Annotated in this window: 52 protein-coding genes and 1 tRNA gene (1 of these 53 only partly in view); 17 read left to right on the plus strand and 36 right to left on the minus strand. The window is 68.2% G+C overall.

Features of this window, described 5'->3' with window-relative positions:
* From CVA01_RS01510 to CVA01_RS01525, 4 genes are all read left to right on the plus strand, one after another.
* A protein-coding gene (locus tag CVA01_RS01510) for a DeoR/GlpR family DNA-binding transcription regulator (protein WP_073883280.1) crosses the window boundary here: on the plus strand, nt 1-392 show its 3' portion. It extends 403 nt beyond the left edge of the window; only the last 392 of its 795 coding nucleotides appear in the window; its start codon lies beyond the left edge, outside the window; the stop codon is at nt 390-392.
* The gene (locus tag CVA01_RS01515; protein ID WP_141328075.1) at nt 389-1,366 is read left to right on the plus strand and encodes a 1-phosphofructokinase family hexose kinase; all 978 of its coding nucleotides are present in this window, start codon (nt 389-391) and stop codon (nt 1,364-1,366) included. Before CVA01_RS01510 ends, CVA01_RS01515 begins: the two co-directional genes overlap by 4 nt.
* Nucleotides 1,363-3,513, plus strand: coding sequence for a PTS fructose transporter subunit IIABC (locus CVA01_RS01520; RefSeq protein ID WP_014010620.1), 2,151 nt, complete (start codon nt 1,363-1,365; stop codon nt 3,511-3,513). Before CVA01_RS01515 ends, CVA01_RS01520 begins: the two co-directional genes overlap by 4 nt.
* 82 nt (nt 3,514-3,595) lie before the next feature.
* On the plus strand, nt 3,596-4,219 hold the full coding sequence (locus tag CVA01_RS01525) for an LppP/LprE family lipoprotein (RefSeq protein ID WP_141328077.1): 624 nt from the start codon (nt 3,596-3,598) through the stop codon (nt 4,217-4,219).
* A 24-nt stretch (nt 4,220-4,243) separates the two neighbouring features.
* Here CVA01_RS01525 and CVA01_RS01530 read toward each other — a convergent pair whose 3' ends face one another.
* From CVA01_RS01530 to CVA01_RS01565, 9 genes are all read right to left on the minus strand, one after another.
* Complete coding sequence (locus tag CVA01_RS01530; RefSeq protein WP_014010622.1) at nt 4,244-4,741, minus strand: hypothetical protein; 498 nt, start codon at nt 4,739-4,741, stop codon at nt 4,244-4,246.
* 112 nt (nt 4,742-4,853) lie between these two features.
* Nucleotides 4,854-5,108 carry a hypothetical protein gene (locus tag CVA01_RS01535; protein ID WP_052302520.1) on the minus strand — a complete coding sequence of 85 codons (255 nt, stop codon included), beginning with the start codon at nt 5,106-5,108 and terminating at the stop codon, nt 4,854-4,856.
* Between the two features lie 222 nt (nt 5,109-5,330).
* The gene (locus CVA01_RS01540) at nt 5,331-5,756 is read right to left on the minus strand and encodes a hypothetical protein (protein ID WP_141328080.1); all 426 of its coding nucleotides are present in this window, start codon (nt 5,754-5,756) and stop codon (nt 5,331-5,333) included.
* 239 nt (nt 5,757-5,995) lie between these two features.
* Complete coding sequence (locus CVA01_RS01545) at nt 5,996-6,541, minus strand: type 1 glutamine amidotransferase domain-containing protein (RefSeq protein ID WP_141328081.1); 546 nt, start codon at nt 6,539-6,541, stop codon at nt 5,996-5,998.
* Nucleotides 6,542-6,550: 9 nt separating this feature from the next.
* Nucleotides 6,551-6,715 (minus strand): hypothetical protein, encoded by a 165-nt coding sequence (locus tag CVA01_RS15165; protein ID WP_234946263.1) that lies wholly within the window; start codon nt 6,713-6,715, stop codon nt 6,551-6,553.
* The gene (locus CVA01_RS01550) at nt 6,691-7,293 is read right to left on the minus strand and encodes an SDR family NAD(P)-dependent oxidoreductase (protein ID WP_244938085.1); all 603 of its coding nucleotides are present in this window, start codon (nt 7,291-7,293) and stop codon (nt 6,691-6,693) included. The genes CVA01_RS15165 and CVA01_RS01550 overlap by 25 nt, the downstream gene beginning before the upstream one ends.
* 142 nt (nt 7,294-7,435) lie before the next feature.
* Nucleotides 7,436-8,368, minus strand: a complete 933-nt coding sequence (locus tag CVA01_RS01555) for a VOC family protein (RefSeq protein WP_141328083.1) — start codon at nt 8,366-8,368, stop codon at nt 7,436-7,438.
* 191 nt (nt 8,369-8,559) lie between these two features.
* Nucleotides 8,560-8,633: transfer RNA gene (locus tag CVA01_RS01560), tRNA-Met, on the minus strand.
* Nucleotides 8,634-8,790: 157 nt separating this feature from the next.
* Nucleotides 8,791-11,859 (minus strand): UPF0182 family protein, encoded by a 3,069-nt coding sequence (locus CVA01_RS01565; protein WP_170209652.1) that lies wholly within the window; start codon nt 11,857-11,859, stop codon nt 8,791-8,793.
* Between the two features lie 123 nt (nt 11,860-11,982).
* Here CVA01_RS01565 and CVA01_RS01570 point away from each other — a divergent pair, with 123 nt between their 5' ends.
* A complete protein-coding gene (locus CVA01_RS01570) occupies nt 11,983-12,549 on the plus strand; it encodes a PPA1309 family protein (protein ID WP_014010642.1) in 567 nt (188 codons plus the stop codon).
* Between the two features lie 22 nt (nt 12,550-12,571).
* On the opposite strand, the gene CVA01_RS01575 is transcribed toward CVA01_RS01570, so the two are convergent.
* Nucleotides 12,572-13,726: a YlbL family protein gene (locus CVA01_RS01575; protein WP_174775588.1), complete on the minus strand. Its 1,155-nt coding sequence runs from the start codon at nt 13,724-13,726 to the stop codon at nt 12,572-12,574.
* A 95-nt stretch (nt 13,727-13,821) separates the two neighbouring features.
* Here CVA01_RS01575 and CVA01_RS01580 point away from each other — a divergent pair, with 95 nt between their 5' ends.
* Both CVA01_RS01580 and CVA01_RS01585 read left to right on the plus strand, forming a co-directional pair.
* Nucleotides 13,822-15,285 (plus strand): zinc-dependent metalloprotease, encoded by a 1,464-nt coding sequence (locus CVA01_RS01580; RefSeq protein ID WP_014010644.1) that lies wholly within the window; start codon nt 13,822-13,824, stop codon nt 15,283-15,285.
* A 50-nt stretch (nt 15,286-15,335) separates the two neighbouring features.
* The gene (locus CVA01_RS01585) at nt 15,336-15,938 is read left to right on the plus strand and encodes a hypothetical protein (RefSeq protein WP_141328085.1); all 603 of its coding nucleotides are present in this window, start codon (nt 15,336-15,338) and stop codon (nt 15,936-15,938) included.
* A 3-nt stretch (nt 15,939-15,941) separates the two neighbouring features.
* Here CVA01_RS01585 and CVA01_RS01590 read toward each other — a convergent pair whose 3' ends face one another.
* From CVA01_RS01590 to CVA01_RS01605, 4 genes are read right to left on the minus strand one after another with little or no spacing between them, the layout of a single operon-like run.
* Nucleotides 15,942-17,183, minus strand: coding sequence for a glutathionylspermidine synthase family protein (locus CVA01_RS01590; RefSeq protein WP_141328087.1), 1,242 nt, complete (start codon nt 17,181-17,183; stop codon nt 15,942-15,944).
* Between the two features lie 9 nt (nt 17,184-17,192).
* On the minus strand, nt 17,193-17,648 hold the full coding sequence (locus CVA01_RS01595; protein ID WP_014010647.1) for a hypothetical protein: 456 nt from the start codon (nt 17,646-17,648) through the stop codon (nt 17,193-17,195).
* 23 nt (nt 17,649-17,671) lie between these two features.
* Nucleotides 17,672-18,430, minus strand: coding sequence for a hypothetical protein (locus CVA01_RS01600; RefSeq protein ID WP_141328089.1), 759 nt, complete (start codon nt 18,428-18,430; stop codon nt 17,672-17,674).
* 26 nt (nt 18,431-18,456) lie between these two features.
* The gene (locus tag CVA01_RS01605) at nt 18,457-19,017 is read right to left on the minus strand and encodes a M48 metallopeptidase family protein (RefSeq protein WP_073883285.1); all 561 of its coding nucleotides are present in this window, start codon (nt 19,015-19,017) and stop codon (nt 18,457-18,459) included.
* A 62-nt stretch (nt 19,018-19,079) separates the two neighbouring features.
* On the opposite strand from CVA01_RS01605, the gene CVA01_RS01610 reads away from it, so the two are divergent.
* Nucleotides 19,080-20,003, plus strand: a complete 924-nt coding sequence (locus CVA01_RS01610) for a hypothetical protein (protein WP_014010650.1) — start codon at nt 19,080-19,082, stop codon at nt 20,001-20,003.
* On the opposite strand, the gene CVA01_RS01615 is transcribed toward CVA01_RS01610, so the two are convergent.
* The 7 genes from CVA01_RS01615 to CVA01_RS01645 all read right to left on the minus strand — a co-directional run bounded on the left by CVA01_RS01615 (nt 19,994) and on the right by CVA01_RS01645 (nt 32,518).
* A complete protein-coding gene (locus CVA01_RS01615; RefSeq protein WP_141328148.1) occupies nt 19,994-22,126 on the minus strand; it encodes an ATP-dependent DNA helicase UvrD2 in 2,133 nt (710 codons plus the stop codon). The genes CVA01_RS01610 and CVA01_RS01615 overlap by 10 nt on opposite strands.
* A gap of 5 nt (nt 22,127-22,131) precedes the next feature.
* Entirely contained in the window at nt 22,132-23,211 is a 1,080-nt protein-coding gene (locus tag CVA01_RS01620) for a potassium channel family protein (protein ID WP_141328091.1), read from the minus strand.
* Nucleotides 23,204-26,743, minus strand: coding sequence for an ATP-dependent helicase (locus tag CVA01_RS01625; RefSeq protein ID WP_141328093.1), 3,540 nt, complete (start codon nt 26,741-26,743; stop codon nt 23,204-23,206). Before CVA01_RS01625 ends, CVA01_RS01620 begins: the two co-directional genes overlap by 8 nt.
* A complete protein-coding gene (locus CVA01_RS01630) occupies nt 26,744-30,196 on the minus strand; it encodes an ATP-dependent DNA helicase (protein WP_244938086.1) in 3,453 nt (1,150 codons plus the stop codon).
* Nucleotides 30,165-31,172 carry a TIGR02569 family protein gene (locus CVA01_RS01635; RefSeq protein ID WP_141328095.1) on the minus strand — a complete coding sequence of 336 codons (1,008 nt, stop codon included), beginning with the start codon at nt 31,170-31,172 and terminating at the stop codon, nt 30,165-30,167. Before CVA01_RS01635 ends, CVA01_RS01630 begins: the two co-directional genes overlap by 32 nt.
* Nucleotides 31,173-31,190: 18 nt before the next feature.
* A complete protein-coding gene (locus CVA01_RS01640) occupies nt 31,191-32,228 on the minus strand; it encodes a DUF3152 domain-containing protein (protein ID WP_141328097.1) in 1,038 nt (345 codons plus the stop codon).
* 68 nt (nt 32,229-32,296) lie between these two features.
* Nucleotides 32,297-32,518, minus strand: a complete 222-nt coding sequence (locus CVA01_RS01645) for a DUF3107 domain-containing protein (protein WP_141328099.1) — start codon at nt 32,516-32,518, stop codon at nt 32,297-32,299.
* Between the two features lie 120 nt (nt 32,519-32,638).
* Between CVA01_RS01645 and CVA01_RS01650 the strand changes: the two genes are divergently transcribed.
* Together CVA01_RS01650 and CVA01_RS01655 are read left to right on the plus strand one after the other, a co-directional pair.
* Nucleotides 32,639-34,030, plus strand: a complete 1,392-nt coding sequence (locus tag CVA01_RS01650) for a DEAD/DEAH box helicase (RefSeq protein ID WP_174775590.1) — start codon at nt 32,639-32,641, stop codon at nt 34,028-34,030.
* The gene (locus CVA01_RS01655) at nt 34,027-35,295 is read left to right on the plus strand and encodes an Rv3212 family protein (protein WP_218024549.1); all 1,269 of its coding nucleotides are present in this window, start codon (nt 34,027-34,029) and stop codon (nt 35,293-35,295) included. Before CVA01_RS01650 ends, CVA01_RS01655 begins: the two co-directional genes overlap by 4 nt.
* Nucleotides 35,296-35,331: 36 nt before the next feature.
* On the opposite strand, the gene CVA01_RS01660 is transcribed toward CVA01_RS01655, so the two are convergent.
* Complete coding sequence (locus tag CVA01_RS01660; RefSeq protein ID WP_141328103.1) at nt 35,332-35,754, minus strand: hypothetical protein; 423 nt, start codon at nt 35,752-35,754, stop codon at nt 35,332-35,334.
* A gap of 438 nt (nt 35,755-36,192) precedes the next feature.
* Between CVA01_RS01660 and CVA01_RS01665 the strand changes: the two genes are divergently transcribed.
* Together CVA01_RS01665 and CVA01_RS15560 are read left to right on the plus strand one after the other, a co-directional pair.
* Nucleotides 36,193-36,453 (plus strand): WhiB family transcriptional regulator, encoded by a 261-nt coding sequence (locus tag CVA01_RS01665; protein WP_014010661.1) that lies wholly within the window; start codon nt 36,193-36,195, stop codon nt 36,451-36,453.
* A 109-nt stretch (nt 36,454-36,562) separates the two neighbouring features.
* Nucleotides 36,563-36,637: a 50S ribosomal protein bL37 gene (locus CVA01_RS15560; RefSeq protein WP_370513275.1), complete on the plus strand. Its 75-nt coding sequence runs from the start codon at nt 36,563-36,565 to the stop codon at nt 36,635-36,637.
* A 167-nt stretch (nt 36,638-36,804) separates the two neighbouring features.
* Here CVA01_RS15560 and rsrA read toward each other — a convergent pair whose 3' ends face one another.
* From rsrA to CVA01_RS01680, 3 genes are all read right to left on the minus strand, one after another.
* Nucleotides 36,805-37,122 carry a mycothiol system anti-sigma-R factor gene (gene rsrA / locus CVA01_RS01670; protein WP_141328105.1) on the minus strand — a complete coding sequence of 106 codons (318 nt, stop codon included), beginning with the start codon at nt 37,120-37,122 and terminating at the stop codon, nt 36,805-36,807.
* 5 nt (nt 37,123-37,127) lie between these two features.
* Nucleotides 37,128-37,790 carry a sigma-70 family RNA polymerase sigma factor gene (locus CVA01_RS01675; protein ID WP_141328107.1) on the minus strand — a complete coding sequence of 221 codons (663 nt, stop codon included), beginning with the start codon at nt 37,788-37,790 and terminating at the stop codon, nt 37,128-37,130.
* A gap of 63 nt (nt 37,791-37,853) precedes the next feature.
* Complete coding sequence (locus CVA01_RS01680) at nt 37,854-38,537, minus strand: SOS response-associated peptidase (RefSeq protein WP_041630126.1); 684 nt, start codon at nt 38,535-38,537, stop codon at nt 37,854-37,856.
* Nucleotides 38,538-38,571: 34 nt separating this feature from the next.
* Here CVA01_RS01680 and aroA point away from each other — a divergent pair, with 34 nt between their 5' ends.
* The 4 genes from aroA to katG all read left to right on the plus strand — a co-directional run bounded on the left by aroA (nt 38,572) and on the right by katG (nt 43,767).
* Nucleotides 38,572-39,855, plus strand: a complete 1,284-nt coding sequence (gene aroA, locus CVA01_RS01685) for a 3-phosphoshikimate 1-carboxyvinyltransferase (protein ID WP_141328109.1) — start codon at nt 38,572-38,574, stop codon at nt 39,853-39,855.
* A gap of 5 nt (nt 39,856-39,860) precedes the next feature.
* Entirely contained in the window at nt 39,861-40,871 is a 1,011-nt protein-coding gene (rsgA, locus tag CVA01_RS01690) for a ribosome small subunit-dependent GTPase A (protein ID WP_141328111.1), read from the plus strand.
* Between the two features lie 115 nt (nt 40,872-40,986).
* Nucleotides 40,987-41,484, plus strand: coding sequence for a Fur family transcriptional regulator (locus CVA01_RS01695; protein ID WP_141328113.1), 498 nt, complete (start codon nt 40,987-40,989; stop codon nt 41,482-41,484).
* A gap of 36 nt (nt 41,485-41,520) precedes the next feature.
* The gene (katG, locus tag CVA01_RS01700) at nt 41,521-43,767 is read left to right on the plus strand and encodes a catalase/peroxidase HPI (RefSeq protein ID WP_141328115.1); all 2,247 of its coding nucleotides are present in this window, start codon (nt 41,521-41,523) and stop codon (nt 43,765-43,767) included.
* A gap of 113 nt (nt 43,768-43,880) precedes the next feature.
* On the opposite strand, the gene CVA01_RS01705 is transcribed toward katG, so the two are convergent.
* Entirely contained in the window at nt 43,881-44,387 is a 507-nt protein-coding gene (locus CVA01_RS01705) for a DUF6912 family protein (RefSeq protein ID WP_041630688.1), read from the minus strand.
* An 8-nt stretch (nt 44,388-44,395) separates the two neighbouring features.
* Entirely contained in the window at nt 44,396-44,806 is a 411-nt protein-coding gene (locus CVA01_RS01710; protein ID WP_141328117.1) for an HAD family hydrolase, read from the minus strand.
* 58 nt (nt 44,807-44,864) lie between these two features.
* Between CVA01_RS01710 and CVA01_RS01715 the strand changes: the two genes are divergently transcribed.
* On the plus strand, nt 44,865-45,458 hold the full coding sequence (locus CVA01_RS01715; protein ID WP_141328119.1) for an Rv3235 family protein: 594 nt from the start codon (nt 44,865-44,867) through the stop codon (nt 45,456-45,458).
* A gap of 42 nt (nt 45,459-45,500) precedes the next feature.
* Here the strand turns inward: CVA01_RS01715 and secA are convergent, their stop codons facing one another.
* The 9 genes from secA to CVA01_RS01760 form a co-directional block, all read right to left on the minus strand.
* A complete protein-coding gene (gene secA / locus CVA01_RS01720; RefSeq protein WP_014010672.1) occupies nt 45,501-48,059 on the minus strand; it encodes a preprotein translocase subunit SecA in 2,559 nt (852 codons plus the stop codon).
* 187 nt (nt 48,060-48,246) lie between these two features.
* Nucleotides 48,247-48,927, minus strand: a complete 681-nt coding sequence (gene hpf, locus CVA01_RS01725; protein ID WP_014010673.1) for a ribosome hibernation-promoting factor, HPF/YfiA family — start codon at nt 48,925-48,927, stop codon at nt 48,247-48,249.
* 181 nt (nt 48,928-49,108) lie between these two features.
* Nucleotides 49,109-49,819, minus strand: a complete 711-nt coding sequence (locus CVA01_RS01730; protein WP_141328121.1) for a ComF family protein — start codon at nt 49,817-49,819, stop codon at nt 49,109-49,111.
* Nucleotides 49,820-49,854: 35 nt separating this feature from the next.
* On the minus strand, nt 49,855-51,633 hold the full coding sequence (locus tag CVA01_RS01735; protein WP_170209653.1) for an LpqB family beta-propeller domain-containing protein: 1,779 nt from the start codon (nt 51,631-51,633) through the stop codon (nt 49,855-49,857).
* Entirely contained in the window at nt 51,626-53,554 is a 1,929-nt protein-coding gene (gene mtrB / locus CVA01_RS01740; protein WP_280528048.1) for an MtrAB system histidine kinase MtrB, read from the minus strand. The genes CVA01_RS01735 and mtrB overlap by 8 nt, the downstream gene beginning before the upstream one ends.
* A gap of 332 nt (nt 53,555-53,886) precedes the next feature.
* Nucleotides 53,887-54,561, minus strand: coding sequence for an MtrAB system response regulator MtrA (mtrA, locus tag CVA01_RS01745; RefSeq protein ID WP_073883292.1), 675 nt, complete (start codon nt 54,559-54,561; stop codon nt 53,887-53,889).
* A 46-nt stretch (nt 54,562-54,607) separates the two neighbouring features.
* Nucleotides 54,608-55,318, minus strand: a complete 711-nt coding sequence (locus CVA01_RS01750) for a dTMP kinase (RefSeq protein ID WP_141328123.1) — start codon at nt 55,316-55,318, stop codon at nt 54,608-54,610.
* Between the two features lie 12 nt (nt 55,319-55,330).
* On the minus strand, nt 55,331-56,845 hold the full coding sequence (gene ahcY / locus CVA01_RS01755; RefSeq protein WP_170209654.1) for an adenosylhomocysteinase: 1,515 nt from the start codon (nt 56,843-56,845) through the stop codon (nt 55,331-55,333).
* A gap of 97 nt (nt 56,846-56,942) precedes the next feature.
* A partial coding sequence (locus CVA01_RS01760; RefSeq protein WP_244938087.1) for a DUF4259 domain-containing protein occupies nt 56,943-57,345 on the minus strand: 403 nt, incomplete at its 5' end.

A 57,345-nucleotide genomic window follows, 5' to 3' on the forward strand; every position in this document is an offset into this window, starting at 1 on the left:
TGATGCTCGCCCACCGGCTCTCCGCAGCGGACCACCGTCTGCTGCGGATGGTCGGTGGCCGGGTCAGGGGCGTCACCCAGGCGGTCGTCGGGGCGGACGCCGTCGCGGACTTCGAACGGTTGCGTGCCGATGTCGCCTTCCTCGGCGCCAACGGCGTGACCGCCGGATTCGGCCTGTCCACCCCCGATCCGTCGGAGGGACAGACGAAGACGGCGATGGCCCGCTCGGCGCGTCGTCGCGTCGCCCTGGTGGACGCCACCAAGCTCGGCGAGGAACTGCTCTACTCCTTTGCCCGTCCCTCGGACATCGACATCCTCATCACCGACGCCCCGGAGGACCACCCGGTCGTCCGGGAGCTCACTACCCACGGATTGGACGTGATTCACGCGTGATCATCACCGTCACCCCGAACCCCAGTATCGACCGCACCCAGGTCCTCGCCGACCCCCTGGGTGTGGGCGCGGTGAACCGGGTAATCTCCGGCACCGACCAGGCCGGCGGTAAAGGCGTCAACGTCGCCACCGTGCTGCACGCCGCCGGTGAGGAGGTCACCTCCGTGGTCCCGACCCCGGACGTCGGCCCGTTCGCCGAACTCGTCGGCGAGAGCCAGGTGCCGACGAAGTTCATGGAGTACGGCGTCCCGGCGCGGACGAACCTCACCCTCGTCGACGCCGACGGGGTGACCACGAAGATCAACGAACCGGGCCCGTACAACAACGGCAATGCCCTGGCCACCAGGGTCAGTCACCTCCTCGACGGGGCGACCTGGCTGGTGCTCGCCGGATCGCTGCCGCCCGGATACCCCGACAACTGGTACGCCACGGTCACCGCCGAGGCGCACCGGCACGGGGTGCGCGTCGCCGTGGACACCTCCGGTGCCCCGCTGACCGAACTGGTCCTCGCCGGCGCCTCGGTCGCCGACTCGACCCCCGACCTCATCAAGCCGAACACCTTCGAACTCGCCGAGATCCTCGGTCTCACCCCGGCCGAGGCCGGATCCATGGAGGACGCCGCGGGCCGCGGTGAGCTCGACGAGGTGGCGGACGCCGCTTCGCAGCTGGTGGACCGCGGTTTTCCCGCGGTCGTGGTGAGTCTGGGCGCGGCCGGTGCCCTGCTCGCCACCGCCGAGGGGTCCTGGTTCTGCCCCAGCCCCAAAGTGGAGGCTGTCTCCACCGTCGGTGCCGGTGACTCGACCCTGGCCGGCTACGTCCTCGGCGATGTCCGGGGACTGGCCCCGGCCGACCGTCTCGCACTCGCCGTCGCCCACGGCTCGGCCGCGGTGACCCTGCCCGGCACCACTCTCCCGATCCCCGAAGACCTTCCCCACGACCTGCCGACACCCCGGCAGACTAGGAGAGCATCATGACCACCCCGGAAGACAGCGCCGACCGCCCGGTGCTCATCCCCGAGCTCGTCAGCCTGGACGCGGGTCTGCCCGCCGACAAGGATGTCGTGCTCAACGCCCTGGCCGACCTGCAGGTCGATGCCGGACGCGCCACCGACGCCACCGTGCTGCTCGGTGACATCCACGCCCGTGAGGCCCAGGCAGCCACCGGTCTGCCCGGCGGCATCGCCATCCCCCACTGCCGAACCACTGCGGTGGACGCCCCGTCCCTCGGCGTGGCACGACTCTCCGAGCCCACTGACTTCGGCGCCGAGGACGGACCCGCGGACCTGGTATTCATGATCCTGGCGCCCGCCGGTGCCGGCAAAGAGCACCTGAAGATCCTCTCGACCCTGGCACGGTCCCTGGTCAAGAAGGACTACGTGGAGGCCCTGCGCTCCGCGTCCTCGGAAGAGGAGGTCGTCGCGCTGGTGACGGAGAAGCTCAACGCGAAGAAAAAGAAGAAGGCCTCGGCGGACCCAGAGGCGACTCCGGAAGCTCCGGCCGCTACCACGGCTGCCACCGCAGGGTCCGCCCAGGACAAGACCCCGCAAGCGGCCCCGGCCAAGAAGGTCACCAAGCTCGTCGGCGTGACCTCCTGCCCCACCGGCATCGCCCACACCTACATGGCCGCCGACGCCCTCACGGGTGCGGCCGACAACCGTGACGACGTTGAGATCGTCATCGAGACGCAGGGTTCCTCGGGTACCGGGAAGCTGACGAAGGAGCAGATCGAGGAGGCGGACGCCGTCATCTTCGCCCACGGTGTCGCCGTCCGCGAAATCGAGCGCTTCGCAGGCAAACCTGTCGTGGACGTCCCGGTGAAGAAGGGCATTTCCGAGCCGGAGGAACTGATCAACCGTGCCATCGAAGCGTCCACCGCAGAGAACCCCCGGCGCGTCGCGGCATCCGGCGGTGGAGAATCCGGCGGTGACGACGAGGACGTGGGCAACCTCGGCTGGGGCTCACGCATCCAACAGGCCGTGATGACCGGTGTCTCCTACATGGTGCCCTTCGTCGCCGCCGGTGGTCTGCTCATGGCCCTCGGCTTCCTCATCGGCGGGTACAACGTCTCCAATGTCTGGGAGACGGCTGTCAAGGACTTCTCGCTGTGGAACCTGCCTGACCACCTCGACTACATGATGGACGGCAGCGAGGAAACGTTCAGCTCCGACCGCTCCGGCCTGCTGCTCTACCTCGGAGCCGTCTTCTTCGGTGGCGGTACGACCGCGATGAGCTTCCTGGTGCCCGCACTGTCCGGATACACCGCCTACGCGCTGGCGGGACGCCCCGGCATCGTCCCGGGCTTCGTCGGTGGCGCGATCTCGCTGACCGTCGGCGCCGGCTTCATCGGTGGACTGATCACCGGTATCATCGCCGGCCTCGCCGCCATGTGGATCCAGTCCTACAAGGTGCCGCGCTGGCTGGCATCCATGATGCCGGTGGTCATCATCCCGCTGGTCGCCACGCTCATCACCGCAGCGTCGATGTTCCTCGTGCTCGGCCGCCCGCTTGCCGCGATCATGGACGGCCTGCAGAACTGGCTGACCGACATGTCCGACAGCTCCGCCTGGCTGCTGGGCATCATCCTCGGCCTGATGATGTGCTTCGACCTCGGTGGCCCGGTGAACAAGGCCGCCTACCTCTTCGCCACCGCCGGGCTGTCCACCGGTGACGACGCCGCGCTGAAGATCATGGCCGCGGTCATCGCCGCTGGTATGGTCCCGCCGCTGGCCCTTGCGCTGGCGACGACGGTGCGTCCGAAGCTGTGGACCAAGGACGAGAAGGAGAACGGCAAGGCGTCCTGGCTACTCGGTGCGTCCTTCATCTCCGAGGGTGCGATCCCGTTCGCCGCGGCGGACCCGCTGCGCATCATCCCATCGATGATGGTCGGTGGTGCCGTGACCGGTGCGATCTCCATGCAGCTCGGCGCGATGAGCCGCGCCCCGCACGGTGGTTTCTGGGTCGCCCCGCTGATGGACAACGCCTGGGGCTTCGTCCTGGCCGTGGTGGTCGGCACGCTCGTTTCCGCGGTAACGGTGATCATCGTCAAGCAGGTGACCGGGAAGAAGGACGCCGCTGCTGCGTCCGACTCGACGCAAGAGGCTGCCGCCCCCGCTACCGCGTAACACCAGACGCACCCCGATGGCACCCCTGGGCATCTCCAGGAGTGTCAGTATCGTTGAGAGGTGAACAGGAGGTGCATCCACCATGTCCACCACACGCACCCGACACACCCTGTCTTCGCTGTCTTCGCTGTCTTCGCTGTCTGCAGTCCTCGCGGCCGGCGTCCTCGTCCTCGGCGCCTGCAGTTCCGACGACACCGCGGCATCCGACTCTCCGTCCGGGACCGTGACGGTCACCGCCGGCCCTCCGGACAGCACGGTCGCTCCTGGCCCCGGCGGTGAGGGGGACGGTGGAGAGAGCGACGACTGTTCCGGGTTCACCGGCGCCGACGCTGTCGCCCGCTGGGCGGGGGACGTCCCCCCGAACTCCGGTGGCTACCCGTGGGCCCCGGAATCGGCCGAGACCGACGGCTACGACCCCTGCGCCGACCTCTCATGGATCATCCTGCCCATCGAGGGCGGCACCGCCTCCTCCCCGTACCAGATCATGCTCTTCCACAACGGCTCCTATCTCGGCACCGCCACCTCCGACGACTACGGCTTCTACCCCGACATCTCCCGCGTCGACGACGCGACGGTCTCCGTCACCTGGCACTGGCCGAAGGACGGCGAATCCAATGTCGGACGCTCCGGCGAGTCGACCGCCCAGTTCACCTGGGACGAGTCCACGCAGTCGGTCCAGATGAACGGTGAAGTGCCGCCGGTGTGACCCACCCCGCCGACAGAGCAGTGATCAGGAGTTCTGCGCGGTGACGAGCAGTACCCGGGCAGGCACCGTGAGCAGTCCGGCGGAGTTCAGCATCGGCGTCAGCTCCGCACGCGCGTCAGCGAGTGCGTCCTCCCACTGCCCCACCGGCTCCAGGACCCGCCGGACCTGCAGCCCCACCCTCCCGACACAGGCGACGGCGAGACGCTCCGTGACATCGTCTGCTCCGGAGTGACCGTACGTGACCGGCTCCACCAGTTCGACGACCTCGATGCCGGACCAGCCGGCCGCAGTGAGAATCCCGCTGATCCGGTCGGGATCGGCGAACCACCGGGCACCAGGTCGGTTCGGCACCGGCCCCTCCGGTCGCCTTCCGCCGACCTGCTCCGCGCGCTCCGCGGCACGGCGCATCCCCAGGTGGAACATGTCCTCCTCCCCCGGCCAGCAGACGAAGGACAGCCTCCCTCCTGAGGTGGTGTGAGGCCGTAGCGTCGTGAATGCGACGACCGGGTCAGCGAAGAACATCACCCCGAACCACGAGATCACCCGGTCGACCGGTGATCCGGGCAGCGGTCCTCCTGCGCATCGACCTCGACCACGGTCGCCCCGGGCACCCGGTCGCGGGCGGCGGCGACCATCACCGGGTCGAGATCCACGCCGCCAGATCCCCCACCGGGACGCCTGCGGCATGTGACTGCTCCAGCATGGTCCCTGCATCGCACCCGATGTCGAGCACCCGGTGCTCCTGGTGGAGGTCGGATGCGGCGAGCAATGCCCTGGTGAACGGGGCGAAGACACGGTCGTAGATCTGCTCGTCGTGGACCCAGTCCGTGGATTTCGACGCCCAGTCGGTCCGGGCGTCTGGTGGTGTCGGTGTGACAGGGATGGACATTTCGGTGCTCCGGTGCGGTGTCGGTGGAGTGCCCGAGGATACCCCCATCCGAGATCACCCGTAGACGACAAGCGACAGGTCAGGGTCGTCCGGCACCGTCACGGTGAAGAACCTGCAGGCACGGACAGTGGGTGCCGCGGGGTCGTCAGTGATACCGAGACCCCCACGCAAGGTACCGATCCGGTTCTCATAGGGCACGTAGCGGCTCCACAGCGACCGGAACTACGGTTCCTCCAGCAGCATCTGGACCGTCGCCCGCAGTGCCGCGGATGCCGCCCCGGTCGCCAGTTTCATGTGCACCAGCCCGATGACCTCCGCCGCCTTCTCCCGCCGGTCTACGTACACGCGGCGGCTGACCGCACAATTCTCCGGGAAGGAGAGGTACTCCACCAGAGACACCTGCGACGGCGGATCATTCACACCGGGGAAGAGGATACTCGAGCTCTCCTCGTCCGGGAGAGTGAGATTCAGGTCCCGGTCGAGAATGTGCTGCATGGTCGCCTCCGGGAAATGGCCGACGATGGCTTCGAGGACGCCCCGCGCACGCCGGTTGTCCTCGGAGGAAACGGCCGCCGCCGGCAGCGAACTCACTCCGAACAACAACCGGAGATACCGCCTGTCCGCGTCACCGAACTGCAGGGCATCCATGATTCCGGTGAGTATCGAGGGCGACGGATTGAGCATCCGGCCCTGCTCCGGCTTCGCGTAGTAGACGAGGCTGATCCCGGCGGCCCAGGCGACCTCCTACCGACGCATACCGGACACCCGGCGGTCCCCGACCGGATCGAACACCGGGGAGACCGGATCAGGGGCTATCCCGCCCCGGCGGTCCCGGAGAAATCCGGAATCCGCGTCCTTCCGGTGGTTCCGGAGGTCAGGGACGCTCATCAGTCGGCGACTCCGAGGGCAGCGAGCAGCTCACGGTTGAATGCGGCCAGATCGTCCGGGGTGCGTGAGGTGATCAGCGGAAAACCGTTGGTGGCGTCCACGACGACCTCACTGTCCTCCCAGTCACCACCGGCGTTGACGATGTCGGTGGCGAGACTGGGGAACGAGGTCAGAGTCTTGCCCACCAACAGGTCGGCGTCCACCAGCAGCCACGGACCGTGGCAGATCGCGGCGACCGGACCGCCGACGGCGGCGATGTCCCTCACCAGACCACGCGCATCGGAGTCGGTACGCAGGCTGTCGGCGTTGAGGGTGCCGCCCGGGACGACCACGGCGTCGTACTCCGACGCCACGGCGTCCGCCAGGGTGATGTCGCTGTCGACATCAGGTCCGGGCGCCTTGTCTCCGCCGAGCGTCCTGATGCGTCCGCCGTCGGTCGATGCCACGACCACTTCCACACCGGCGTCGCGCAGTGCTTCGATAGGACGGAGGATCTCGTCGGTCTCCGTGCCGTAGTTCGTCGAGATGACCAGTGCTTTCTTCATGAAGTGCTCCTATTCTGCTGCCGGGGTGTCTGCCGCCGGCGTGTACGGGTCGATGTCGTATGCGGTCTGTACCAGCTCGGGGCGGGTACCGTCGGTGAGCGTCCGAGACCATTCTGCGTCCAACTGTGCCCTGACGTCCTCGACGGAGTTCACCGGAAGGACGTGACGGTACATGGCGTCTTTCCCCGTGAGGACGTCGATGCTGGTCGTGATGACCTCTTCGTGGTCGAACTGCTCATACGGGAAGGCGGGCCCGTTGTAGTTGTAGAGGCGGGTGGTGGGTTGATCGTAGCCACGGTCACGCCGTACTCCGCGAGTTCCTGGTCGAGGGCGTCGGCGAAGGCCTCGACAGCATGTTTCGACGCTGCGTAGGCACCGGTGAACGGGTCGACAGTCAGGCCTGCGACCGACGACATGAACACTATTCGTCCGGACTTCTTCGCCGCCATCTGCTTCGCGATGCCCTGGGTCAGGAGGACCGGCCCGAAGACATTGACCTCGAACTGACGGCAGATGACCTCGGCCGGCAGGTCGACGGTCGCACCGCCGTCGGATATGCCGGCATTGTTCAGCGGTACGTCGACACCCCAATCCAGTGCCTTGGCGCGGTCCCCCTCATCGGTGACGACGGGTTTCTCGACCCGCAGTTCCACACCGCGGTCCCGGCCCTCAGCCCGGAGGGTGTTGACCTGAGCGATGATCTCGACACTGGCGACGACGGCGTGTCCCAGTTCGGCGAGGCGTAGCGACATCTACCTGCCGAAGCCACTGCCTGCCCCGGTGATCAGGTAGGTGCTCCACGTCTGTGAGTCTGGTGTCTGAATGCGCACCACTCTGCGTCGGCCACGTCCCGGACGGCCTGGCCCTGTCGGTACCACCCGGTCGGAACCGACCTCAGAAGTCTTCGATGACCAGTTTCTTCATCGCCATCATGTGCTCGTAGGCGTCTGGCTGTTCCATGAGTTCAGCCAAGTTCTCCGGCACCACCTGCCAGCTCACGCCGTAGCGGTCCTTGAGCCAACCGCACTGCTCCGCTTCCGGGACCGCCGAGAGTGCCGACCAGATCCGGTCGATCTCATCCTGGTCGGCACACCGGACCTCCAGCGAGACTCCCTCAGTGAAGCCGAATCCGTGGTCGTAGCCCATGTCATTGCCGACGAACCACTGGTTACCGATCCGGAACTCGCCGAAGGCCAGTGCGTCCGCCGAGGCGGGACCGGTGGGCTCACCGTAGGGGAAGCGGTGCCCCGACCCACTGCCACCGGGGACGTCGGCGAACAAGGACGTGTAGAAGTCCGCCGCCTCCACGGCCTTGTCCTGGGCGTCCCCGCCGAACATCAGGGTGGGCACGAGGAACGGACGGGGGTCGCCTGAGGGGTCGGTGAGCATGAGCTGCCAGTTGACCCCGTAGCGGTCGGCGACCCACCCGTAGTGTGGTGAAAACGGGTACTTCCCCAGTTCCATGAGAACGCTGCCTCCCTCGCACAGGGCTTCCCATGTCCGGTCGAGGGCGGTGCGTGCAGCAGTCGTGGCGGTCTCGTCGGAACCGCCGAACAGCAGCGGATCGAAGTTCAGCATGAAGGACAGCGCCGGGGTGGTACGGAACTCGTCGCCGCCGTTGACCAGGGTGAGTCGCGTCCCTGCCACGGTGACGGCGACGGTCAGCGGTGCGCCGGCGAACTCCGCCTGGAGATCGGCCAACCCGGTCTCCGGGTATCGTGCCTCGACCTCGGCGTCGGTGAACGGCAGGGCCTCCGCGTAGAAACGGCCGGCCACCTCTGCCTCACGGTTGATCCAGATATTCGGGATGATGCGCTGCAGGGACATGACAGCTCCGTTCGTCAGGAGAACTTTCCTGTCAATGCTACCGATGCGGCAGATCCGCAGATGGGGCTTCGTGTCTGCGGCACGAAGAGACCGAGAATCCCCGGGCCCCGGGAACCCTCATAACCCGAGACTCCTGCCGTCCCCCGGACACGACGAAGGCCCCCGGATTTCTCCGGGGGCCTCGTCCTTTGTAGCGGGGGCAGGATTCGAACCTACGACCTCTGGGTTATGAGCCCAGCGAGCTACCGAGCTGCTCCACCCCGCGACGGGTGACTGAAGAAGAACCAGTCTGTGCGACCCGCTCTCTCAGCGACTCCCATAGTGTAGCGCGCACACCGGACAATGTGAAATCCCCTGGTCACCCCGGAAATCGGGGCGATCAGGGGATCACAGGACCGTCAGCGACGCAGCACCGTCAGCGACTACTTGTCCGCGGCGGCGATAGCGGCGTCCAGTTCATCGAGGGCCTTACCGAACTCCTCGAAGGTGCCGTTCTCACGGGCGTCCTGCACTGCTTCCATGGCGTCGTTGATTCGCGTCATCTGCTCGGTGGTCGGCGCGCCGCCGGTACCGGTCCCGCTGGTCGCACCGGAGCCGGAGCTCTGGTCATCCGAGGAATCGTCCTTGTCGGCGTCCGAATCCGAATCGCTGTCCGTGTCGGTGGAACCGGTGTTGCCCGAGCTCCCGTCATCGCCGGTGACGTCCGTCACCGCACCCGGGTCGATGCCGACCTGCTCGAGTGCCCCGGAGATAGTCGGTGCGTATCCGACCTGACCGTTGTAGCTGACGAGTACACGAAGCAGCTTCGGGAATGCGGACTCCTGGTCGGCACGCTGCGAGTACACCGGCTCGACGTAGAGGATCTGACCGTCACCGACCGGCAGGGTCAGCAGGTTGCCGTTGGTCAGGGTGTTGGAACCCTGCAGCAGGGTGCGCTCACGGGCGATCTCGTCGGAGGACATCATCGTGTCCTGCGCCTGCTTCGGACCCTGGGCCTGGGTGTTCGTCGGCAGCTGGCGGACGTAGATCCGGCCGTACGTCTCCGGATCGGAGCTGACCGTCATGTGTGCCGACAGGAACTCACGCCGCAGACCACGGAACGGGGTGATCAGCTGGAAGCTCGGCTTGTTCGTCACCGGGTCGGTCGCGACCACGTGGTACGGCGGCTGAGCCAGATCCTGGGCGCCTTCCGGACCGGTGGGGTCGGAGGGCACGGACCAGAAGGCGTCGTTGGTGAAGAACACGCCCGGGTCATCAACATGGTACTTGGCGATGAGTTCGCGCTGGACCTTGAACAGGTCCTCCGGGTACCGCAGGTGGTCCATCAGCTCATCGCTGATCTCGCTCTTGTCCTTGACGATGTCCGGAAAGACGCCCTCCCAGGCCTTGAGCACCGGGTCCTCCTCGTCGAACTCGTAGAGGTCGACGGAGCCGTCGTAGGAATCCACCACGGCCTTGACGGAGTTACGGATGTAACTCACCGAGTTGGTCACCGCATTCTGCTGGGCGGCGGGATCGTTGACCACGGCGTCCGCGATCGCGGAATCCAGCTGGGTGCGCTCGGCGTAGGGCAGGTTCTCCAGGGTGGTGTAACCGTCGACGACCCACTTGATGCGGCCGTCAATGACCACCGGGTAGGTCTTGGAGTCGGTGGTCAGCCACGGGGCGACCTTGTGGACACGCTCACGCGGGTCACGGTCGTAGAGGATCTTCGAGTCGTCACCGATGACGTCGGACAGAAGGATGTTCATCTCCTGGTACTTCGCGGCGTACATCGCACGGTTGAAGAAGTTGGAGACGTTCACGCCACCGGTGCCGGTATAGGTGTAGCTGGTGTTGTCGGTGTCGTACTCACGGTCACTGCCGGAGCCGTCGTCACCGACGATGGCGTAGTCCTCGCCCTGGTTGACCGAGCCGGAGATCGTCGGACCGAAGTAGATGCGCGGCTGATCCAGGTCGAGCTTGAGCTCGCCACCCTGGTCGCCCCCGGCGTGCTGCAGGTCGGCGACGGTGTAGACCGGGTAACCGCCACGGGCGGACGCGGCGTCCTGCGCGACCTCGTCGACCTTGTTGGCCGGCGCGGCGATGAAGCCGTTGCCGTGGGTGTAGACGGTGTGCTTGTTGATCCAGTCGGTCTGGTTGCCGGACAGCGAGTTCGGCTCGATCTCACGGGCTGCGACGACGAAGTCACGCATTTCACCGTCGACGTCGTAACGGTCCACGGACAGCTCGTCGGAGAAGCCGTAGAAGTTACGCAGCTGCTGCTGCTGGGTGAAGGTCGGCGACAGCACCTCGGGATCGAGGAGGCGGATGTTCGACAGGGTCGGGTCATCGTCGGCGATGGAACGACGCTCCTTGGCGTCACCGGAGGTCTCACCACCCCAGTTGCGGTCGTAGATGACCTGTCCGTCGGGGTTCTCGTAGTCCTCCCGGGCCGTGTCCGTCCTCGTCTCGATGCCGTAGGCCTCACGGGTGGACTCGATGTTGCGGGCGATGTACTCCCGTTCCTTCTCCGCACGGTTCGGGTTCACGGAGAACTGCTCCATGACCGCCGGCCAGCCGACACCGATCGCCAGGGAGGAGACGACCATGAGGACCACGGCGAGAGCCGGCAGACGCAGGTCGCGCAGCACGAGGGTGCCGAAGAACATGATCGCCACGAAGATGGCGACGATGAGCAGCAGGATCTTCGCCGGCAGCACCGCGTTGATGTCCGTGTAGGAACCGCCGGTGAAGGTGGAGTGCGCCTTGTTCAGCAGACCGTAGCGGTCGAACCAGTAGTCCGCGGCCTTGATCAGCATGAAGATACCGGCGATGACGGCGAGCTGACGCAGTGCCGGGGACTTGATGCCGGCCTTCTCACCGGTGCGGGGGTTACCCGTGGTGATGTTGCCGAGCAGGTAGTGGCCCACCAGGTTGATGATGAAGGCGACGATGACCAGGACGGACAGCGTGGAGAGGATGAACTGCAGCAGCGGCAGGGTGAAGGCGTAGAACCCGAGGTCCTTGTGGAACTGCGGGTCGGTGACGCCGAAGTCACCACCGGACATGAACAGGCGTACGGTGCGCCAGTTGCCCTGGGCCACCATGCCGGCGATGATGCCGACGATGACCGGGATGATGACCAGGAAAGGACGTAGCGAACGACGGATCGCCGGCTGGTGCTCTGCCAGCGGGGAGGACGCCTCGAGCCCGGCCAGGGATTCCGGGGACTTGTCGGCGGAGCGGTAGGCGGCGAAGGCCGCACCCCATACGACGGCCCCTGCGACAAGGGCGAACACGAAGAACAGGATGATGCGGGTGATGATCACCCCCCAGTACACCTTCGGCATGTCCATCGACTGGAACCACTTGAGTTCCGTGTAATTGGACACGAGGACCGGGAGCAGGAAGACCAGGACCACGAGAACGACGGCGATGGTGCCGAAGATCTTCGCTTTCCGCCCTGGTCTGGGCAGGTCGGGCAGGGACGGGACGGACGGTAATGACAAGGGGGCGCTCTTCTCCTGGCGGTCGGGCTGTGGCCCGGGGACGGTCGGGTGACGACAGTGCCCGGGGCGTAGTGCCTAGAATACCTACCGACTGTACTGCGGCCGACGAGAGAGGGACATAAGATGAACGACGCTCACCACAAGCTCGACTACCGGAGCGACCTGCGGCCACTCACCGCGGCGCTCCGCGAGGCCGTGGACTTCGTCCATGCCGAGGGCTGGGACCGTCCGCCGACACTGTTCGCACTGGTCCCCGCCCATCTCGTGCAGGACACGCTCGCCGCCGGAGGTCAGGAGACCGACCTGGACGCGGCGCAACATCCCCTGACCCTCGTGGTGCAGGATGAACTGCCGGAGCACATCCTCCCCGGCTCAGAGGAACTCGGCGACTACATCGCCTCCGCCCAGTGGCCCCCGCTGGTCGTCGGGGCGGTGCTCGCCCAGGAGATCATGTTCTCCAATGCCGCCCCCGGCGCCGACCCCACTCCCCGCCCGGCGCGCTTCTTCTCCGGCATCGTCGACGGCGGCCCGGACCGTACGCTGGTCCAGCTGCGTCCGACCGAGGAGGAGCTGGACGCCGATCCCTTCGGCCAGGACCGCGTCGAGCTGCTGGGCGGCGACAATCTCGCCCCCGGTGTCATCGCCGCGCTGCGGGCGTCCTTCGAGCAGGACGTCTTCGGGGACGACTGACCGGGGTCACCGGGAAGTACAGCTAGCCGCAGGTCTGGACATCCTCGCCCTTGTCGTGGGCGGTGAGCGCGTCGACCGCGCCGTCGAGGGTGTCCACCTCGAGCAGCGTCATGTCGCCGCTGTCCGCCGAGGCGGCCTCGGAGCAGTTGCCGGCCGGGACGAGGAAGACCGAGGCGCCCGCGTTCTTCGCCGCGGAGATCTTGTGGGTGATCCCGCCGATCGGTCCGACGGTGCCGTCGGAGGCGATGGTGCCGGTCCCGGCGACGAACTCCCCACCGGAGAGCTCCCCGGGAGACAGCTTGTCGACCACGGCGAGGGAGAACATGAGACCGGCCGACGGGCCGCCGATGTCCTTGAGGTTGTATTCGACCCGGATCCCGTCGGCGGGCTGGGCGACCATGGTGACACCGAGGAAGGCCTTGCCGTTGCCGCCGGTCGCGGCCTCGGCGTCCTCGTCGCCGGCGAGCTCGTCGGGCATCTCGCCGAGGGTGACGGTCTCCGTCTCCTTCTTCCCGCCGCGGTCGATGCCGAGGGTGACCTCGTCGCCGGGCGACTTGTCGCCGATCGCCTCGGAGACATCACCGGGCACGGTGACGTCGGTGCCGTCGACGGAGGTGATGACGTCGTTGATCTTCACTGTGCCGTCGGCGGGTGCGCCCTCACTGACGTCGTAGACCATGGTCTCCAGGGGGCGTCCGAGGTGGTTCATCGCCGCGACCGTCGCATTGGACTCCGAGGACGCGAAGGCGGCGGCATTCTGCCGCGCAACCTCCTCGGCGTTCGAGTTGGCGGGGATGACGGTCTCCAGCGGCACGACCGTGTCGTCGCTGGCGAGCCAGCGGCCCATCATCTGCGGCAGCGTCATCTTCGTGCGCACCGCGACGGTGGTCATGTTGAGGTTGCCGGAGGTCTCGTCGAGCTCGTCGGCGTCCACCCCGGTGATGTCGACGACCGGGGTGCCGTCGACGTCGCCGAGCGTGTTGTAGGTCGGCCCCTCCCCCTCCGCGGCGAAGGGGACGGTGAGGTTGATGTCGGTGCCGGGGACGGTGGTCATGCCGAGCAGAGCGACCATCACGACGACCGGTAGGGCGCCGACGGCGATTGTGCGGACACGGCGGCGACCGCCGGTGACCGGGGTGCCGGACTGGGCGCCGGAGGAGGGACTACGGAATTTCACCCGTCCCACCCTACCGTGGACATGTTCGCTGACAGCGCACGCATCCGGGCCCTCGTGGGCCGCGGGGACGCCGGGGGCGCAGGTAGGCTCAGGACATGCGCAACTTCGGATTCGGCTCCAACGACGAGAACGACGACCGTGACGACAACGGCAACGAGAACAACGGGAACAACAATGACCCGTTCGGTTTCGGCGCGAATCCCTTCGGCTTCCTCTTCGGCGGACAGGATGGTCAGGGCGGTTTCGGCCAGCCCGGACAGGGGGGCCAGCAGGGTCCGGGGATCGGGGACATCCTCGGCCAGTTCGGCGCGATGCTCAGCGGTTTCGGCCGTGACATGAACTCCCCGGACGCCCAGGGCCCGGTGAACTACGCCCTGGCCGGCCGGATCGCACGTCAGCAGATCTCCGGTGCCGCGGCCCGCAACCCTTCCAGCCATGACTCGCAGGCCGTCGCCGAGTCCGTGCGTCTGGCCGAGCTGTGGCTCGACGAGTCCACCGTGCTCCCCGCCGGTGCGACCGGGTCGGTCGCCTTCTCCGCCGAGAAGTGGCTGGAGGAGACGATGCCGCGCTGGCGCCGGATCATCGACCCCCTGGCGTCCAAGCTGGGTGACGCCACCCTCGACGGGCTGCCCGAGGAAGCCCGCGAGCAGCTCGGCCCGATGACCGGCATGCTCAGCCAGATCAACGGCATGAACTTCGGCATGCAGCTCGGTCACGCCCTCGGCGAGCTGGCCAAGGAGGTCGCCATCTCGACCCAGTGGGGTATCCCGCTGGCGGACTCCACCGTCGCGGCGGTCGCGACCGCCCGGCTGGACGACCTGTCGAAGAAGCTCGGTGCCGAACGTCGGGAGACACTGATCTACCTCGCGGCCCGTGAGGCCGCTCACCTGCGTCTGTTCCAGCACGTGCCGTGGTTGGTGGAACGCCTGATCCTGGACGTGGAGGAGTTCGCCACCGGCCTGTCGCTGGACAACTCCGCCCTGGAGGAGGCCACCCGCGAGTTCGACCCGGAGAGCATGGGCGATCCGCAGAAGATGCAGGAGATGATGGAGCGCCTGCAGAACCAGGATCTCGCCCCGAAGATCGTCTCCTCCACCGACCACGCCCGGATCCGGCTCGAGACCAGCCTGTCGCTGGTCGAGGGCTGGGTGGACTACGTCGTCGGCGAGGCGCTGGGCAACCGGCTGCCCACCACGGCGAGCATCCAGGCGGCATGGTCTGTCTTCCGCGACTCCGACCAGCCGGGGATGTCCGCACTGGCCAGGACCGTCGGTATCGACCTGTCCGCCCCGAAGGCGAACCAGGCCGCCGAGCTGTGGTCGCGGCTGACCTTCGCCGTCGGCAAGGAGCGCCGGGACGCGGTGTGGAACCACCCCGACTTCCTGCCGGTCGACTCCGACCTCGACTCCCCCGCCGAGTTCATCGACTCGATCCTCGGCGAGACCGAGGGCAAGGACTTCGATCCGATCAGCGAGATCGAGAAGCTGGAGCGCGAGCTCAACAAGGGCGAGGACGACAGCTCTGACGGGGACTCCGACGGGGACGATGCCGACAAGTAGCCCCGCGTGGGAGTGACGGAACTCCCCGCAGGTGTCGCATACTGCAAGCTATGACCGGCAAGGGAGAGCCCCCCAGGAGGGACGGCGTCCGCCATGTCCCGGTGACCTCGGCGGCCACGACGCTCGCCGGGGAAGAGCATCTGGGGGAACACCGGATGTCGGTGCGGATCAACCGCACCGGTGACCGGAAGACCTGGCGCGTGACGCTGCCGGTCGCGGTCGCCATCGGCGCTCTGCTCCTCGTCGATCTCCGCCAGAGCCTGTTGCCCGATCTGTTGGGCTGGATCCTCGCCGGGATCACGGTCGCGATGGTCATCAACATGGTGGGGCCGCTGTGGCGGGGCGGGGCCGCGATACACCTATTCACCGACGGTGCGGTCATCGAACGCTACCGCGGGTCCTCCGCGTCCTTCCGCTATCAGACGGTGACACCCCGCTATGTCCTGTGGGAGAAGGTCGACGACCGCGGTGAGGTACAGCGCCGTAACCGGCAGCTGTGGCTGAAGATGCCGGAGAGCGGCTTCGCCGTCCATCTGGACGGGACGAAAGGTAAGGACGCCGCCACCCTCGACGTGCTGCTCAAAGAGTTCGGGGTGACCGGAGAACCGGAGGAGCTCGGGGCACTCAAGGCACCGGGACCGATGCCCTTCTGATTCTCAGCCGTGGATGAGGTTGGGCACGAAGCGGCACCAGTAGTCGGTGACCGGACCGTCGGACTCGCGGATCCCCACGCCCACTGATTCACCGTTGACCACCCAGGCACCCAGCACCGGGTGGTTCGGCGCACCGTCGGGTCCGGGGAAGTTCGGGATCTGCGTGTACTGCTGCCACACGTACCCTTCCGGGCCGTAGCGTCCCGGCTGGGCAATGTGCTCGCCGCGTCCCGATCCCGTGCCGGCCCGGAAGATCTCGATGTTGTCGCCCTCGCGGCCGTGCAGCGGCTTCTTCACCCAGTCCGTCATCTCCCGCGGGCCGTCGATGTAGCTCGGCAGCAGGTTCTCGTGGCCCGGGTACAAGTGCCACATCGCCGCACCCAGCACCTTGGTGGACAGGAACATCTTCCACGCCGGCTCGATCCAGCCGGTCGGACGCTTCGTCGCCAGCAGGGACCCGAACTCCTCCCCCATCATGTCTTCCCAGGGGTAGAGCTTGAAGATGTTCTGGATCGGCTGGTCGTCCATGTCGACGAACTCCTCGAGCCTGGCGTCCCACCCGATCTCACTCATGAGCAGTGAGGCGGTGTTCCAGCCCGCCTGGTCGGCGCAGTCCCGCAGCACGGCGGTGTTCATGATGTCTTCGCCGGTGCGCTCCAGTTCGGTGTGCGCGAAGTGCATGCCGCCGCCGGGCAGCCGCAGCCGTAGCGCGGCGAACCGGTCGCGCAGCGCCTCGAAGAGGAAGTTCCACTGGTCCCAGGCTCCGCCGTCGCGTTCCCGGCCGTACTTGTCCTCGTACCAGTACCACTGGGAGATCGCGGTTTCGACGATGCCGGTGGGGGTGTCCGCGTTGTACTCCAGCATCTTCGCCGGCTCCCCCGGCACACCGGAGTAGGCCAGGTCGAAGCGGCCGTAGAGGTCCGGATCACCACGGTTGAGCGAGTTCACCGCGTACTCCACGGCGTACTCGGGCAGGCCGAGGCAACGCCACGGGCTGCCCGGTGTCCACTGTTCGTCGGCGAGGAAGCGGGCGGCCTCCAGCGCCATGCGGTGCAAGTTCTCCGTCTGGACCTCCAGCGCCTCGACCTCGGCCAGGGTAAAGACGTAGGCGGCGGACTCGTTCCAGTACTCCACCTCGGTACCGGCATCAGGCCCGGCGTCGCGGACGCTGTGTGAGTAGGTCAGACCCTGGGAGCGGATGATCTCCTCCCAAACCTCCCGCGGGGTGCAGGTGATGCGTTCCATGGAGCTGACCTAACCTCCCATGCTGTGGCCGTGGCCGGAGCCACCCGAGTTACCGGCCCCGCCGCCGGTGGAACCGAATCCGCCGCGGGTGATGTTCCCGCCGGTACGCGGTGCAGGCTGCGTCTTCGTCCCGGCCGGCACCGAGGCCGTCCCGGAGTTTGCCGCGACCGGAGCGCCGACCGCCGGAACGTTCGTGCGCGCACCACCCAGCAGCAGCGGCAGGAAGAACCAGCCGGCGTGCATGTGGGAGTTGCCAACGCGTTCCTCGCACTCCTCGTCGGGCAACCGCTCCTCGGTGGTCTCGTCGCGGCAGATCTTCGCGTACTCGGCATCCTCCACCTCGTTACTCTCCGAGGAGCAGCCGGTGAGGGTGGTGGCGAGTGCGGCGGTCACACCGAGCGCGACGACCCCGGAGGCCCGACGCCGGCCGGGACGCCCGGGGCGTCCTGATCTGCTGTGTCCCATGATGCCCAGTCTACGGACAGGGCCTACCGGCCCGTGATCCGGTCGACCTGGGTCTGCGTCACGCCGACGAGCATCTGCGGGTCGATGCTGCCGTGACCGGTGACGCGGAAGTAGACACTGCCGATGTTCCCGTCGACGATGTTCACCGGCTCCCAGGTCTCGGGGGCACCGTCGTCGGCAGTGACGGTGATGATGCGTGCATCCTCGACTCCCTCGATCTGCGCGTCGCTGGTCTCGGAGAACAGCGTGTAGGAGCTCTCCCCTCCCTCACCGGTGAAGACATCGGTGAAGGTGGCGGTGAAGGAACCGCATCCGGAAAGGTTCGCGGGCAGCCGCTCCTCCCCTTCGGTCGTGGAGACCAGGGAGTCGATGACGGTGACCTCGGAGTCGTCGTCCGCGGTGAACTCCGCGACGGCGATCTCTCCCGGCCGGTCACTGATCTGCGCGATGAAGGTGAGCTGGTTGGGTTGCAGGGCGGCGCACTCAGCCGGGTCGGTGGAGTTCCCCGCGTTGATCTGGTCGATGGTGCCGAGGACATCATCATCGTCTCCGCCAGCGGTCTGTTCGGCGAGCATCTCGCCGATGTCGAGGTGACTGAATCCGCCCGGCGCGTCCTCGGCGGTGAGCACCAGGTCAGCGACATCGGTACTCACAGGAGTGCGCGGGGCAGCGGCCCCGGAGCCGGCGGCAGAGCCATTGTCGTCATCACTGCCGCAGGCGGCGAGCGCGCCGACCATCAGCAGGGCCACGAGCGGCAGGTGAATTCGTGAAGAAAACGTCATACCGGAAATATACCGGCGTCACAGACTCACGATGCGGTCGGTGCCCACCTGCTGTACGCCTCCAGGTAGCCGGTCGCCCGCTCAGCGTGCGGGGCCTTCGCCGCCCATTCCTTGAACTCAGGGCCGTGGTCGGGGATCCAGGTGTGCACCATCTCGTGGATGAGCACCGAATCCAGCACATACTCGGGGACGTCCTTGAGCCGCGCGGAGATGCGGATCCGGCCGGTGTCCACCGAGCAGCTCCCCCACCGCCGGTTCATGTTCGTCACCCACTTCACGCTGGTGAACTCCGCCCGGTTCTCCAGGTACTTCTGGTTCAGCGTCCGGGCCCGGCGCATCAGGGCGTCCGTCTCCCCGGTCTGGGAGGCCCCCGTATGGCGCCGCTTCACCTTCTCCACCAGCTCCGTCGCACTGGAGCGCAGCTCCTTCGCCGACATCGACAACGGGGCCAGCACCACGACCTTGCCGGCCTCCATGCGCGCGGCGATGGTGCGGCGTCGCTTCGCGGACAGCCGGATCTCCACGTCCGGGGCGAATTCCGCGACGACCGCCTGCTGTGCTGCCGTGGGGTGCTGCCGGGTGCTCATCACGTCCTCTACACTGGGCGTATCGACTGGGGATCAAGGGACTTCATTGAGGGGGACTCTACATGACCGATGTATCTGAACAGCGCATACAGCACATTCCTCGCCTGCTGCAGCTGCGTGACAGCATCGATCTCATCATCCGCGACGACGGGCATCTGCAGTTCGGGGCGGTCCCCGGGCACTCCCTCGTGCTCGGCCTTCCGCCGCGGGTGGAGGTCGAGCAGATCTACCAGGTGATGCGTGAGCTGCGTCGACCGTTGCCGGACAGAGCGGTGGTCCGCCTCCTCCACCACTGCGGGGTGCCGGTGGTTCATGCCCGGGGCATACTCGACGAGCTGCTCTCCGCCGGAGTGCTGTCCGCCCGACCGGCCGGGTACGGCAGGCGGGTGCACGTGCTGGGCATGTCGCTCTACACCCGTTCACTGTTGCGTCATCTGCGCCGGACCGGGGTCCCCTGCTCCGGTATCACCCCCGGCACACCGACGTTCGGACGCCTGTCCAGGGATGACCTGGTGGTCATCGCCGGGATGCTGTTCCCGCCGGCGGACATCACCTACCGGCTCATGGAGCAGGGCGTACCGCACCTGACCTGTGGCGTGGTCGATGCGCGGGTGACGGTGGGCCCGTTGGTCCTGCCCGGTCGGACCGGGTGCCTGTCCTGCCTGGACTCCGCGTCGCTCGCCGCAGACGCCCAGTGGCGGACTGTCCGTGGTCAGGCCGACGAAGGCATGGCCCCGTCGGTGGACCACATGATCGAGTACTCCATGTCGATGGCGGCCGACATGGTGCGTGAGGTGGTGTCGCTCAAGGACATCGGCCCCGAAGCACCGTCATGGGTGGTCCCGGAGGTGCTGGCAGGGCGTCGTTACCTGGATCCCCTGTCCCTGGAGGTGTCGGTGACGGACGTGCCACAGCATCCCGGGTGCGCATCCTGCGCGGTGGTGCCGGGTCTACGGACTGTCCCGCAGCCCGTGGCTCAGCTGTAGTTCGTCACGATGCCGAGGATGTCCTCGCCGAACTGCTCGACCTTCGCCGGGCCGATCCCCGGAACCTTCAGCAGATCGCGTGCCGAGGTCGGCGCCTTCAACGCCACCGCCTTCAACGTCGCATCACTCATCACCACATAGGCCGGCACGTCCCGCTCCTTCGCCAGCGTGGTCCGCCAGGACCGCAACTCGGTGACGAGCACCTGGTCACCGTCCTCGGCATGGGCGTCGCACCGGCCGAGGATCCGCTGCTCGGGGGTGGTCAGCCGGGCACCGCACACCGCGCAGGCGTTCTTCGGCGCGCCCTTGACCGAGGTCTTGCCGGTGCCGGACGCGGCGTCCGCCTTCTCCCAGGGCACCAGCCCGTCGAGGAACCGCGTCCGACGCCGCGACGCCTTGCCGCCGGGCTGGCGGGCCTGTGCCCAGGACAGTTCCAGCACCTCGCGGGCACGGGTGACACCGACGTAGAGCAGTCGACGTTCCTCTTCGATCGCGTCCTCGGAGTGGGTCCCCTTCAGGGCATGCCGGATCGGCACGGTGCCGTCGACCAGGCCGATGAGGAAGACGGCGTCCCACTCCAGGCCCTTGGCCGCGTGAATGCTCGCCAGGGTCACGCCCTCGACTTTCGGCGGATTCTTCGACTGGGCGCGCTCGCGCAGGATGCCCAGCAGATTCGACATGTCCAGGCCCGGGGTGGCGGTGGAGAGCTCCTCCGCCAGGTCCACCAGTGCGCCGAGGGACTGCCAGCGGGCCCGGTCCTGGGCACCGGTCGGCTCGGTCGGGGTCAGTCCCACCGGAACCAGGGCGGCCCGGACCTGGTTGACCAGCTGTTCCGGTGTGGGGCGGGGCTGATCCTCTGCTCCGGGATCACGGCGCGACAGTCTCCGGGCCGCATCGGCCAGCGCGTTGACGCCCTGCCGGATCTCCGGGCGCTGGAAGAACCCCTCCCCGCCCTTCACCTGGTAACTGATACCGGCGGCGTCCAGTGCGTATTCGAGCGCCGCCGACTGGGCGTTGATCCGGTAGAGTACCGCGATCTCCGACGGGGAGACGCCCGAGGCGATCAGGGCGGAGATCCGCTCGGCGACACCCGTGGCCTCCGCGGCCTCGTCGGAGTACTCGGTGAACTCCGGTGCCGGGCCGGGGGCACGCTGGCCCTCCAGCTCCAGACGGGTGCCGGCGGCACGTCCGGTCGCCCGGCCGATGACCTTGTTCGCCAGGTCCACGACCTGGGGAGTCGACCGGTAGTCACGGAACAGTCGGACCGTGGTGGCCTCCGGGTAGCGCGATGAGAACCGGAGCAGATGCTCCGGGGTCGCACCGTTGAAGGAGTAGATCGTCTGATTCGCGTCGCCGACGACGGTGAGGTCGTCACGGTCGCCGAGCCAGGCGTCCAGCAGTCGCTGCTGCAGCGGGGTGACGTCCTGGTACTCGTCGACGACGAAGGTGCGGTAGCGCGACCGGAACTCGTCGGCGACACCCGGATCAGCCTCGATGGCACCGGCCATCGACTGCAGCAGATCGTCGAAGTCGAGGTACACACCCTCGCCGGTCACCTTCGAGTTCTCGTAGCCCTCGAAGATGCGGACGAACTGCTCCGGAGCCACCGGGCAGTCTCTGCGGTCCGGACCGATGTGCGCCGGGTAGTCCTCCGGGGCGATGAGAGAGGACTTCGCCCACTCGATCTCCCCGAGCAGATCGGACAGGGTCGTCTTGTCCGTCGCCACTCCGTTGGCGCGGCAGGCACGGGCGACGAAAGGGAACTTCGAGTCCAGCAACTGCCACGGGGTGTCGCCGACGAACCGGGGCCAGAAGTAGCGCAGCTGGCCTCGCGCGGCGGCGTGGAAGGTCTTGGCCTGCACCCTGGCGACACCCATCATGGTCAGCCGCTCCCTCAGTTCCGCGGCTGCCCGGGTGGTGAAAGTGACCGCCAGGACGTGATCGGGATTGACGAAACCACCGGCGACCAGGTGGGCGATGCGGTGGGTGATGGTGCGGGTCTTACCGGTACCGGCACCGGCGATGATCGCCACGGGGCCACGCGGTGCGGTCGCCGCACGCAGTTGTTCGGGATCCAGGGCGTCCAGGTTGAGCTGGCCGAGCCGGGAGTTGGCGCCGTGCACTCCACTCACTTCCGCTCGATGTCGGCGTCGTCGGTGATCCGACGGATGTAGAGGATGCGGTCGCCCGGTTCGACGGTTTCCGCCTCCACCGAGTCGATGCGGTAGAGCTCACCGGAGCGCACCACACCCAGCACGATGTCCTCGAGGTTACGGGGGCTGCCGCCGACCTCGTCCTCGGCGACGAGACGCTCGGCGATGGAGAAGCCCTCGTCCGGGCTGAGCAGGTCCTCCATCATCCCGGTGACCGACGGGCTGACCGTCGCCAGGCCGAGCATCCGGCCGGCGGTCTCCGAGGAGATCACCACGGAATCCGCGCCGGACTGCCGGACGAGGTGGGAGTTCTCGGACTCGCGCACACTGGCGACGATCGTCGCCGAGGGGGCGATCTCCCGGACCGACAGGGTGATCAGCACGGCCGTGTCGTCGAGGTTCGGGGCGACGACGACCGCCCGGGCACGGGTCACACCGGCGAGTTTGAGCACATCGGATTTCGTCGCCGAGCCCTGCACGGTCACCAGACCGCGGGAGGACGCGTGGGCCAGGGCCTCCGGGTCCGAGTCCACCACCACGATGCGGTCGGAGGGGACGCCGTCGGCGAGCAGCGCGGTGGTCGCCGCGCGGCCCTTCGTGCCGTAGCCGATGACGACAGTGTGGTTACGCATTTTTCTCCTCCAGCGGCGGATCTTCAGGGCCTTCCGGGACTCCTCGGTGAGCACCGACAGTGTCGTGCCGACGAGGAGGACCAGGAAGATGACGCGCATCGGGGTGATGAGCAGCACGTTGAGCAGGCGGGCCTCCTGCGTCACCGGGGTGATGTCCCCGTAGCCCGTGGTCGACAGCGACACCGCCGAGTAGTAGACAGCGTCCAGGAACGTCTGGACGCCCTTGTACCCGTCCCGGTCGAGGTAGACCACAGTCGAGGACAGGACGATGAGGATCAGGGCGTACGCCATCCGGCGCACGATCAGCCACCAGGGACTGGCCTGCTCCGGCTCCGGGATACTGATGACCTTCGTCAGCGCATGCGGCGGGAGGGCGTCCACGTCCTCGTCCGCGCCGAGGCGGTCACGCAACCTGTCACGCATCCTCGCGCCCTCCGTCCGGTCCGGCCAGCCATCCGGCCAGGTCTTCTGCAGACGGAAGTGTACCCGGTTCCCAGGTCTCGTTCGAGACCACGTAGTGGAAGGCCGCCCGCACGTCGGCCGGATCCACCGGACGCCCGTAGCGGGCACTGAGCAGCTTCGCCCAGGCGAGCCGGTAGACGGCCAACTGCAGGGACGCATCGGTCAGGTCACGGCCGGTCGGTTTGCGCCCGGTCTTCCAGTCCACGACCGTCCACCCGGTGAGCGGATCGTCGCTGTCATGGAAGACGGCGTCGATGCGTCCCTCGAAGAGGTGCCCGGCCAGGATCACCGAATAGGAGCCTTCGACACTTACCGGGACACGGTCTGCCCACACACTGTCGAGGAACTTCTGCTTCAGGGTGGCGAGGACCGGGTCGGCGAGGGTGGCGTCCGCCGCACCGGGCAGCTCGTCCTCGTCGAACAGGCCGACCGAACCGTAGTGCTGCTCGACCCAGTTGTGGAAGGCCGTGCCGCGCTTGGTGTACGGCCGCGGTTCCAGCGGCACCGGGCGGCGCCGCCGACGGGCGAATTCCTCCGGGTCACGGGACAGGGCCACCGCCTCGGTCGCGGTGAGCCGGGAGCCCAACGGCACGACGACCTCGGGCACGGTCTGCTCCCGGTGTTCGCGGGCCAGCAGTGCGGTCTCACGCGCCCACTCTTCGGCCAGGGTCCCGGTGTCCGGGGTCGTGGCGTCACGTGCCGTCATCGCCGCGCGCACCAGGTCCGCCCCGTCGGCCACACCGGGCAGCCGCTCGGTGAGGGTGGGACGCGGCCACTGCGCCGCCGGTGTCTTCGGCAGTTCACGGACGTAGGCCTCGACCAGGTCGTTGCGGGCCGCCGGGTTCTCCGGCACCATCACCGCGTCCTCCCGGTGCTGCATCGAGCCGTCCTCACGGGCCTTCTCCAACCGCTTCAGTGCGTCCTTGGAGTAGACCATGCCCAGGTCCGACCAGGTCACCAGGCATTCCGGGGCGGACGCGGCGAGCCGGTCGCGGATGAGGGTGAGCGCGACCGAGGGGTCCACCGGCTTCTTCGCGTCTTTGTTGAACGCCGCCCCGGAGACCAGCAGGGTCTCCTCGGCGCGGGTCACGGCGACATAGAACAGCCGGTCGTCCTCCTTGGCATCGTGGACGCCGAGGGCGACCTTGAAGGCGTCCTCCGCCTCGACGACGCCCTTGCGGTCGACGACGTCGGACAGGTCGAGCACCGGCATTCCGGTGATGTCGGTCGGGTCGTCGGTGGCGTCGCCGCGCAGTCCCGAGGGCAGGATACGGGCGTTGGTGGTCCAGGATTCGACCGTGGGACGCTTCACGGCGTCCGCGTAGGTCTTGCGCGTGGCGTGCGGCACCGCGACGATCTCCCACTCCAGGCCCTTGGCCTTGTGCACGGTGAGCAGCTGGACACAGTCGCTGCGCTTCTCCACCTCACCGGCGTCGAGGCCTTTCTCGCGGGCCTCGGCGGCACGCAGGTAGTCCACCAGCGCCCCGGGGGACGCACCGGAGAGGTCGGCGAAGGAGCGGACGACCTCGGCGAAGCGGTCGAGGTGGCTGGCACCGATGGACCGACGCCGGTCGCGGTGGTAGCGGGTGAGCACCTCGGTGCGCACCCCGCACATCTGCTCGATGTCGGCGACGAGGTCGTTGAGCGGCTTACCGAGTGACTGCAGGCGCAGGAAGCGCAGTTCCCGGCCCAGGTCACCGAGCCGTTGCAGGCCCTCCTCCGACATGCCGAACTCCTCCATGCCACGCAGGTCGGCCAGGGCCTCCGCCAGTCCGACGGGGACGCGGGAGGAATCGCGGTCGATGTCGGCGAGCCGCTCACGGACCGTGGCCATCGCCGGGGAATCGCCGGGCTGCGGGGTGACGAGAGCGGTGAGCCCGGTGGGTTCGTCGGCGTCGCCGTCGGAGTTCTCCGTGTCCTCACTGTCGACCCGCCGGTCCCGCAGCGACAGCTGGTCGACCCGTCGTGCCAGGGCCTGCAGGTCGGCGGCACCGATGTTCCACCGCACGCCGGTGAGCAGCCGGAGCAGCGCGATGTCGTCGGAGGGGTCCACGAGGACGCGCAGCGTGGCGTACACGTCGGCGACCTCCGGCACCTCCAGCAGACCGGGACCGGCGGACATCTCCACCGGCACCTCCCGCTCGATGAGGAGGTCGTGGATCGGTGTCGCTTCGGCGTTCTTGCGCAGCAGTACCGCCGCGGAGAACGGCCGGGAGGTGTCCCGTCCGTGGTAGCGGGCGGCGAGTTCGTCGGCCAGCCAGACAAGTTCCTCCTCGCGGGTGTCGAACCAGGCGGCTTTCACGTCCCCGGTACCGGCGCCGGGCCGGGAGACCAGGGGGGACACCGAGGCCGGTGACCCGGTGCCGGCGGCGTCCAGTGACCAACGGGAAACGGTGTTCGCCAGGTCGAGGACGCGTGCCGGGTTGCGCCACGAGGTGGTCAGTTCCCGCTTCCTGGCGGGGGTGGCGTCCTTACCGGTCCCGGTCGGGAAATCGGTGCGGAAGTGGGTGAGGTTCGCCGCCGTCGCGCCGCGGAAACCGTAGATGGACTGCATCGGATCACCGACCGCGGTGACCGTGAGATCCGGGTCGACTCCGCCGCCGAACAGTCCGCGCAGCAGGACGCGCTGGGCATGGCCGGTGTCCTGGTACTCGTCGAGCATGACGACGCGGAACCGGCGGCGCTGGGCCGCTCCGACCTCGGGATGCGCGGCGACGAGCTGGGCGGCCTTCGACATCTGCGCACCGAAGGTCATGAGGTTCCGGTCGGCGAGCCGGGCCCGGTAGTCGGCGACGACCTCGAGGAGTTCACGCCGGTAGACCAGGGCGTCCCCGATCTTCCGCAGGGTGGTGTCCACACCCTTGAGCGCCTTGCCGTCGCGGTCGGGCAGTCCGTCGATCTCTGCGGCGGTGGCCCGGCACTCGTCGTCGACGTCGGTGAAGGTGGCGAGGTGGTTGTCCATGCCGTCGTTGAGTTCCAGCATGTCGTCGATGATCGTGGGCACCGAGCGGTGGGTGGTGAACCCGGTGGAGCGTTCGAGTACCACGTCGCGGGCGATCATCCAGCGCTCCGTGTCCGTGATGACGCGGCCGGTGGGTTCGGTGGGCAGCAGCAGTCCGTATTCGCGGACGATGTCTCCGGCGAAGGAGTCGTAGGTGGAGACCGTCGGGGTGATGGCCGGCATCGACTCCACCAGCCCGGAGGACGCCAGGGACTGCAGGCGGGCACGGATGCGCACCCCGAGTTCGCGGGCGGCCTTGCGGGTGAAGGTGAGGCCGAGGACCTGTTCGGGCAGCACCAGGCCGTTGGCGACGAGCCAGACCACGCGGGCGGCCATCGTCTCGGTCTTTCCAGCACCGGCGCCGGCGACGACGAGCATGGGGCCGGCGGGCGCACCGATGACGGCGGCCTGCTGGTCGGTGGGCGGGAAAGCCTGGCGCAGCCACTGCTGCGACAGCTCGACGGGATCGACAGGGGTTCTCTTCTCTGCCATCTAGATCACCTGCTCCCCGGCGCGGCAGGCGGGGCACAGACACGCGTACTCCGTGTCGCCGCAGGCGTCGGTGGCGCTGAACCCCGGCCCTGCCACGCGTGCCGCGGTGGCCAGGGCGAGGGCGCGGAACTCCGCCAGGTCGTCCTCGCTGAGCTGGCCCTGCTGCAGGACCTTGACCTTGGCGTTCTCCACACGCGGGTAGACGAGCATGGCGCCGTCGGCACGGCGCCCGTCCTCGAGGGAGACCAGGAGCTGGTAGGCCGAGAGCTGCGGGCTCCCGGCGGCCTCCTTGACGGTCTTCGCGTTCTTCCCGGTCTTGAAGTCGATGACGGTGGACGCCCCGTCCGCGGTGGTCTCCAGCCGGTCGGTGCGGCCGGCGAGGATGACCGGCAGGCCGGTGTCGGTGTGTCCGATCATGTGCTCCAGTTTCTTCTCGACCTCGACGGTGCGGCCGTTCCCGGCGCGCTGGGTGAGCCAGCCGTGGAGCCGGTCGACGGCGTCGAGGCAGCCCTCGGTCAGCGGCCGGGCGGTCCAGGCGGGACCGTCGACGAGCCAGGGCACGACCTCGCGGACGATGTCGGCGGCGTCCTCCGGGGTGAGTCCGTCGGCGAAGCCCTCGGCGAGAGCGTGGATGAGGGTACCGACCTTCATCGGTTCGGTGGTCGGGGTGCTGCGCAGACTGTCGAGGAAGGACGCGAGGTCGCAGGCCGGACCGGTGGTCCTCCCGAGGTTCTCCAGGGTGGTGGGGCTGATCCGCAGGGTCGGTTCACTGTCCCCGCGGCGGTGGGCGACGGCGGGGCCGGTGGAGGAGGGCCCGGCGGTCCCCCACCATTCCGCGGGATCGGCGCCGTAGACGCCGGCCTCGGCGAGAGTGGCGAGATTTTCAGCGGCGGCACGGCGCTCATGGCCGGGCCGGTCGGGGTCGCAGACGGCATCCCGGAGTTCGGCGACGAGAGGTTCCATCGCCAGGACCCGCGGCAGGGAGTCTGCGACGGTATCGACCGGGTGTGGCCGGGGTTCGCTCTCCGGGTCCGCATTCTCCACAGCCGTCGCCCCTTCACCACCCGTGATGTCGTCGAGGAACCGTGAGGGGACCGAGGCCTCATCTCCGGCGGATTCCACGGCGGTGACCAGGGTGTACCGGCTGGCCCGGGACACGGCGAGGAGGAAGAGCCGACGCTCCTCGGCCAGGGCGCTGCTGGCCCGGGAGACGATGGTGGTCGGTTCGATGCCCCGGTCCAGCAGATCGACCAGTTCCTGCTGCCCGAACAGTCCACCGACGGTCGGACCGGCCGGCCAGCTGTCCTCCTGCACCCCGGAGACGATGACGACCTCCCATTCCCGGCCGGCGGCGGCGTGGGCGGGCAGGATCTCCACGGCATCAGGACGCACCCCGCGCCGGTCGCGGGCACCGGTGGGCAGCTCCTGGGCACGGACACCGTCGAGGAAGGTCTCGAGCGTGATCGCCGGAGTCCGTTCGACGAGGTCGCCGGCCAGGTCGAAGAGGCTCATGACCGCATCGAGGTCGCGGTCAGCCTGGGAGCCGAGGGTGCCGCCACGCAGTGCACGGGTCTGCAGCCGGGTCGACAGACCGGTGGCCTGCCACACCGCCCACAGCACGGCCTCGACGGACCCGCCGTCCTCCGCGACAACCTGACCGGCTTCGATGACGGCGCGGACCTGGTCGAGCAGGCCGAGTTCACGGGGCCCGAACCGACGTCGCCATGCCTCGGTCTCCTGCTCGTCGGCGCGACCGGTGACCATGAGCCCGACGGCCTCCATGGCACGCAGCCCCGTCCCGACCAGGACCGGGGCGAGGGAGCGCTCCATCCGTCGCAGCATCACCGGGTCCGCCCCACCGACCGGGCTTTCGACGAGCTGCTGCAGCTCGGCGACGGTCAGGGGTCGCACGAGGGCATCGAGTGCGAGCAGCAGGGAGGAGACGAGGGGCTGTTCGGCCAGCACCACGCTCGTCGGGTCGACCTTCACCGGCACGCCGTGGCTGAGGAGGGTGCGGCGCAACGGGTGGATCTCCCCGGCGGTGCGCACGACCACGGCGATCCGGTCCCAGTCCACGCCGTCGGTGACGTGGGCACGCCGCACCGCATCGGCCACACTGAGCCGCTCGGAGGTGACCGACGGCGCGCGCCGGATCACGAGGTCGGGGGCCGGCCCGGCGACATCTTCAGTGCCAGCTTCAGTGGCCGCTTCGGTGGCCGCTTCGGTGGCACGTACCGGCACCCTCGTCCGCGACGGCGGCAGCAGCCGGCCCAACCGGTTCACCGCGGTGACTGCGGCAGCGCCCAACCGGTACGACCGGGACAGGACGATGCGGTGGTCGGCGTCCTCCGCCAGGCCGGTGAGGTAGTCCTCGTCGGCACCACGGAAATGGAAGACGCACTGGTCGGCGTCCCCGGCGACGAGGACGCGGGCCCCTGGCGTGGTGAGCATCTCGAGGAAACGGGCGGACGCGGGGTCGAGGTTGTGGGCGTCATCGACGAGCAGCAGTTTCACGGTGTCTCGCTGCCGGTCGAGGATGCGGCGGCCTTCCGGGGTGTTCTCCAGTTCATCGAGGACACGGTGAAGCAGCTCGGAGACGTTGAGTGCGTGGGAGCCGGAGAGCTTCACGACGCGGCGGCTCTCACGCAGGAAGTCCCCGGCGCCGACCCACATGTCCAGGTCGTGTTCGCGTCCCAGATCGGCGAGTGCGTCGGGTCCGATACCCCGCTCCTCGGCACGCAGCAGCAGGTCACGGAGCTGGCGGGCGAAGCCGACGAGTGGAAGGGCCGGACGGATGCGCTCGGGCCAGGACCCGGTGCCGTCCACGGCGTTGCCCTGCAGCAGCGAGCGGATGAGCAGGTCGTGGTCGGCACCGGTCATCAGCCGGGGCAGGGGTTCCTCGCGCAGCTGTGCGACGGCGCGCAGCAGGGCGAAAGCCCACGAGTGCACGGAACGGACCGGGGTCCCGGTAGCCGCGTAGCCGGTCGCGTCGGCGGCAGCTGTGCCGTCGACGTCGCCGGCGAGGTCGCACAGCAGGTCGGTGAGCCGGCCACGCAGGTCGGTCGCCGCCTCCTTCGAGGGAGTGACCACCATGACCCCGGCCGGGTCTCCCCCGTTGCCCAGGTAGGTCACCAGGGCATCGAGCAGCAGCGAAGTCTTTCCGGTTCCCGGTCCTCCGAGCACGGCGTAGGGCCTGTCACGCGGAGCCCGGTCGTCGTCGGTGACCAGGGCGTCGGCCAGACCGCTCCACTGCCGCGACGGCGTGCGCTCCGCAGCGACCGGTGCGGCACCGGCGTCAGCACCATGTCCGGTGTCGAGGCGTACCCGGACGCTGTCGGCCGAGCCGATCCGTCGGCGTAGCCGGGCGTCGGCGCGGGCGTTCTCGCGGGCCTTTGCAGTACGCTCCTGCTCCGCGTCGGAGTCAGTCCTGTCCGTCCTGCCTGTCCTGTCCACCACAGGTGTTCTCCGTCCCCTGCTCGCCTGTCCCGTCGCCCGAGAGATCGTCACTGATCATGTCATCCCGACCGGACCGTCCGGTGATCCGCACCGCCACAATATCGCTCACACGTTCGAGTCCGGGCCAGGCTTCGGGCTGACTGTCCGGCAGGACCGCATGAACGAACATCCGGTAGATCACCGCCCGGAGCAGCAGCTGGTTGAAGTCCGGCAGATGCGACCACCGGTCGATGAGATCGTCTTCCGCGCTCGCCCACGCCACGGCGTCCACCACCAGCAGCGCCACCGACCACACCGCCGGACGCCACGCCGGCACCAGATCGACCACCGCCGGATCGGTATGCCCGTCGAAGACGGTGCATCCCAGCATGTCGCCGTGTACCAGCTGGTCAGGGGCGGTGACCTCGGCGCGCAGCGGCAGCAGCTTCGCCGCCTTCGCCATCGCCGCGGCCACGTCCTCACGCGGCACGGCCCCGGGATCCATCACCGGCGCCAGCAGGTCGGTCGGATCATCTGCCCAGGCTGCGGCCTCCGCCGCCGCGAACAGGTCGACATCCCCGACCCCGTCCCGGGAGGACGCGGAACTCCGGTTCGTGCTGCCACCTGTGAGGAAGGAGGGACGCCGCTCCTCTGCCAGTGCCTTGTTGAGACTCACTGCGGCGGCAGCCACCTCGTCGAACCGCGGAGCCCGGTGCCCGGAGACGAAGGCGCGCGCCGTCCACCCGCCCACCGAGTAGCGGCCGTCGGTGGAACGCAGCGGCCGTGGCACCGTCACTCCCGCAGGTCGGATCCGGTCCATGACCTGGGCGACCCAGGTGCCGCGTGCCGGGTCGGAGACCGGGACGAGAACCACGTGGTCGCACCGCCACCCGTCGCCCCAGGCGTCCCCCAGCAGGGCCGGGGTGACGTAGCCGACCTGGAAGGCGCCGCGGACACCCTCCGTCGGGGCGGTATTGCGGTTCGAGTCAGACATGGCCACCACTCTATCGACTCAGTCCCCCTCAGGATGCGGCCAGGCGTTCGCACGGCACACCGCATCCCGGCTGTCCCTGTCATCGTCCATGTACTCCGTACCGGCGTCGAGTTCGATGAGGTCCTTGTTCGCCAGGCTGAGGGTCTGCTGCATCATGATCGGCGCCAGCGCCCCGTCCTCCTGGCAGGGCTGGTGCGCGGCATGTCCGATCCCGTGCCCGATCTCGTGGTTGAGGACGTACTGACGGTAGGAGCCGAGGTCACCGGCGAACGGCAGGGCGCCACGGGCCCAGCGGGCCAGGTTGATGATGACGCGGCCGTCCCCGGCGGCGCCGTCGGTAGTGCCGCTGCTGTCCCCGCCACTGACGAAGCAGCTGGTCTCCAGCTCGATCTCGCCGCCACACAGCTGCCTGGTCGTCTCCGGACTGGTCAGCCGGATCCGCAGGTCGGGGGTATCGGAGCTGGAGACGCTGATGTGACGGAACGCGATCGCGTCATCCCTGTTCCCGATCCAGGACCGTGGATCGGCCAGCGTGGCGTCCACCATCGCGGCGAAGCTGTCCCCGCCGCCGAAGGACGCCGTGTCGATCCCCTGCTCGGTCTCGACGACATAGGTGAGCGTGCGGGTGTCTGCGCCGTGCGGGTCACCGGCGACTGCACCGGCGGAACCGACGCCGCGCCAGGTGCCGCGCCCCTTGTCGGTCACCTTTCCCCCGGGTGGCAGGCTGCCGACGTCGTCGGAGGTCGGGACACCGGGTATCGGGCCGGGGGTGGCCTCCCCGGTCCCGGTGACCGAGGCCATCGCTGCGGCGTCATTGTCCGGGGTCGCGGCAGAATCCCCTGAGTTCCCGGCATCCCCGGTGCCACCCGCCACGGCGCGGACCAGCACCACGAGGGTCACCAGGACCACCACGAGTACGCCGACGGTGGCCCAGCGGCGACGCCGGTAAACCGCGGGCACAGGCTGTCGGCCGAAGCTGCCCTCCCCGCCACCGACCGGGCGGTCCCGTCGAAGGTCAGGGACGTCGTCGAAGGGGTCCTGGGATCTGTGGGTCACAGTCTACGAGACTGTCACACCCGCTGCCCTGGGCAGGAGCCGGGTGTGGCAACCGGATCAGCGGCGGATCAGATGAATCCGACGGTACGGGCGGAAGAGACGCCGACCTCGATGAAGGCGACCTGGTCGCGGACCAGGAGTGTGACAGCCCCCTTGGTGTCCTCGAGCTTGAGGGTGCCGGAGTCGGTGGCGAGGAACTCCTCGACACGGGCGAGGAGCGCGTCCCGGTCCTCCTTGGAGTTGATGACGATGTCACGGGGGGAGGCGACGAAGCCGACCTTGATATCCATGTGGGTGATCCACACACCTTTCAGACGAAAAGACTGCTCAGTGGTTGGGCAACGGCTGAGCACTGTAACCTTGACCATCATAGCGACTTGAAGACGACATCAACGGACACACCGATGAGGATGGTGGCAGTGGAGAGCAGTCGACCGACGTTCCGGAGCCTCGGCGTCGCCGCCGAGATCGTGGATGCCCTGACCGACCAGGGGATCGACCGGGCGTTCGCGATCCAGGAACGCACCCTCCCACTGGCACTGACGGGCAAGGACCTCATCGGACAGGCCCGCACCGGCATGGGCAAGACCCTCGGCTTCGGCGTCCCGATGCTCGACCGTCTCTTCGATGACGCCGACATCACCGAACTCGACGGGACCGTCCGCGGTCTCGTCGTCGTCCCGACCCGTGAACTGTGTCTCCAGGTCGCCGAGGACCTCACCGGGGCGTCCACCCGGTTGACCGCGCCGGTCGGCCCGGGGAAGGACGCCACTCGACCGTTCCGCGTCACCGCGATCTACGGCGGTGTGCCCTTCGACAAGCAGACCGCCGCGTTGGACGCCGGCACCGACGTCGTCGTGGGGACGCCGGGGCGCCTGCTCGACCTGTCACGCCAGAACCTGCTGGACCTGACCCATGTCGAGGTCCTCGTCCTCGACGAGGCCGACGAGATGCTCGACCAGGGCTTCCTCGACGACGTCAAGGCGATCATGGCCCAGACCTCCCCGAACCGGCAGACCATGCTCTTCTCCGCGACGATGCCCGGGCCGATCGTCGCACTGACCCGTAGTTTCATGCACCGTCCGGTGCGCGTGCGGGCGGACAACTCCTCGGCCCAGGCCACCCACGCCACCACCACACAGATCGTCTTCCAGTCCCACCGTCTGGACCGCGTCAGCGTCCTCGCCAGGATCCTGCAGACCCCCGGCCGCGGCCGCACCATCGTCTTCGCCCGCACCAAGCGCTCCGCCGCGATGGTCGCCGAGGACCTCGCCGGGCTCGGATTCCGGGTCGGTGCCGTGCACGGTGACATGCGGCAGAATGACCGCGAACGGTCGCTCGACGCCTTCCGCGACGGCTCCGTGGACATCATGGTCGCCACCGACGTCGCGGCCCGCGGCATCGACGTCGAGGACGTCACCCACGTCATCAACTACCAGGTGCCGGAGGACGACAAGACCTACGTCCACCGCATCGGGCGCACCGGCCGGGCCGGTCACTCCGGAGTCGCGGTCACCCTCGTCGACTGGGACGACCTGACCCGCTGGCAGGCCATCGACGACACCCTCAACCTCGGCCACCCCACTCCGCCGCGCTGGTTCTCGACCTCCCCGGAGTTCCTCGCCGAATTCGACCTGCCCGAGGATGTCACCGACCGGGTGGGACGCGCCGTGCGGGTCCAGGGATCCGCCGCCGCCACCGCCCCGGCACGCAGGGACCGCGACAGGGACCGCGACAGGGACCGGAACAGGGACCGGAACAACCACGGTGGCCGGAGGGACCGGAAGGCTGCCCGCCGTTGACCCGACGGACCACCCCTCCCCCGCCGGAACGCCGCACCCGCACCGATCTGGCGTTCACCGCCGCACTCACCGTCGCCGCCCTGGCCGTCGTCGGCGGCAGCTGGCTGGTCTCCGACACCCGCGGCACCGACCACACCACCGCCGCCCCGGGGGACGCCATCGCCCCCTCCACCGCCGACGATGTACCGGTGCCGGGCTCCGTCCACGAGACCTGGCGCACCACCACCGATCCGCAGACCGCCCCTGATCCGTTGACCATGGACGGAGCCGTCGTCCGCACCGACAGGTCCACGGTCTCCGTGCTCGACGCGTCTGACGGCCACGAGGTGTGGTCCTACTCGCGTGACCGCGACCTGTGCGGGGTCACCGGCGGCTGGTCACGCCTCGTCACCGTCTACCGCGGACCGAAGGGCTGCGGGGAGGCCACGAGCTTCAATGTCGCGACCGGACAGTACGTCGACACCCGCTCCGCCCTCGCACCCGACGAGGTGAGCACCTTCCGTTCCCTGGACCATGTCGGCATCCTGGGTGGGGACCGGGTGGAACTGTGGCGTTCCGACCTGGTCCGCACCGTCGAGGTGGGCCACCAGGAAGTCACCGTGAACGCAGGGTCCCAACCGACCGACGGGTGCAGGTTCACCTCGGCACTGACCCGGAAGAAGGTCCTTGCCGTCGCCATGGACTGCCCCGGAGACACCGACGGCGACCGCACCGTCAGCCTGCTCAACGCCGACCCGGAGGAGTCCGGAACCCCGGAGATCACCCACGACTTCACGGTGCCGGAAGGTTCGGAACTCGTCGCCGTCGGCCAGGAGGCCGCACTGATCTACGTGCCCGGCAACGGGGTCCGGGCGAAGGACGCCGACGACGAGGAGGGATCCCGCTTCCAGGTGCTGCGCACCGACGGGAGCTTCGGTCAGTACCCGGCGGACCCGGCAGATCCGGCGTTCGCCACCGCGGCGCAGACCGCCGACCTCCCCCACCACATGACCTGGTTCGACGGCCGGCGTCTGATAGCCTTCGGCCCGACGGACCTGGATCCGCGGTTCTCGATGCCCGCCCTGGGGACCGGAGCGGCGATGGGAGGACGCCTCCTGCTGCCGGTCACCGACGGGATCGCGGTCGTCGACTGGGCGGACGGGAAGACGGAGAAGGTCATCCCCGTCGACCGTGGTGACTGGGACGGACCGGTGACCCTGCGGGTGCAGGGCAGCACCGTCCTCGAGCAGCGTGGCGGGACACTCGTCGGACTGGCTGCGTCCTGACGGCGTCCTGACGGCGTCCTGACTGCGTCCCTACCCCTAGCTGTCGTAGCGGCGCGCGGCCCAGTCCACGGCGTCCGCATTGAACAGCATCGCCAGCCCGGCGACACCGACCAACGCGGTGGGCAGTCCGAGGTCGATGCGTCCCGACGAGAACATGTAGACCGAGACGAGCACCAGGATCATGTTGGTCATCGCCACCGGGCCGCGTCCCCAACGGCGACCGTCCTTGAGGAACCAGCCGGCGAGGGCGACGATGCCGCCGAAGATGATGAACCAGGCGGCGGTGCCGTAGCCACTCACGGCGTCATTGTGGACGCCGTTGGCCTCCCGGACGATGAGGACGACCGCGATGATCAGCCCGATCCCACCCTCGACCAGTCCGAGCCAGCCGGCGAACCGGACGCTCCGGGGAAGGACGAGGGACGGGTCACTGCTGTCGGGGCGGGGGCTGGCACTCATGGCCACCGATCCTAGCGGCGTCCGGGAGGGCAGTGAAACCGGTGGCCACCCCGGACCCAGGGAAGACCGCACAGTCTGTTACCCACCCTTACCAATTCGGCCAAATCAAAGTACTGTGATATGGCACACTCTTTTCCGTTCATCCCTAGCGAAGGTCGACGATCCGTGCCATGATCTAACACGTAACAGCGAGAGGGCCTGCAGGTTACACACCGGTTAACCGGACAATCTGCCCCCCCCCTTCTCCACACGGCGACACACCCCGGCACACGCCCACCGCTGCCGGTGACGTCACACCACTGTTCACATCCCCCGACGACCCGGATTCGGTCACTGACGCCCGGACGCGCTCCACGCGCCCGACACACGACCACGTCCGCACCACATCCGCACTGCACCGTTTGACACTGACTTAGCATCCCCAAGGAGAAGATCATCATGGACTGGCGCCACGAAGCAATCTGCCGCAGCGAAGACCCCGAGCTGTTCTTCCCAGTCGGCAACTCCGGCCCTGCCCTGGCCCAGATCGCCAAGGCGAAGCTCGTCTGCAACAAGTGCCCCGTCACCCACGACTGCCTCGCCTGGGCCATCTCCTCCGGTCAGGACGCCGGCGTCTGGGGCGGCATGAGCGAAGACGAGCGCCGTGCCCTCAAGCGCCGCAACAACCGCGGTCGCACCCGCACCCGCGCCACCGTCTAAAACCGGTTCCGGTTTAGGCTCTCGCAGGGTCCACCGTTAGACTGGTGCAGTTGTACACCCCGGGAGTGTTCTTTCGGGGACACCCCGTCAGAACACATAAGGAGTGACCATGAGCAAGCGTGGCCGTAAGCGTAAGGACCGTCGCAAGAAGGGCGCGAACCACGGTAAGCGCCCGAACGCCTGATACGCGTCCGAACATGACAGAGGCCCGGTCCGGAGAGTTTCTCCGGACCGGGCCTCTGTCTTTCGACGGTAACTATGTCGTCTGTGCACCGGGCGCGTACACGGTCGTGACAGATCCGGTGCTGCCGTTGTCCCGACAGGCCGGATCCGTCATGATCGTGTACGGACTCAGCGTCGGTTGATGCGCACCTGCGTCGACGAGACCTCGGTGACGGAACCGTCGGCGGCCCGTCGCACGGACGAGGTGTGCAGTGCGGTGACGATGCGTCCTCGCAGGTCCGTCGGGGCAGAGTCACAGCACCGCACCCGGAGAAGCTCCCGGACCTGCTGCTCGATGCCCAGCTGCTCGAGGCATGAGGGACAGTTCTCGGCGTGCTCGGCCAGTCTGCCCCGGAGGTTCTCGTCACAGCCGCCGTCGACGTACTCATAGAGAACGTCCACGAGATCATCGCAGCCGGACGGGTGGTTCGTCTGCTTGTCAGTCATCGTCATCACGCTTTCGTCTTTGGTGCGGTCGCCGAAGATTTCGCCGAGGATTTCGCAGTCTTCGCCGCCGCCGTGGCATCGAGCCCGATCCCACGCTCAGCGGCGACATCCTTGAGTTTCGTGCGCAGCTGCTTGCGTCCGCGGTGCAGCCGGCTCATCACCGTGCCGATCGGCGTCCCCATGATCTCGGCGATCTCCTTGTACGGGAGATCCTCGACGTCCGCGTAGTACACGACCATGCGGTAGTCGTCGGAGAGCTCCATGAGGGCGTCGCGGATCCGGGAGTCCGGTATCCGCTGCAGCGCCTCGATCTCGGCGGAACGCAGCCCCGTCGAGTCATGCGACGCCACATCCGCCAGCTGCCAGTCGGTGACGGCCTCGTCGGAGGTCTCCTTCGGCCGGCGCTGCTTCTTCCGGTACTGGTTGATGTAGGTGTTGGTGAGGATGCGGTACATCCAGGCCTTCAGGTTCGTGCCCGGCTTGTATGAGCCGAACGCCTGATAGGCCTTCATGTAGGCGTCCTGGACCAGGTCCTGGGCGTCCGTCGGATTACGGGTCATCCCGAGGGCGGCGCCGTAGAGCTGGTCCAGCAGGGGCAGCGCGTCCGACTCGAAGCGGGCGAGCAGTTGCTCGTCGCTGTCGCTGGTGCGCTTCACGGTGTTGGTCATGGCTCCTCTGCGTGGGTCAGCACTCTGCCACTCCACCCGAATCAACAGTCCGGACGTGCGGCACTATTCCCCCATCGTATCCCGTAACTCCCCTGTTCCCCCGATGAGTTCGGGTCCGTTGACCGCGACATTGCCGACCCGACGGTCAACCGCACGGGTGGTGAGCACCTGCCGGACCGCCTCACCGGGGACGCGGGACGCCGCCTCGCGCAGCACCTCTCCCCCCTCTCCACCGTCCAGCCACGCCTGCGCCTCGTCGTCGGAGAGCACCCGCGGCATCCGGTCGTGCAGCCACTCCACCGGGTCGGCCGAAGCCGTGGTCACCACAGTCGCCCGCAGCTCGCCCTCGCCGTCACCCTTGACCAGTCCCGCGACGATGAGCGGGCCGTCCCCGGTCACCAGGTACGGCGTCTTCGTGCCCGAGTCGGCGTTCCACTCGTACCAGCCGTCCATGAGGACCAGCGCGGGTTCCGCGTCCCGGAACGACGCCTTGTCGAAGGCCGTCTCGCCACGGGCGTTGAACAGCACGGTCCCCGGTTTCCACGGGGCGGGGAACCCCCAGGCCGCCGGGCCGAGCACCAGACGTCCCTCGAAGCGACGCACCACGGCGATGCGATGGGTCGGCGCGATGTTCCAGCTGGGTCGCAACCAGTCCCCGGGCAGCGCTGTGACCTGTTCACCGAGCCGGTCCGACAGGCCGGTGAGCAGGGTTTCCGTGGCAGTGAACAGGATGTAGCGACCGCACATGGTATCCAGCCTAGGCCAAACTACACTGGAGCCCATGACCCCAACTCCATGGGCCGCGCCGGTCGCCCCGTTCCCCGTCACCGCCACTGTCTCTGTCCCGGGATCGAAGTCGATCACCAACCGGGCACTGCTGCTGTCCGCGCTCGCCGACGGCCCCTCCGAGATCACCGGAGCGCTGCAGAGCCGCGACACGCAGCTGATGGCGGACGCCCTGCGGACCATGGGGACGACCGTCGTCACCGACGGAGACAACATCACCGTCACCCCTGGTGACCTGCACGGCGGCGAGGTCCAGTGTGGCCTCGCCGGCACCGTGCTGCGCTTCCTTCCCGCCGCCGCCGCCCTCGCCGACGGCGACGTCTGGTTCCACGGCGACCGTGAGGCCCAGGCCCGCCCGATGGGCACCACCCTCGAATCCCTGGAGGCTCTGGGGGCGACCGTCAAAACCTCGGACGACCCGGGGAACCCGCTGCCTTTCGCCGTCACCGGCCACGGCGGGATCCGTGGTGGCGAGGTGCACATCGACGCCTCGGCATCCTCCCAGTTCGTCTCCGGCCTGCTGCTCGCCGGTGCGCGCTTCGACGAGGGAGTCACCGTCGTCCATGTCGGGGACGCCGTGCCCAGCCAGCCGCACATCGAGATGACCGTGGAGATGCTGCGCGCCGCCGGTGTGACCGTGGACGTCAGCTTCAACCGGTGGACGGTCCACCCCGGTCCGGTCCGGGGACGCCACTGGGCGGTCGAACCCGACCTGTCGAACGCGACCCCGTTCCTCTCCGCCGCCGCGGTCACCGGCGGTGAGGTGCGGGTGCGCGACTGGCCGGCGCAGACCACCCAGCCCGGCGACCAGTTCCGTGCGGTGCTGGAGGACATGGGTGCGACAGTCGACCTCGCCACGCACACCGGCGAGCTCATCGTGCGCGGCGCTGCAGGTGGGGCGCTCACGGGCATCACCTGGGACATGCACGACATCGGCGAGCTGACCCCGACCGTCGCCGCGCTGTGCGCCCTGGCGAAGGGTCGCAGTCACCTCTACGGCATCGCCCACCTGCGCGGCCACGAGACCGATCGGCTCGCCGCGCTGGAGGCTGAGCTGACCGGGCTGGGCTGCGGCGTCTCCCAGACCGCCGACGGCCTGGTCATCGACCCGGCCCCGTTGCACGGTGGGCTGTGGCACACCTACGCCGACCACCGGATGGCGACCGCCGGGGCGATCCTCGGCCTGGTCACCGAGGGCGTGCAGGTCGAGGACATCACCACCACGACGAAGACCCTGCCCGGGTTCGAGACGCGCTGGGCGCAGATGGTGGGGGCCTGACGGATATGGGCCGGCGCAGTTACGACGAATCCGATGTCAAGGTCCGCCCGGGGAAGGGGTCCCGGCCACGGACAAAGGACCGACCGTCCCACAAGGACGCCGAGACCGGCATGGTCGTGACGAAGGACCGGGGACGCTGGGGCGTGGTCATCGACGGCGCCGACCCGGATGCTTCCCCGGCGATCTGCATGCGCGCCCGGGAGATGGGACGCACCGCCGTCGTCGTCGGTGACCGGGTCGCCGTGGTCGGCGACACCTCCGGTCTCGACGGGACCCTGGCCCGCATCGTGCGGTTGGAGGACCGGAAGACCGTCCTGCGCCGAACCGCCGATGACACGGACTCCTATGAGCGTGTCGTGGTCGCCAATGCCGACCAGCTGCTCATCGTCACCGCGGTCGCTGATCCGCCGCCGCGCTCCGGGTTCGTCGAGCGTGCGCTGATCGCCGCGTTCGCCGGGGGTCTGACCCCGGTGATCTGCCTGACGAAGTCTGATCTGGCGGATCCGTCGGAGTTCGCCGCCGAGTTCGCCGACCTGGACGTGCAGGTCGTGGTCTGTGGCCGGGACGATCCGCTGACCCCGGTCACCGATCTGGTGCACGGTCACCTCACCGCGCTGATCGGACACTCCGGTGTGGGAAAGTCCACCCTGGTCAACCGGCTGGTGCCGGATGCCGACCGGGCGACCGGCGTGGTGTCCGGCGTCGGCAAGGGTCGTCACACCTCGACGCAGTCTGTCGCGTTGCGGCTGCCCGGTGGCGAGAACGCCGGCTGGATCGTCGACACCCCCGGTATCCGGAGTTTCGGCCTGGCCCATGTGGATCCGGAGACGGTCATCGGTGTCTTCGAGGATCTGCGGGACGTCGTGGAGGACTGCCCCCGCGGCTGTACCCACGCCGGCCCGCCGGCCGATCCGGAATGTGCCCTCGACCGGCTCACCGGCGCCAGTGCGCGGCGTGTCGCCGCGGTCCGTGTCCTGTTGGAGGCGCTGCGGTCCAACAACGAGTGGGAGCTGTAGCCCCTTCCCGGTAGTGATCCGGATCCCGCCGAGGATCCGCCGGTCTGCCTGCATCTCTCCTTATTTTATTAGTTCAATATTGCGGGATTTCAAAAGTAGGTGCATACTGGGTCCCATGCGCACAGAACCGGCCGACACCTGGGTAGAACGCGTGCGGGATGCGGGACTTCGAGCGACCCCCGGACGCCTCGCCGCCCTGCGGTACATCAACACCCACCCGCACAGCTCCGCCGCCGAGGTGCACGCCGGTATCCGCACGGAACTCCCGTCGATCTCCATGCAGTCCGTCCACAATGTCGTGAACGATCTGAGCGCACACGGCGTCCTGCGCCGTATCGACCTGCCCGGTGCCACCGGCGCACGCTACGAGACAGACAACGACGACAACCACCACCACATCCAGTGCGTGGTCTGCGGTCGTCTCGAGGATGTCGAGTGCGTCATCGGCGAAGCCCCGTGCCTCACCCCCAGTGACACGCACGGCATGAGCACCATTCTCTCCGCAGAAATCACGTTCCGGGCCGTCTGCGACGACTGCGCCGCCCGCGAAGGACTCCCACCGCCGGCCGACCACCGGCACGCAGTACACCACACAGCACCCACGTTCCGTTGAACCACTCTGCGACAACAGATCCAGGAGATACACACCATGACTGACACGACCAGCGGCTGCCCCGTCATCCACGGGGGCTCCGGCGAGCCCACCCCGGGCTCCGACAACGACCGCCTCGTATTCCCCACCGAGGGCAACCCGAACCAGCAGTGGTGGCCGAAGCGCCTCAACCTCCACCTGCTCGCCCACAACCCGCAGGAGATCCGGCCCACCGATCCGGACTTCGACTACGTCGCCGCCTTCGAGGCACTTGATCTCCCCGAGGTCAAGAAGGACATCGAAGAGGTCCTCACCACGTCGAAGTCCTGGTGGCCCGCCGACTTCGGCAACTACGGTCCGCTGATCATCCGTATGGCCTGGCACGCCGCCGGTACCTACCGCGCCTCCGACGGCCGCGGTGGCGCCGGCACCGGCCAGCAGCGCTTCGCCCCGCTCAACAGCTGGCCCGACAACGGCGGCCTCGACAAGGCCCGCCGCGTCCTCTGGCCCGTCAAGAAGAAGTACGGCAAGTCCCTGTCCTGGGGTGATCTCATGGTGCTCGCCGGCAACGTCGCGCTGGAGACCATGGGCTTCGAGACTCTGGGCTACAGCGGTGGCCGCGAGGACGTCTGGGAGCCGGAGAACGTGTTCTGGGGTGCGGAGTCCGACTGGCTCGGCACGGACGCCCGCTACAACGGCACCAATGAGACCACCCGTGAGCTGCAGAAGCCCTTCGGTGCGACCACCATGGGCCTGATCTACGTCAACCCGGAGGGCCCGGAGGGCAACCCGGACCCGGCCGCCGCCGCCCCCGACATCCGCGAGACCTTCCACCGGATGAACATGGACGACGAGGAGACCATTGCCCTGATCGCCGGTGGGCACACCTTCGGCAAGACCCACGGTGCCGCCCCGGACACCGAGGAGAATGTCGGCCCCGCTCCCGAGGGCGCTCCGCTGCACCGCCAGGGACTCGGCTGGGAGAACCACAACGGTTCCGGCAAGGGTGATGACCAGATCACCTCCGGTCTGGAGGTCACCTGGACCTACCACCCGACCCGCTGGGACAACGAGTTCTTCCACATCCTCTTCGCCTACGAGTGGGAGCCGGTCCGCGGCGAGGGCGGCCACTGGCACTGGCGTCCGAAGGACAACGGGGGCGCCGACATGGTGCCGATGGCGCACTCCGCAGGACGCCGTGAGCCGCGCATGCTCACCACCGACATCTCGCTGCGCGTCGACCCGACCTACGAGAAGATCGCCCGGAAGTTCAAGGACGACCAGGCCGCCTTCAGCGCCGCCTTCGCCCGCGCCTGGTTCAAGCTGACCCACCGCGACATGGGCCCGGTCTCCCGCTACGTCGGCCCCGAGGTCCCCTCGGAGACCTTCATCTGGCAGGACCCGCTGCCCGAGGCCACCGGTGAGCAGATCACCGCCGCGGACGTCGCCGAGCTCAAGCAGGCCGTCCTGGATTCCGGCCTGTCGACCGCCCGGCTGGTGGCCACCGCGTGGTCTTCGGCCTCGAGCTTCCGTTCCACCGACAAGCGCGGTGGCGCCAACGGTGCGCGTATCCGTCTGGAGCCCCAGCGCAGCTGGGAGGCCAATGAGCCTGCCGAACTGGCCACGGCGCTCCACGCCCTCGAATCCGTGCGTGCCGGGTTCAACGAGACCCACGCCCCGCGCGAGGTGTCGCTGGCCGACCTCATCGTCATCGCCGGCAACGCCGCGGTCGAGAAGGCGGCCGCCGAGGCCGGACACCCGGTCGAGGTGCCGTTCACCCCGGGCCGCGTCGACGCCACCCAGGAGCAGACCGACGTGGACTCCTTCGCCTTCCTCGAACCCGAGTCCGACGGCTTCCGCAACTGGCAGAGCGCGTCCCTGGACTACCCGGCCGAGCACCTGCTGGTCGACAAGGCCGCACTGCTGGGCCTCACCGCCCCGCAGATGACCGTCCTGGTCGGTGGCCTGCGTGTCCTCGGCGCGAACCACGGCGGCTCGACCGACGGTGTCCTCACCGACCGCCCCGGTGTGCTGAGCAACGACTTCTTCGTCAACCTGCTCACCCTGGGCAACGAGTGGACCCCGCAGGACGCCGCCCCGGGCCACTACACCTGCACCGACGGCGAGACCGGCGAAGAGCTCTGGACCGGTACCCGCGCTGACCTGGTGTTCTCCTCGAACTCCGAGCTGCGTGCGCTGGCCGAGGTCTACGCCTCCGACGACGCCGCCGACAAGTTCATCGACGACTTCGTCGCCGCCTGGGCCAAGATCGCCGAGGCTGACCGCTTCGACCTGCACCACTAGTTAGGCTGACCGGAACTGACCACCCGGACACAGCAGAACCCCTGCCGACAGGATCACCTCCCGTCCCCGGCAGGGGTTCTGCTGGATCGACGGTTCCCCCGGGACCGCAGAGCCTAGAGCAGGTCCACCAGGACGCCGAGCTCCTTGGCGTCGTACCAGCTCATGAGATTGTCCTCGCAGTCACCGAGAGTGATCTCGGCGTCCTCGTCCCCCAGGTCGGCCGCGTCGACGACCTCGATGGCCGCCGCCGTCGCCGGCTCGTTGCCCTCGTCGTCGACGTGGATCGCCACGAGCTGTGACGTCTCCAGCAGAGCCGGGAACACGTCCACGACCGCTTCGCCCTTGTCCGCGTTCGCCAACACCGACGTCTCGGGTAGGTCAGCGGAGATCACCACACGACGGTGCGGAAACTTCTCCTCCCCGCCGGCGGTCAGCAGGCGCAGGGACGCCCGCGAGGCCTCCAGGAACGCCTGGTACTCGATCTCCTCGTCGTCCCCGGAGGTGAAGAACTCACGCAGCGCCGGGGTCAGTGAGAAGCCGACACCCGAGCGCACCGGCATCTGGCCGTCCTTGGCGAGGGTGCCGAGCATGTCGAAGGTGGCGGGAAGGTAGACGCGCACACTCATGGTCAGAAGGTCCCTTCAAGACCGAGCAGGCCGGTGATCTCGACGATCGCCCGGTCGAACTGCTGGTAATACACGCCGATGAGACCGGACTCGACCGCGCCCTTGATGTTGAGGATCGAGTCGTCGACGAGGATGCAGTCGTTGACCGGCACATCCAGTCGCTCGGCGGTGATCCGGAAGATCCGCGGCTCCGGCTTGTCCACCCCGACCTCGCCGGACAGGACGACCGTGTCCACGTAACCGGCCTCCTGCCAGCTGCGGATCGGGTCGGCGGCGGGGCCGCCCGGATCGTTGGAGAGGATGGCAGTGCCGTATCCGGCGTCCTTGGCGGCGGTGAGGACCTTGCGCCAGCGTCGGCGGTCCTCCTCCGCCCCGTCGAGGACGCCACAGTAGTCCACAATCAGTGCTCGCATACCCGTCATTGTGCCACGTCCCCTCCCCTTCCCGCCCGACACGGTCTAGGATGTGGCCATGGGGACCTCGGGGAAGACATCCACGGAATCGACCGCCGCGCACACGGCGGTGCACTCGGCGGCACACACCGTACCGCTGCCCGGCCTGGTGTATCTGCGTCGGCCGACCGGTGCAACGGCTATGGAGGACACCCCACCGACCGCCGACGTCGCCGCACCGCACCGGGACCCCCGGCGGACCGGAGCTGACGGAGCTGGCGGCGTCCTCACGGGGACGGACAGGACCACTCCGGCGCGGGACGCGGCCACCGCGGAGATTTCCCGGCTGCTCCGCCTGTGGTTGGAGGCCTTCGACGGTCGGCGTCCGGTGACGGCCCTGCGGCGTGGCCCCTTCTCCCCCGCCGTCCTTGACGACCTGCGGTCCCTGATCAGGGAGTCACTGGACACCGTCGGGACAGCAGGTGCCGCCAGGACCGGACCAGCACCGGGATCCACCCCGTCCCGGCTGCTGCGTGTGCACCTTCCCCCGTCACACCACCGCCGACTGTCCTTCACCGCGAGTGTGGCGGTCAGTGGGCGGGTGCGGGCCCTCGTCGGTCACCTGGGCCGCCACGACACGCGCTGGCGCGTCGAGAGCGTCACCCTGGTGTGACCGGAAGAGCCGGCAGTGCCGGAGGCGGGGCCAGGGCAGGCTCTACGCCCCGGCCTCGGCCTGCTTCTTGGCGGCAGACTCCTGGAACTGCTTACGGACCAGGAAGAGCTGACGGATCGTCTCCTCCTTGATGCCGTCGTTCATGCGGCGGAACATGTCGCCACCCTCGCGCTGGTACTCGACCAGCGGATCGCGCTGGGCCATCGCGCGCAGGCCGATGCCCTCCTTGAGGTAGTCCATCTCGTAGAGGTGCTCGCGCCACTTCTGGTCGACGACGTTGAGCAGGACGCCACGCTCCATCTGACGGATCTGCTGCTCACCACCGACAGCGGTGACGGCCTCCTCGAGCTCGTCGTACTGGGCGTGGGCGTCCTCCTGCAGTGCCTTGAGCAGCTGCGAGGCGGAGAGCTCACCGGCGCGACCGAACTCGTCACCGTCGATGAGGTCCCGGGCCTTCACACCGGGGCCGTAGAGCGCGTCGAGGGCGTTCCACAGTTCCTCGAGATCCCAGTCCTCCACGTAGCCCTCGGCAGTGGCACCGTCGACGTAGGCGGCGATGGTGTCGTCCATCATCGCGCGGACCTGGTCGCGGACGTCCTCGCCCTCGAGGATCTGACGGCGCTCACCGTAAATGACCTTGCGCTGCTCGTTGAGGACCTCGTCGTACTTCAGGACGTTCTTACGCATCTCGAAGTTGGAGTTCTCGACCTGCGACTGGGCGCCCTTGATGGCGTTGGAGACCATCTTCGAGTCGATCGGCATGTCATCGGGGACGTTGAGGCGGGTCATGAGCGCCTCCATCGTCTGACCGACGAAGCGGGTCATCAGGTCGTCGCGCATCGACAGGTAGAAGCGGGTCTCACCCGGGTCACCCTGACGTGCAGAGCGTCCACGCAGCTGGTTGTCGATACGACGGGACTCGTGTCGCTCGGTACCGAGGACGTAGAGGCCACCGACCTCGCGGACCTTCTCCGCCTCCTCCTCGGACTTGGCACGGGCCTTGACGATCTCGTCGTCCCAGGCCGTCTCGTAGGCCTCCGGGTTCTCGACCGGGTCGAAGCCACGCTCACGCAGGGTGATGTCGCAGATGATGTCGGGGTTGCCGCCGAGCACGATATCGGTACCACGGCCGGCCATGTTCGTCGCGACGGTGACGGCCTTGAGGCGTCCTGCCTGGGCGATGATCTCCGCCTCCTGCGAGTGGTACTTCGCATTAAGGACGCTGTGCCTGATGTGCTGCGCCTGCAGTAGCTTCGACAGGTACTCGGACCGCTCGACGGACGTGGTACCGACGAGGACCGGCTGGCCCTTCTCCACACGCTCGGCGATGTCCTCGGCCACGGCCGCGAACTTCGCCTCCTGGGTCTTGTACACCAGGTCAATGTCGTCGGTGCGCTGGTTGGCCTTGTTCGTCGGGATCTGGGCGACGTCGAGCTTGTAGATGGACTTCAGCTCCGCGGCTTCGGTCTCGGCGGTACCGGTCATACCCGCGAGCTTGTCGTAGAGGCGGAAGTAGTTCTGCAGCGTGACCGTGGCGAGAGTCTGGTTCTCGTTCTTGATCTCGACGTTCTCCTTGGCCTCAATGGCCTGGTGCATGCCCTCGTTGTAGCGGCGGCCCTGGAGGATACGACCGGTGAACTCGTCGACGATCATGACTTCACCGTTGCGGACGATGTAGTCCTTGTCCTTGGTGAACAGCTCCTTGGCCTTGATGGCGTTGTTGAGGTAGCTGACGAGCTGGGAGTGCTCCGGGGAGTAGAGGTTGTCGATGCCGAGCTGGTCCTCGACGAACTCCACGCCCTCCTCACGCACACCGATGGTCTTCTTGCGACGGTCGACCTCGTAGTCGATGTCCAGGGTCATCTTCGGGACGATGCGCGAGAAGGCGGTGAACCACTGGGAGGAGCCGCCGACCGGACCGGAGATGATCAGCGGGGTACGGGCCTCGTCGATGAGGATCGAGTCGACCTCGTCGACGATGGCGAAGTTGTGGCTGTGGTCCTTCCGCTGCACCAGGTCGTCGAGGGAGTGCGCCATGTTGTCGCGCAGGTAGTCGAAGCCGAACTCGTTGTTCGTGCCGTAGGTGATGTCGGCGTTGTACGCGTCCCGGCGCTCCGCCGGCTTCTTGCCGGAGAGGATCACGTCGGTGCCCAGGCCGAGGAAGCGGTGGACGCGGCCCATCCACTCCGAGTCACGCTTGGCGAGGTAGTCGTTGACGGTGACGACGTGGACGCCCTTACCCGACAGGGCGTTGAGGTAGGCGGGGAGCACACAGGTCAGGGTCTTGCCCTCACCGGTCTTCATCTCGGCGACATAACCCCAGTGCAGGGCGGCACCGCCCATGATCTGCACCTTGTAGTGCTTCTGACCGAGGACGCGCCAGGACGCCTCACGGGCGGTGGCGAAGGCATCGAGGAGAATGTCGTCGAGGGTCTCCCCCGCCTCGAGCCGCTCCTTGAGTTCCTCCGTCTTCGCCTGCAGCTCAGCGTCGCTGAGAGCGGTGTACTCGTCATCCTTGGCGATGACCTGGTCCGCGACGGCGGACAGCCGCTTGACGGCCCGTCCCTCGCCGAGTCGGAGAATCTTCGAAAGTCCTAGCACGTGCTGCCTGTCCTTCTGTTGCCGGTTGAGCGGGATGAAGCGCTGTAGAGCGTAGTCAAACCGTCAGTATAGCGGTCACGGGCGCTCCTGTGCCCGTACCGCTGCGTTTCACCCCGTCGCATCCCCCTGGCACACGACAGTCCCGGCCGACGCTCAGAGGCGTCGACCGGGACTGTCGGTCAGTCAGCTACTCGCCGGGGGTGGCGACCGGCGCCTTCAGGGCGATCAGACCGTAGTCGTAGCCGTGGCGACGGTAGACCACGGAGGGCTTCCCGGTCTCCTCGTTGACGAAGAGGAAGAAGTCGTGACCGACGAGCTCCATCTCGCTGAGCGCCTCGTCGACGCTGATCGGGGTGGCGGGGTGCTCCTTCTTACGGACGATCTGGCCGGGGAGGAACTGGTCGGCGTAGGGATCGACGTCGAAGGGACCCGGGGTCGCCTCGGGCTTCTCCGCTTCCTGGACGAGCTCCGCGGTGGCTTCGCCGACAGACACCGGTGCGCGGTGCCCGGACAGCGAGATCTTGCGACGGGCCTTGACCTTGCGCAGGGAGCGCTCCATCTTCGCGACAGCGGCCTCGAGGGCGGCGTAGAAGGAATCCTCCTTCGCCTCGGCGCGGGCGATGTGTCCCTTGCCGCTGGCGGTGATCTGGATGCGGTCGGACTCGTCGGCACGACGCGGGTTGCGCTCGTGCTGGAGCTCGACGTGGAAGTAGGTGAGGGTCGGGTCGAGGCGCTCCACCTTGGCGAGCTTCTGGTTCACCCGTTCGGCGAAGTGCTCGGGGATCTCGACGTTCCGACCCGTGATCTCAACCTGGGTTTCCGGGGCGACAACGCCCTCAGCTGCGGTGGTCTGCTCGTTGACAGCCATGCTCAACCTCCCGAATCCTGGCCACCCGGAGCCGGAACCTGGTGTTCCGCTTCCCGTGTACCGGTGACCTGTTCTGTGCCACCCACAGTACCTGTGGAACGGACCGCGTGGGGGTCTCCACTACCCCTTTTCATCACCCCGAAACACCCCGGAGCAGACACCACATGCCCGATCTCCCACATCAGGCACCCGCCGCCACCACCCCCGCTGCTGGAATCACACCCCTCGCGGCCAGTGCCGTGGTGAATCCTCCCAGCGTCGCCCCGGTCGTGCACACGTCATCGACCACGCAGGCCACCGCCCCCGGTGACCGCAACAGGCGCCGCACCCGGCGCAGTTCCGACCGGTCCAGCTCGAGCCCCTGCGACAGGTTCACCGTCCGGGCGGCGCGTGACAGCCCCACCGAATCGGGTGTCCCCTCGGCCAGCGACGCCACCGCCGCCGCGTCCGCGTATCCATCCAGACTGCGCGCCGCCACCACCGCCGCCCGGGCCACGACACAGCCGCCCCTTTCCCGTGCCGCGGACGGACGCGTCGGCGCGGCGAGCAGCACCACCGGGGCCAACCTGGGGTCCGGCAGCTCCCCGGTGGTCACCAGTTGGCGCACCACCCCGGCGATGACCTCCCCCAGCACGGTCACCGCGTCCGGCCGGTGATGGTCCTTGGCTGCCAGGATGATCGCCCGGTGCACCCCACCGTAGGGTCCGGCACTGTACACGCGGGGTGAGAATGAGCCGTCGACCGGCGACGGAGGACGCCGCAGCGCCACGGCACAGTCGCGGCACACCCCAATCCCACGGCCCGCCGGCACCGGTTCCACACGTGCACAGCCTGGACAGTCCCGCCGCCAGACCAGGTCGGCGGCGTCCGCGATGCCGGTGACGATCCCCATCTCCTGACCCCCCTTGTGGCCCCGTCAGTGCCCCGTCAGCGGACCGTCACCGGCACGGCACGCGCACCCTGCAGCGCCGGCACCTCACGCCAGAAGTCACTGGTGGTGTCGGTGCTGCCGACCTCACCGGCACCGTAGCCGATCTGCAGCAGGGCGCGGCCGTCGAGGATGTACTCCGTGGTTCCCGTGGATGCCACGGCGACGACCGGCGCGGTGACGTTCCGCGAGGTCAACTGGGTCTGCATGGAACCGTCGACCGCGACCATCCACACCGGGGTGTCATTGGCGCGGGTGCCGACGAGCAGTTCCCCGTCCGGACGCCAGCCCACAGACACCGCGGTATCGCCGAGGTTCGTGGCCACCGGGACCGGGGTCCCCAGCCGCGCCCCGGCGGAATCCTGGGACTCATCGGAGCCGGAGGAATTCTCCAGGACGCTGACGAACAGTCGGCCGTTGATGATCATCGCCGCCCGTGTCCCGTCACGGGACACCGTGAACTCACTGATCGTGGGGTTGTCGAGTCCGAGACTGTTCAGCATCGCGAAGTCCACCGTGGCCTCCGACATCCGGCCAGACGCCGTCATGGACCACCGTCGCACCTGCTCGCCGTCGGTGACCGCGTACAGCCACTGACCGTCGGCGGTCCAGGAGGGACGCGAGATCTGGTCCGAGGTGTTCACGGTCACCGGGCTCCCCTCCGGGGCGCCGACCAGGAGGCTACGTGGCTCGTCCCCGTGGCCGGAGACCGCGGCGACGGTGCCGTCGGAAGAGTACGCCGCAGACTCCAGCTCCCCGGACGCGGTCCAGCCGCCGACGGAGGAGGCGCCGTCGTCCGAGACATCGACGAGAGCACCGTCGCGCAGAGCCCGCAACGGCTCGTCCGGCACCGCATGGGGGTCGAGATCACGGGCATCGTCGATGCTCCACGTGTCCCCCGGCTCCGACTGTCCGCTCCCCACGGGGACTCCGTCGGCGAGGATCCGGTAGGGCCCACGGACATCGGAGTCCGCGAGTGTCCAGATGATCTGCGCGGCCAGCGTCCGGACACCCTCGGCGTCCATCGCCGACAGGCCCTGCAGGTCCACGGTGAATCCGCCGGACTCCCCGTCCCGCGCCTTCACGACGACGTCGGAGGACAGGGACGAGACGACACCGTCCGCGAGACTGTCCCGCGGACCGGCGGCGAGCAGGGAGATCAGCGACGAGCCGACGTTCTCCTGCCGCGAATAGGTCCAGCGGCGGTCCGGGACAAGGAACCGGCGCGTCGGATCGAGGAAGTAGATGTCCCTGGCCTGGTAGGCGGAGGTGAAGTCATTGCGGTCCATGATCACACCCGACGGCAGCCGGTCGATCCGCCAGTCACCGTCGACGAGCACCATGTCGATGGTGTCCTCGTAGGAGCGGTAGCCGGCCTGGAACGCTCCCCCGGTGCCCAGCGAGCCGGTCACCGTGCCGCGGACCGTGTAACTCAGACCGTTTCCCGACGCCGCACCGTCGGCGTTGAGGTCAATGCGGGACAGGATGAGAGTGCCCGTGGCGTCCTGCCAACTGTCGGCGGCGTCGGAGGTGAGGAACTCACGGGCGGCCTGGTGGTTGTTCAGCGGGTGGGCGGAGGCCGAGAAGAACGACCGCAGCAGGAGGTCGGGCGCCTGTCCCGGCTGCGGGACCGGCACATTGTCCAGGCTGGGGGACGCCGCGTAGGAGCTGATGACCTCCGGGGACGAGCTGCCCGGGATCGTGGCACAGCCGACGACAGAGCCCAGCGCGGCCACCGTGAGCAGGGCACCGGCGGTCCGGATCTGACGGTCACTCATGGCGGTCCTCCCTGTCCTCACGGTCCTCGCCGTTGTCGCCGTTGTCGCCGTTGTCGCCGTTGTCGGCGTTGTCGGCGTTGTCGGCGTTGTCGGCGTTGTCGTCATGCTCGTCGTACTCGTCATACTCGTCCATGTCCGCCGCCTCTTCGAGGGCCTTGCGGACCTCCTCCTCGGTGAAGCCCTCGAATCCGCCGTAGGCGTCCACCACGTTCATGGTGTCCATCGCCTCGAAGGCTTCCGCTGCTTCTGCGGCATCCACGTGTGCGGACACGTCGACAGCGTCGGCGTCGGCGGGTGCCGGGTACTCCGGCAGCTCCGGCACCACCGGGGCGTCCTCCACGGCGGGCACCGCCGACTCGGGATGGACCTCCAGCGGCAGCGGCGAGGAACGGACCTCCTCACCGGGCTCCAACGGCAGCGTCAGCCGGAAGCAGGCACCCACCCCGGGCTCACCGGTGGCTTCCAGTCGACCACCGTGGAGCAGGGCGTCCTCCTTGGCGATGGCCAGGCCAAGTCCGGTACCGCCGGTGCGGCGCTCACGGGAGGGGTCGGTGCGCCAGAAACGGTTGAACACCAGATCCGCCTCACCCGGGGTCAGCCCCACCCCGTGGTCCACCACCGTGACCGCCAGCGAACCGTCCCCCGTGCGCATCGTGACGTCGACCGGGCGTCCCTCACTGTGGTCGATCGCATTGGCCAGCAGGTTGCGCAGCACGCGCTCGACGCGCCGGGAATCGACCTGGACGCTCACCGGTTCGTCCGGCAGATCCAGGATGATCGGGCAGCCGACCTCCTCAGCGATCGCGCGGACCTGTTCGAGCGTCGACTTCACCACGCCGCGCACGTCGATCATCTCCAGCGACAGGTTGGCCACACCGGCGTCGTGCCGCGAGATCTCCAGCAGGTCGCCGAGCAGCATCTCGAAACGGTCGAGCTCGGAGAGCATCAGCTCCGAGGCGCGGCGCGTCATCGGGTCGAGGTCCTCGGCATTGTCGTGGATGAGGTCGGCGGCCATGCGGACGGTGGTCAGTGGCGTGCGCAGCTCGTGGGAGACATCCGAGGTGAACTGCTGCTGCAGCGAGCCGAAATCCTCCAGCTGACGGATCTGGTGGGACAGGTTCTCCGCGAGATCGTTGAAACTCATCGCCAGACGGGCGACCTCGTCCTGACCGTCGACGGCCATCCGCTCGCGCAGATGCCCGGCGGCGAAACGTTCCGCGATACGGGACGCCGTGCGCACCGGCACCGTGAGCTGCTGGGAGAACACCCAGGCGATGACGACCAGGAGCACCAGCAACGTCACGGCACCGGCGAGGAGCAGACCGCGCATCAGGCCGAGAGTCGATTCCTCATTGTCCAGCGGAAGCACCAGATAGAGCTCGAGACCCTGGATGTCCGACGCCACCGGCGTGCCGATGATCAGGGCCTTGTATTTCCCGGAGGCACGGTCCACCGTCGCGTACTGGTCGGCGACCCTGCCCTGGCGGACGAAGGTACGGAGGCTCTCCGGGATCTGCTGCTGTTCCGGACTCGAGACGTCCCGGCCGTTGATGTCCGGGGCGATGACCACCGGTTCGAAGACCGTACTGGATCCGCCGGAGGACTCGGCGGCGCCGCTGCTACGTTCGGTCAACGACGCACGGGCGGCGTTGATCCGCAGCTGCAGGGAATTCGAGTTGTCCGAGGATCTGAGCTGTTCCTCGACGGTGACGCGGGCCCGGTCGACCGCGGAGGTCGCGACATCGTGCTTCTCGTCGAGCAGCTGCTGACTGACGAAGCTGGTGAGCACGAAACCGAGCGCCATGATCACGACGAGGGAGGACAGGAAGACACTGCCGATGACGCGGGTCTGGATCGAGGTCCGCCAGCGCTGGGAGAGTACGACCCGGGCACGGCGCAGGAACGTCCGGGGCCGGCTCATAAACAACCTCAGGGCGTCGCGGAAGCCGACGTCCTTGAGTTCACCCCGGGGTGCCCTCCGGGGGTCCTCGGCCTGGTGACCGCTACCCTGGCCGTTCCCGGGCCGGTGACCGCGGCCCCGGGAGAACGGTAGGATCGACCGGCCGAGAGCGCCTCGCACGTGGTGCGTGGCGGACGGCGGGTCGACGACAGGATCCGCGGACGCAGCGGCGTCCGTGGAACCGGTGGGGGCGGCGGTGGATCCGGGGGTACCGGACAGGGCGGCGTCATCCCCCTGCTCAGGGTCGGACGCCGCGGATGCGGATGTCTCGCTGCTCACGGGGGAGACGCCCTTCACTCGCCCGTCTTGTAGCCCACGCCGCGCACGGTCTGGATGATCACCGGGTTGTCCGGATCCTTCTCCACCTTGGAACGCAGGCGCTGGATGTGCACGTTGACCAGCCGGGTGTCGGAGTTCTTGCGGTATCCCCATACACGCTCCAGCAGTTCCTCGCGGGAGAAGACCTGGCGGGGACGGGAGGCGAGGGTGGCCAGCAGTTCGAACTCGATGGGGGTGAGCTGGATGACGGCACCGTCACGGGTGACCTGGTGACCACCGAAGTCGATGGTGACATCGCCGACAGTGGCGGTGTCCGGGGTCTCCTCCGGGATACGGCGGAGCCGGGCGCGGACGCGTGCGACCAGCTCCTTGGGCTTGAAAGGCTTCGGCACGTAGTCGTCCGCACCTGACTCCAGACCGAGGACGACGTCGACGGTGTCGGTCTTCGCGGTGAGCATGACGATCGGGACCGCGGAGAAATCGCGGACGGCCCGGCACACGTCGACGCCGTTCATCCCCGGGAGCATCAGGTCCAGGAGGATGAGGTCCGGGTGCTGGGTCCTGGCGGCCTCGACGGCCTCGGCACCGTCGCCGACGGTGACCGTACTGAACCCCTCTCCCTGCAGGACCATGGTCAGCATCTCGGAGATAGCGGGGTCGTCGTCGACGACGAGAATCTTGGCAGCCATGGTGAACAGTCTGTCACATTGGAGGTGACTCGGGGATCGCCAGGCCTCAGTCCTCGTCGGGGACCTCGGCCTCTGCAGCCTCGGCAGCGACGGTGTCCGCCACGGCATCGGCGAGCTCGACGAGCTGCGCATCGAGGGCCGACCTGTCACCGCTGTTGTCCAGCACGAGCCAGGGAGAGTTCCACCGCGCGTCGGCCAGGGCACGGTAGGCCGCCAGCGTCCGGGCCTGGAGCCCGCCGTCTGCCTCATAGGCGTCCACTCCGCGCCCGGCGTCCTCCTCAGCACGGGCCGCGACCCGACCGGCCGTCACCGAATCCGGGACGTTGACGAGGACCTGCAGGTCGGGCACCGGAATGCCGAGCTGCGTGAACTCCAGGTCATCGACCCAGGCCACGACCTCGGAGGATTCACCGCCTGCTGAGGCGTCCTGCGACAGCCGTGCCGCGGAATACGCCGCGTTCGAGGCGACCCAGCGGTCCAGCAGGACCACGTAGCCGTCCTCGTCGAAGCCGGTCAGTTCCGTGGCGACCTCCGCCCGGTCCAGGGCGAACAGGGTCGCCATGCCGTAGGCGGAATCAACCAGGTCGCCCATGCCACCGTGCAGCGCCGCGGAGGCGAGTTGCGCGTGGACCGAGGTCTCGTAGCGGGGGAAGGCCAGCCGGGCGACCGGGATCTCCCGGGCGATGAGCTCGGCTTCCAGGGCGGTGACGACGGTGTTCTTGCCGGCACCGTCGATGCCTTCGAACGCGATGATCACGTCGGCGAACCCCTAGTAGCGGTAGTGCTCGGGCTTGAACGGGCCCTCGACGTCGACGCCGATGTACTCGGCCTGCTCCTTGGTCAGCCTGGTGAGCTTACCGCCGAGCGCCTCGACGTGGATCCGGGCGACCTTCTCGTCGAGGATCTTCGGCAGGCGGTAGACCTCGTTGTCATACTTGTCACCGTTGGTGAACAGCTCGATCTGCGCGATGGTCTGGTCGGCGAAGGAGTTCGACATGACGAAGCTCGGGTGGCCGGTGGCGTTGCCCAGGTTGAGCAGACGGCCCTCGGAGAGCACGACGATGCTCAGCGGGTCACCGTTGGCGTCCGGGAAGGTGAACTCGTCGACCTGCGGCTTGATGTTCACGCGGGTGACGTCGGTGCGGTGGTTCAGCGAGGCCATGTCGATCTCGTTGTCGAAGTGGCCGATGTTGCCCAGCACGGCGTGGTTCTTCATCTGCTGCATCTGCTCGAAGGAGATGATGCCCAGGTTGCCGGTGGAGGTGATGACGATGTCGGCCTCACCGATGGCATCGTCGACGGTGACGACCGGGAAGCCGTCCATGAGCGCCTGGAGCGCGTTGATCGGGTCAGCCTCGGTGACCTTGACCCGGGCACCCTGACCCTTGAGCGCCTCAGCGACTCCCTTGCCCACGTCACCGTAACCGGCGACCAGGGCGGCCTTGCCGCCGATGAGCATGTCGGTACCGCGGTTGATGCCGTCGATGACGGAGTGACGGGTGCCGTAGCGGTTGTCGAACTTGGACTTGGTGACGGCGTCGTTGACGTTCATCGCCGGGAACGGCAGGGTGCCCTGCTCGGCGAAGTGGTACAGGCGGTGGACGCCGGTGGTGGTCTCCTCGGTGACACCCTTGATGGCCTTGCCGGCCTCGGTCCACCGGGTGGCGTCCTTGCCGTAGGCGCGGGCGAGCATCCGCAGGAAGGCCTGGTACTCGTCGGAATCCTCGGTGGAGGGCTCGGGGACGAGGCCGTTGCCCTCGAAGATGGTGCCCTCGATGACGGCGTTGGTGGCGTCGCCACCGTCGTCGAGGATCATGTTCGGCTTGTCGTCGCCCCAGTCGAAGACCTGCTCCAGGCACCACCAGTACTCGTCGAGGGTCTCACCCTTCCAGGCGAAGACCGGGACGCCCGTCGGGGCCTCAGGGGTACCGGAGCCGACGACGACGGACGCGGCGGCCTCGTCCTGGGTGGAGAAGATGTTGCAGGACGCCCAGCGGACCTCGGCGCCGAGGGCGGTGAGGGTCTCGATGAGGACCGCGGTCTGGACGGTCATGTGGATCGAGCCGGCGATCTTCGCGCCGGCCAGCGGCTGCTCGTCGGCGTACTCGCGACGCAGCTCCATCAGACCGGGCATCTCGTACTCCGCCAGGCGGATCTGGTGACGGCCGGACCCCGCGAGGGAAAGGTCCCGGACCTTGTACTGGAGGTCGCCGGCCGTATCGACGGTGAGGTCGGCCAGCGGATCGAAGGTGAGGTCGGCGGAAGATCCTGCGGAATCAGCCATGGGTGGGGTGCTCCTTCATAGGGCGGGGTTAATCAGACAACTCCATCCACCCTAGCGCGGCCCTACCGCGGCGCAGCCAGCCGAGGCCGGATCACGGTCAACTCAGTGCTTCGACGCTGGTCTCCAGGCCGTCCGGGGCGTCCTCCCCCAGTCGCTCCAGCTGGCCGTCGAGAACCGGGAGGGCGACCTCCTGCAGTTCGTCCGGGCAGTCGCCGATCCGGGAGCGGATCAAGGGGTGCTCGTCGACGACATCGGATGCGGTGAAGGGGGCACCGGCCCACACGGCAGCCACGGTCGCCGCGCAGAGCCCGGTGGTGTGGTCGGCGTCCCCCGGGGACGCGTGATTGAGGGCGACGGTGCAGGCGTCCTGCAGCGCAAGTACCAGCTCGCGATCGTCGTCAGCCACGTCGTCGCACTCGGTGAGGAAATCGGTACTGCTGTCGTCAGCGAAGATGGTCTCGTCCCAGCTGCTCATCGACGGTGCCTTTCTCTGGGGGGGT

This window comes from Corynebacterium variabile (assembly GCF_006539825.1).
GTDB classification, from domain to species: Bacteria; Actinomycetota; Actinomycetes; order Mycobacteriales; family Mycobacteriaceae; genus Corynebacterium; species Corynebacterium variabile.

Coding starts and splice junctions, on each gene's coding strand:
- CVA01_RS01520 (WP_014010620.1), top strand. CDS start 1,363: ATGACCACCCCGGAAGACAGCGCCGACCGCCCGGTGCTCATCCCCGAG.
- CVA01_RS01525 (WP_141328077.1), top strand. CDS start 3,596: ATGTCCACCACACGCACCCGACACACCCTGTCTTCGCTGTCTTCGCTG.
- CVA01_RS01530 (WP_014010622.1), bottom strand. CDS start 4,741: ATGTTCTTCGCTGACCCGGTCGTCGCATTCACGACGCTACGGCCTCAC.
- CVA01_RS01535 (WP_052302520.1), bottom strand. CDS start 5,108: ATGTCCATCCCTGTCACACCGACACCACCAGACGCCCGGACCGACTGG.
- CVA01_RS01540 (WP_141328080.1), bottom strand. CDS start 5,756: ATGGATGCCCTGCAGTTCGGTGACGCGGACAGGCGGTATCTCCGGTTG.
- CVA01_RS01545 (WP_141328081.1), bottom strand. CDS start 6,541: ATGAAGAAAGCACTGGTCATCTCGACGAACTACGGCACGGAGACCGAC.
- CVA01_RS15165 (WP_234946263.1), bottom strand. CDS start 6,715: ATGTACCGTCACGTCCTTCCGGTGAACTCCGTCGAGGACGTCAGGGCA.
- CVA01_RS01550 (WP_244938085.1), bottom strand. CDS start 7,293: ATGTCGCTACGCCTCGCCGAACTGGGACACGCCGTCGTCGCCAGTGTC.
- CVA01_RS01555 (WP_141328083.1), bottom strand. CDS start 8,368: ATGTCCCTGCAGCGCATCATCCCGAATATCTGGATCAACCGTGAGGCA.
- CVA01_RS01570 (WP_014010642.1), top strand. CDS start 11,983: ATGAACGACGCTCACCACAAGCTCGACTACCGGAGCGACCTGCGGCCA.
- CVA01_RS01580 (WP_014010644.1), top strand. CDS start 13,822: ATGCGCAACTTCGGATTCGGCTCCAACGACGAGAACGACGACCGTGAC.
- CVA01_RS01585 (WP_141328085.1), top strand. CDS start 15,336: ATGACCGGCAAGGGAGAGCCCCCCAGGAGGGACGGCGTCCGCCATGTC.
- CVA01_RS01590 (WP_141328087.1), bottom strand. CDS start 17,183: ATGGAACGCATCACCTGCACCCCGCGGGAGGTTTGGGAGGAGATCATC.
- CVA01_RS01595 (WP_014010647.1), bottom strand. CDS start 17,648: ATGGGACACAGCAGATCAGGACGCCCCGGGCGTCCCGGCCGGCGTCGG.
- CVA01_RS01600 (WP_141328089.1), bottom strand. CDS start 18,430: ATGACGTTTTCTTCACGAATTCACCTGCCGCTCGTGGCCCTGCTGATG.
- CVA01_RS01605 (WP_073883285.1), bottom strand. CDS start 19,017: ATGAGCACCCGGCAGCACCCCACGGCAGCACAGCAGGCGGTCGTCGCG.
- CVA01_RS01610 (WP_014010650.1), top strand. CDS start 19,080: ATGACCGATGTATCTGAACAGCGCATACAGCACATTCCTCGCCTGCTG.
- CVA01_RS01620 (WP_141328091.1), bottom strand. CDS start 23,211: ATGCGTGACAGGTTGCGTGACCGCCTCGGCGCGGACGAGGACGTGGAC.
- CVA01_RS01625 (WP_141328093.1), bottom strand. CDS start 26,743: ATGGCAGAGAAGAGAACCCCTGTCGATCCCGTCGAGCTGTCGCAGCAG.
- CVA01_RS01635 (WP_141328095.1), bottom strand. CDS start 31,172: ATGTCTGACTCGAACCGCAATACCGCCCCGACGGAGGGTGTCCGCGGC.
- CVA01_RS01645 (WP_141328099.1), bottom strand. CDS start 32,518: ATGGATATCAAGGTCGGCTTCGTCGCCTCCCCCCGTGACATCGTCATC.
- CVA01_RS01650 (WP_174775590.1), top strand. CDS start 32,639: ATGGTGGCAGTGGAGAGCAGTCGACCGACGTTCCGGAGCCTCGGCGTC.
- CVA01_RS01660 (WP_141328103.1), bottom strand. CDS start 35,754: ATGAGTGCCAGCCCCCGCCCCGACAGCAGTGACCCGTCCCTCGTCCTT.
- CVA01_RS01665 (WP_014010661.1), top strand. CDS start 36,193: ATGGACTGGCGCCACGAAGCAATCTGCCGCAGCGAAGACCCCGAGCTG.
- rsrA (WP_141328105.1), bottom strand. CDS start 37,122: ATGACTGACAAGCAGACGAACCACCCGTCCGGCTGCGATGATCTCGTG.
- CVA01_RS01675 (WP_141328107.1), bottom strand. CDS start 37,790: ATGACCAACACCGTGAAGCGCACCAGCGACAGCGACGAGCAACTGCTC.
- CVA01_RS01680 (WP_041630126.1), bottom strand. CDS start 38,537: ATGTGCGGTCGCTACATCCTGTTCACTGCCACGGAAACCCTGCTCACC.
- aroA (WP_141328109.1), top strand. CDS start 38,572: ATGACCCCAACTCCATGGGCCGCGCCGGTCGCCCCGTTCCCCGTCACC.
- rsgA (WP_141328111.1), top strand. CDS start 39,861: ATGGGCCGGCGCAGTTACGACGAATCCGATGTCAAGGTCCGCCCGGGG.
- CVA01_RS01695 (WP_141328113.1), top strand. CDS start 40,987: ATGCGCACAGAACCGGCCGACACCTGGGTAGAACGCGTGCGGGATGCG.
- katG (WP_141328115.1), top strand. CDS start 41,521: ATGACTGACACGACCAGCGGCTGCCCCGTCATCCACGGGGGCTCCGGC.
- CVA01_RS01710 (WP_141328117.1), bottom strand. CDS start 44,806: ATGCGAGCACTGATTGTGGACTACTGTGGCGTCCTCGACGGGGCGGAG.
- CVA01_RS01715 (WP_141328119.1), top strand. CDS start 44,865: ATGGGGACCTCGGGGAAGACATCCACGGAATCGACCGCCGCGCACACG.
- hpf (WP_014010673.1), bottom strand. CDS start 48,927: ATGGCTGTCAACGAGCAGACCACCGCAGCTGAGGGCGTTGTCGCCCCG.
- CVA01_RS01730 (WP_141328121.1), bottom strand. CDS start 49,819: ATGGGGATCGTCACCGGCATCGCGGACGCCGCCGACCTGGTCTGGCGG.
- CVA01_RS01735 (WP_170209653.1), bottom strand. CDS start 51,633: ATGAGTGACCGTCAGATCCGGACCGCCGGTGCCCTGCTCACGGTGGCC.
- mtrB (WP_280528048.1), bottom strand. CDS start 53,554: ATGAGCCGGCCCCGGACGTTCCTGCGCCGTGCCCGGGTCGTACTCTCC.
- mtrA (WP_073883292.1), bottom strand. CDS start 54,561: ATGGCTGCCAAGATTCTCGTCGTCGACGACGACCCCGCTATCTCCGAG.
- ahcY (WP_170209654.1), bottom strand. CDS start 56,845: ATGGCTGATTCCGCAGGATCTTCCGCCGACCTCACCTTCGATCCGCTG.